The organism is Exiguobacterium sp. HSB13 (assembly GCF_056764755.1).
In genome coordinates this window covers 287,445-344,861 of sequence record NZ_JBUZOM010000002.1, presented here as the reverse complement: position 1 = coordinate 344,861, position 57,417 = coordinate 287,445, and the positions used below count along the sequence as shown (strand labels likewise).

Sequence of the window (57,417 nt, the reverse complement as noted above, 5' to 3'; positions counted from 1 at the left end):
TTGAAATTTCTTCATATTATTTTCAATGTCTTCTAAAGAATCAACTAACGAAAAACGAGTACTTGTTTCTTCTTTTGAAATAGCATAATGCGAATACCAAAACCTACGCAAATAATTTCCATTATCTTCAGAAAGTAGTTGTATTGATTTATTCTCTAGGTTTGAGGAGATTAAATCATACAAATATTCCTTTTCATTAAAATTCCTTATTCTAATTTTATATTCAAGATCTGTTTCGAGAATTTTTATACTTATATTACTCTTTTGTTTTTTTAAAATAGATATCACTCTCGATCTTGCGAGTATTCGAAAATCACTTCTAGTTTCCTCATATGCACCCCATATGAATAACTCATCACCTACTTCCAAAGACTCATTGTTCTTTTCTTTAACAACCGATAAATCTATTTCTTTATTTTTACTTAAATATCCAAACTCGATAAATCTATTAGAAAGAACCCATACTTTCACAATTTCACTCCTAATCTTTATAGTAATGTATAGTTATTATATCCAATTTATAAAATTATTAGTGAGGTGCTTTCTTTGAGTTTAAAGTCATTTAAAGATGATCCACTGTATAGTGACGCGTTACAGTATTGGATCAACATATGGGATTCTATCGCAGACGACATAGAACGAGGAACTTTCGGTATTGAAATAATCAATATTCGCATTGTTTTGTTGGACATAATTAACGAATATACATTAAATAAATTTGAAAGTGATAATAACAGAAAAGTATATATACACTTAATCGAGCGATTTTTAAAGGAAAAACATTTAACAGTTTATCGAAACGAGCTGCTTATCTTGAAAGGAAAGCTAGAAGAAAAAGACAACGAAGGAACTCACGTAGTAGCTAAAGAGTTATCAAAAAGAATCGCTAAAGAAGTTTTCTCAAACCTATTGTTTGAAGAATTATTAACAATTATTAAGAATAAAAACTTTAGCAAACAAGATAGGATTAAAATCACAAAGCTTACCAAAGATATTATTATCGATTTAATCACTTCTGGTACTCAAATCCAAGACATAAAGAATTTTATTAACGACCTATTCAAAACATATATTGAAGAAGACGGGGAAGAAATACTAATTTTGTTTAAATATGTACCAGAAAGATTGTCATTGAGCGAATCAAAAGAATACATTGATAATCTAGATATAGAAAGTCGTTTGAAAATATTTCAAGAGAATCTGACCCCTAAAAACTATGAATACTTATATGTATTTCCTGTTTGGGGAATGATAGCTCCTCTTACTAAACTAGAAGTAAATAAAGTTTTAGAGTTTTCATTATATGATCCTGATAGAAATCTCATCTTTAAAGATTATGCTTTCGATGAATCATTTAGCTCGACAAACTATTCATCAATCACTGGAGAAGAAAATACAGTATACAAAAGTAGATGTAATGCTTTTATAAAGATAAATGCAACTACTGACAACTTGGCAACAAAAATTGCAAAAGAAAAATTTTCGGAATTGATAGATATTATTAATTACAACTTTGACAATAAACAACATATCATTTTTTCAGATGGTCAGTATTTTGTGCATAGAATGGATAAAAATCATAGTTTGACAGCGCTTAATTTTTCAAATAACAATAAAGAATCGATGAAAAAGTATAGTAGAGACTTTCCCATTTATTGCGACCCTGAAAAATTAACTGACCTTGAAGATTTTTCAACTATTATTAACTCCCTTAAAAAGCGCGATATGTATGTAGAAATGAACTCTATCTTAAGTGTGATAGAGCTAATAGCAAAATCGAGAATGGAATCAGACGAAAATAAACTATTAAACTATTGGATTTGTATCGAAACTCTTTCAACTATTTCAAAAAAAACAAATGAGAATACTTTTAGTTTCATTAAAGAAGCGATATCGAACATATATTTGATAAATGAGCAATTCATGCCAATCAAGAGACTTTACCACTCAATAGACTTTTATCTTAATCCTTTTTTTCACAGCACAAATAAAAATGAGATACCCAATGATTTTCTCGATCAAGTGGGCTTAAATAGAAATCATCACGAGGAATCTTCAGTATCTATTATCCCGTTTTACGAAAGAATGAATGAGCTTCCTTTTGGTATAAAAGACATACAATTGTTAGACATGATTGAAGATACGATTGATTTTTATAAAAGTAATAAAGTAGCTTTAACTCAAATTCAAGATAAGAAAAAAGAAGTTGATTTAACTATTGATTATATATATAAATCAAGAAATCAAATTGTTCACAATGGTTACGTAGCCAAAAATATTATACCTTATCTCGTTGAATTTGCAGGGGGTTATGCCATATCTCTTTTCCAAACAATTGTATTTGTGTATTCAAGCGGTGACTTCGATTTGCAAAATCATTTCATTAAAGAAAAATACAAACGACAATTACTAGAAAAGAAACTTTCTGAAAAGGACTTCTTTAATATCCAATTCGAAGAGTAAGGACATATGCGCTTTGACGTAGGTTTTTTGGCAGGACATATATATATTCACTATCATCTGTCCTGCCAAAAACCTTATTAATTAAAAAAGATTGCTACATACTTTATTTGTCTTAAACAATATCTATTATCAACTTACCATTGATTGGATTAGAAAGATTTTTTGCATAAATAGTATATGACCATTTAAAGCTCTTCCCTATTACATTCTCGCCAAAGAAAACTCTCAAGTCTTCATTAAAAACTTCCATAGGTAATTGATGTTTCAAAGAACCAATATTTTGTTGAACAGTATAGACATCTGATTTTTTTTCAACATGTGGATAGTAGAGTTTCGCAGAATTAAAAGGGTTCGCAGCAATTGAAATTACTTCATTTGGTTTTGGTTTATCAATCAACTCTTCCATAACATCACCAGAATCAATAGGAATTTCAAGCATTATCAAAACGTCTTCTAAGTATTTGTTCCCCCTATTTACCACTGTGAGATTTATCTTTTCAGCTTTTTCCTCGCCCATATAATACCAGTCATGTTGGAGATATTTTCCCTCTATATTTTCTAAATATTTTTTTAGATCTTCCGTACTTCTTTCTTCATAAGGAATATTTCGAAAAGGAGAGTAAATGTTAGGGAACCCACTTGATATTCCTCCAAACGTTTTGTTACGAGTAGTAGATTCAGGATTCGTTCTTTTACTTAAAATAGATTCGATTTCTGCTTTCACTTCTTCAGAAGGGAACTTTGCATTCCTAACACCTTCTATTCTAAGTCTTGAATCAAAATCTTTATTAAAACCAATTTCAATCTTACTACCTAAGAAATTATCAAATTTAAATCGCTCTATTTCATCATAATCTCTTCGTATCATACGACTTTGTTGGCTCCCATTTCTAATAAAGCAATCCCCTTTTTTTAAATTCCCATAGTCTTTCTTCATCATATACGGAGCATTTATACAATTATCTATTTCAATAACACCTAACATATTCCCATCAAATTCAAAAGGGTAATAAGAGAAATCGATAGTCGGCTCTATATTTTCTCTTATTATTTGTTGAAAAGTTGCTTGGTCTACTATTTCTTCATCTGGAATAGAAAAAAATTCTTTTGTTCCGTCAAGATGATCTTTCACACCAATAACTATATACCGCTTCCCTTCACTTGGTACATTCGCCATCGACATTATATCCTTTATTAAATCTTGATATTTCATTCTATGATATTGCTCTTGTTTAAAATCAAGTTTCGAACCTTCTCGTTCGTATTTTATAAGTCGTTCAATGATATCCAATACGATTCCCCCTAAGTCTTGTTATTTATTATAAAAAGATCGTTGATATATTTCTTTTTTACTAACAATTAAAGTCACATAATAAAACTTTAATTTTATCCTCTAATTTCTGCTCACGAGCATATCTAGTAATTCAGTTAAAATCATCTCTATAAAGCGGATTTTAAGCACTTTGCGCACGTGAACAATATTAATAAAAAGAATGCGGGAGTAAGAGTGCTATTACGTATACTCACACTCGAAGTAAATAAATTGGTCAGAAGTACCCCCTACTAAGGTATCAGCATAATAATTTAATCTTTAATACCTTCTCTCTCAAGCAATCTATAAATAGTACCTGTACCTACTCTGAATGTCATACGGATATCATTTATTGATTTCCCTTGCTTATAGGCAGCAAGAATAGCTTTCATTCTCTGTTCTTCTTTACCCCCTTCGACTAATTTAGTCTTTTTACCTCTGTACTTCCCTTCACTTTTAGCTATCTCTATCCCTTCCTTTTGACGTTGTTTAATCATCTTCCGTTCAAATTGAGCCAAACCCGAAAAAATCGTGAACAACAATTCGCTCATTGGATTATCGTCAGACAAGTCCAACCAACTATCAGTCACAGATTTTAGCTTCGCCTCTTTTTCTTTTATTAATTCCACTATCGTTAATAAGTCTTTTGTCGAACGAGATAAACGGCTTATTTCATGAACAATTATCATGTCACCTGCGTTCAGGCTCTCCAACATCTCTTTTAGCTGTGGGCGATCCATCGAAGCACCGCTAATTTTCTCAATGTAAAACTCCGTACAGCCATTATCTTTTAAAGATTTCTTTTGCCTAGCTATATTCTGCCCTTCGCTACTTACTCTGATATAACCAATAATTCTCATACGATTAACCTCCAAGATAACAGTTATTAAATTGATTTTACTCAGATAAATCGGTAACAGTCAAACGGTAATAAGAAGCATAAAGAAAACCCTTGGTACTAAAGGGTTTCTGTTTTCTCGTATTCATTACCGTTTAAGTGTAGCCTATCAGTAATAAGTATTTTACATCCCAACAACTATGATTAATCAAAAACGCTTTTCCTCATCCATATACTCTTTATGTTTTTATTAATAATGAATATCTTTCAAAAATACACTGTACGAATCAACGATGTTAAAATGTATTTATACTCTTATTATAAAATCTCTTTACATAGAGTACTTAATTAGTGTAAATAATAAATCAGCAATTCCAAATCAATTTCAGCATTACAATTAGATAAGGAGATGAGATTCATGATTAAACTTCCACCACGTTCAAGTGAAATGACTGGAATTGAGTTCGAACTCGAAACTTTTAACTCGATCGTTTTATTAGGAGCAAACGGATCTGGGAAGACTAGAATGAGTGTATGGTTAGAGCAAACTCTCAAAAAAACACATAGGATTTCAGCTCAAAAATCATTAAATTTCCCCGAAAGTGTTAGCACCACCTCTCTACCCTATGCTGAAAAGGAATTTGTTTATGGATATCATCATGATAATATCGAATACTTAGAACAAATGTTAAATTCTCACAGATGGCATTCAAAACCCGTGACTCATTTATTAGATGATTATGAAAGATTATTGGTCTTACTTCATACCGAGGAATATGAAGTAGGAGTTGAGACAAAAGCAGCATCTAGTACACATGAAGTTATGAGTTTCCCACAAACAAAATTGGATATTATTAAAGAAATTTGGGAACAAGTTTTTTTACACAGAAAGTTAGAAATAAAAGCAGGAAGAATTGAAGTTCGTACGATTGCTGATACAGATTCACGATACAACGCCTCTGAAATGAGTGACGGCGAAAGATTAGTCCTTTATTTTATTGGATCAGTATTATGCGCTAAAGATAAAGAATTTATTATTGTAGATGAACCAGAAAATCATTTACACCCTTCTATAATAAAAAAACTCTGGAACTTAATTGAATCTTACAGACCAGAATGTAAATTTATTTTTTTGACACACGATATTGATTTTGCCCTCACTAGAAATAACGCAAAATTAATTTGGATCAAAAACTATATAGGAGAAAACATATGGGATTATGAAGACGTAACTAATGTCTCATTACCTAAAGACATATATCTAGATATAATAGGCAGCAGAAACCCTATAATCTTTGTTGAAGGTACCAAAGAATCAAGTTTAGACTATGAATTATATCAACTACTCTTTAAAGATTATGATGTAATACCTATTAGCAGTTGTAGTAAAGTTATTGAAGTGACTAAATCTTTTAATCATGTTGATAGTTATCATAATATAGATCCTATCGGAATTATTGATAGAGACAGAAGATCGCAAGACGAATTAGACAGTTATAAAGAACACAGAATTTATTCTCCACAAGTATCGGAAGTAGAAAATTTGTTTTTATTAAAAGAAGTAATTGAGTTTATTTCTCTAAAGGCATCATCAGATTTCCAAGAGGTTTTTAACGAACACAAAAAAGAAATTTTTAAAATTTTCAAAGAAAATTTAGAAAACGAAGCGTATCTTCATACAAAATATCAAATTAATAATGAAGTAATAAATTTGATTAATACAGACTATCCAAGCATTGAAGCGTATCATGAAGCGTTGAGCACAATTTCAGCAACCGCAAGTGAAAAAACATCTCTTATAAGCGAAAAAATAGCGGATTTTTCACAGTATTTAGAGTCAGAAGATTATTCATCGATATTAAAATACTTTAACAATAAGAGTCTATTAGGTAGGAGTAAATTGAGTAGTCGTTTAGGTTTTTCTGACAAGGGCTATCGTCAGTTAATATTAAAAACGCTAAAGAAAAACGATTCTGAATCTGATGAACTAAGAAGTATTTTTTTACGCAATTTCGATGGACTCGATTTATAAATATTGATCCTTTGATTGTTTTATAAAACTTTTTCAAAAATACAAGATTATTTTTTTAAAATAAGCCAAGTCTTTAAAGCCCATATTGGGACAAAAAGCTTGGCTTTTCCTTAAAATTCTCGATTAACTTTATGTTTGGATGAATCTTGAGTTAATCTTTATGTTTCACCTAAAGTTAATCCAGAATTTTATAATTCGTATTACTTCTTGGTGTCGTATTTCTATGTTTATGTTAACTTACGTATTATGTTACCGAAGCCCTTGCTTTCGATTTTTAATTCCTCCTTTAAAATTTTGTTTAAACGAATGCGTTCCAAACCGTACTTATCCATAGTATCTGATATACATTTTTTAAACTGTATTTCCTTGAATTTTTTTTGTCCTCTAAAATACAGCTTTACTTCCTCTAAAACCATAGCCTCAGTAGTCCAATTATTTTTTTCAATTAATATTAGAATTTTTTCTTCGATACACTTGGTAACAATCTCGTTAAGTTCCGGAATATCTCTATTTTTGTCTTGGGGATATACTCTATTAGCTTCTTTTGCTCCATAATTTCTGTACATACTTTCATAATTAACGTTATCGAGAGTAAAACCTTTCTCGATCCATACTGTACTCATTTTTTCTACTTCTTTAAAAAAAGCTTTTTCATTGGGTAATACAAGTTCATATGTAGAACTATAATATTTATATTGTTTATCTGCTTTTGTCTTTTTATGTAATGATAATAATTCTGGTGGAGTTTCTAAATCGTCAAGTTTTTTAATCATTTTGAGGATAACAAATAAGTTAATGTACCTATGAGTCGCACTTTTACTTTTGTCCATCCTCTTAGCAAGTGTTTCAAGAGAATGATAAAACAACACTCCACTCTTCTCGTCTTGAGGAAGATGTAATTTCGAAATATCTAACAAAATCAGAAAGTTTTTTAACATATTTCGTTTCCGCAGTATCTTATGACTGTTTGGATTTTCATGCTTAAATTCATCTGATAATAAGTATCTTTCATAATCTTCAATCTTACAGAGCAGTTCTTTCTGGTAAGGACTTTCTATAAGTTCAATTAAGTATACCTTTTTTAAAAATTCTAGAATTTCATCATTTTTTCCACCACATATTTTTTTAGTAACGTTAAAGATAGTACCTGAAAATGAATTTTTTTCTGAATGACATGTATACATTTGATGTCCATTTTCTTCATGAGACAAATGTATACCCGCACTTGGATTTTTATCGTTTGAAAAGATATCCTTAAAAGCACCAGTAGTTTCGATTCCTAAATATTTTCTTAAATCTTGTTTTTTAAGATAATCAACTATATCTGCTTCACTATAAAATTGTTTTTTACTAGGTACTATTCGATTATGTAGTTCATGAATATTTTGAGACCTAATCAAATCTATATTTCGTGCTTCTGAACTTGAAATTTTTTCATTAGGCTTATTATGTATGTATTTGTGAGACGTTTGTTTAGGTTTTTTCCGGGATATATTAGTTATACAATCATATGTCCCGGAAAAAACCTTCTGATTATGTGTTTTAAAGCTATCAATATTTATTCTATTGTTGTAGTTCAGTTCAATCAGTTGTTTTCCACCATAGAAGAATCGTGTACAATCTTTACACTTTTGATCCGCAGCTGGATACAATGTAAGTAGTCTTCCTAATAAGTTTTCTATTTCATAAAAGTCAAAACAAGGCTTATTTAAAATGAACACTACTCTAAACTTCGGCTTAGAAACCGTATGTGAATGAGTGAGATATATGAAAGCAGCAGTATCTGAAAACTTTTCTATCGCTTCTTTCAAGCTCATTCCATTATCAAAATCTAGTGCAACAACTTGTTGAGATTTCCAATACTCTTTTCTGCGGTTAATTACACCTGCTTTTTTTTCAAAAAAAGCAGGTGTAAAATTTTTACCGTAAGAAACGCATTCCGCAAAATCCTCGATATTTATAGATACTTGATTTTCTAGTAAACGTCTATTAATTTTCGGGACTTCATGTCCACAAGGCTTAGATTTAAATACCATTGTATCCATCATAAGTTTTATCTTCATAATAAGCCCTCGCTGTCTTGAAGATAGAACTTATCAAAAATTAACTTTTCTTCTTTCACTCCAAGCGGGTACTCTTTTCCAGTGTAATAATCAACTAGAAATAGAGTTTTATAAATTCTAGCTTCATACTTACCAACAATACGATTTCCAACAAAATTATCAATTTTATTTTTATCAAATGATTGAAGTAACACAGAGTATTCATTACCTATATCTAAAAATTTTCCTGTATTTCGTTTTAGATTATGTATGTTGCCTTTCGTTAGCACCTTTAGTTTAGAATGCGTATCGCTCAGAGAATCTGATTGAATCAATAATGTAGGCTTATTATTTTTTATCAAAAGCGCTTGGTTCGAAATCGCTCTTCCTAACTTTGAATTTTCGCTTTTGGTAAGTGGACGTATGTTTTGTTCAAAATAGTGACCACCAATTGATGCATTTGATTCTATTCTGTCTAAAGTTGGTCTTAATCCTGCTCTTTTTCCACTTTCTATGTAAGTTTTAGTTAAGTGAGTCCACGTTTTCCAAAACTCAATATTATTCATTAAAGCTTCTTTCATTTTTTTAGCAGTGTTCCATTGAATTTGAACTCCTTGGTATACTTCATTGGTTTTATTTCTCACTCGATTAAACGCACTTCTGCATGATTTATAAAGTAGCTTTTCAGCTTCCAACAAATTCGTTTCCTCGATTAATCCTTTTTTTACTTTTAAATTTTTAGTTTCGTCGTTCATAATTTTCTCCTTCTTGATAACCTTTCTAATTTTTTTCATTCCAAAAATGTCTGTTGACAAAAGAACGGACTTAAATTAATATAAAGTTATATACCTGTATTCCCTTTCGGTAAATACAATATATCACCCTGAAATTTCCCTGTCAAATAAACACAATACATGTAATAAATATTCGGAATATTTAAAAAACTTCCACTTAAGGAAGTTTTTTTCTTTTCATCTTAATGTGATTTAATGGACTAGTCACATTTCCAATCTTAAGAACTTCTTCTTGTTCTAGACCCCTTAGATACTTTGAAGTGATCTGTGTATCAAAATGCCCCATCAATCTACTCAAACTATAAATATCTATTCCATTCCTTAACTGTTTTTGCGCATAATAGTGTCTGCAATCGTGGGGGCTGCAACGCACTTCTTTCCGTACTCCTACTCTTCTACAATGCTCTTTCAGTATTTGGTTGATCCTTGATCTAGATAACCGTTCAGCGCTTTGATCTAGAAAATAATACTCACCTATCTCATCATCAAGTCTATGGTTAAATCGTTCATTCTTAATTGTTTCAAACTTACGCATGTATTTTCGCATGAGCTTCGAAATGTAGATAAGACGTTGTTTTGAACCTTTTCCATGAATCAGAATATGCTTTCTAGAAACATCGTTTGTTTTAATATCACAAAGTTCACTCACTCGTATTCCACTATCAAACAGAAAAATTAAAATGAGCTTATCTCTGATATTTGAGTACGTGTTTTCTTTTACATCGTTTAATATTCGGCTCACCTCTTCATCGTTGAATGTCACAATCACTTTCTTATCTTCTTTTAAGTTTTTGATTCTACGCATTGGATTTTCATGCTCACTTAAATACTCTTCTTCAACTAATAAATTAAAAAATACCCTTAGAGTGGCTATACTACCGTTTATCGTGCTGTTGATTTCTTTCCCAGTACCTTGACATGCTTGAATGTAACTTTTGATGTGAGAGGGTCTCACGCTCTCTAAATCAACTATTTGAAATTCTGTTTCTACATATGTTCTCCATCGTGTCAGCCTTGTGTTACAAAGACTAATATAAAAATGCTTTTTCCCTTCGATTCTTTGATTTAGCTGAAAATCATCAATCAGTTCAATTAGTTTGACCATCAAAAAAACTCCCTTCTATTTGCGAAATAACACAAATAAAAGAGAGTATTTTAGAAGTCAATAGTCGTAGGTGAAAAGAAGCAGGATCAGTTTTTGACAGTAAAACCGTTGATATATAAGGTTTTTCAGCCACTTACTAATCTTAATTTCTTAAATCATTCCCACTCGATCGTTGAAGGTGGTTTCGACGTCACATCGTACAGGACGCGGTTAACGTTCTGGACTTCGTTGACGATCCGGACCGAAATTTTCTCAAGCACGTCCCATGGGATACGTGCCCAGTCTGATGTCATTCCGTCAATTGACGTAACGGCGCGGATTCCGACTGCATAGTCGTATGTCCGCTCATCGCCCATGACACCAACCGAACGGATCGGAGGAAGGACTGTAAAGTATTGCCAGATTTCGCGCTCGAGTCCTGCCTTTTTGATTTCATCGCGAAGAATGAAATCAGATTCGCGGACGATTTCGAGTTTCTCATCTGTGATTTCACCGAGGACACGAATTCCGAGACCTGGTCCTGGGAACGGCTGACGCCACACGATTTCATCGGAAAGACCGAGTTCTTTCCCAAGTTCACGGACTTCATCCTTGAACAACGTGTTGATCGGTTCGATCAATTCAAACTGCATGTCTTCCGGCAGTCCACCAACGTTATGGTGTGATTTGATTGTTTGTGCCGTATCCGTACCACTCTCGATGATATCCGTATAGAGCGTACCTTGCGCAAGGAAGTCCATATCCGTCAGCTTCGAAGCTTCTTCGTCGAAGACGTAGACGAACTCGTTGCCGATGATTTTACGTTTCTGCTCTGGATCTGAGATACCACGGAGTTTATCGAGGAAACGGTCCTGGGCATCAATCTTGATGACGTTCATGTGGAAGTGATCCGCGAATGTCTTCATGACGCTTTCCGCTTCACCTTTACGCAGTAAACCGTGATCGACGAACATACATGTCAATTGATCACCGATTGCTTTGTGGATCAAGGCTGCGACGACAGACGAGTCGACACCACCAGAAAGTGCACAAAGGACTTTTTTATCGCCGACTTGTTCTTGAATCTTCGCTACTTCGATTTCGATAAAATTCTCCATCGACCAGTCGCCCGTACATTTACAGACTTCAAAGAGGAAGTTCTTGAGCAATTCTTTCCCGAAGACCGTATGGTTGACTTCCGGGTGATACTGCACACCGTACATTTTCAATTCTTCATTCTTGATCGAAGCGATCGGACATGACACGTTCGTTCCATCGACGACGAAACCGTTTGGTACAGATGTGACGAGGTCACTGTGGCTCATCCAGACCGTTTGTTCAAGCGGTAGGTTCGCATACATCGGTGACGGGTCTTGTAACGTCAATGTGGCTTTTCCATATTCACGATGTCCCGCACGTTCTACCGTTCCGCCGAAATGTTGTGACATGAGCTGCATGCCGTAACAGATCCCGAAGATTGGAATACCGAGGTCGAAGATTCCTGGGTCACACCGGTACGCATCCTCCGCGTAGACGCTACGTGGGCCACCCGAGAAGATGATACCAGCAGGTGCGATTTCTTTTACTTCAGCTGCAGTGATTTTATGCGAATGCAATTCACTGTAGACACCAAGGTCCCGAATACGACGTGTGATCAATTGATTGTACTGTCCTCCAAAATCGAGGACGAGAATCATTTCCTGGTCCAAATGTGCTTCCAAATCTGTTCCCGCCTTTCTGATTTCATGCGTACCCTATGAAAAAAGCCCACTCTTCGCCCATGGATAAAATGGAAAAAGAGCAGGCCGCTTCACAAAAAAATGTATACGAAGGGTCTGCTCCTTCATAGTCAGGTCGTTTAAGGTGACCCGGTAGAGACTCTCGCGCCATATTCGCGAGTATATACAAAGGAGATTGCATGTGTGTGATTTACGTTGTTCCCATTGTAACTGTATCGTTTCGTAAATATCAACCCTCTACATGACGAATGATATTTTCGAAATATTCACGTTTTTTCTCAGCTGACAATGATTCTCCACCATAGACCATCCGTTCGTAAGCATCCGTCAACGGTCGCATTGCGTACGTTTCGTAATATCCATCGACTTCGTGAGCGAGTTCCGCAAGCGTCCGTCCATCTTTATAATGGAATCCTTTTTTATCAAGACGTCGTAAGAGATACCGGTACATCCGGCGGAATCCTTCCGGTCGTTCGATTTGTCTGCGGAAGAAGAGAATCGCGAGTGTTCGAATGATTGGTTTTCGGAACAAGTACAGGAACAAGAGAGCGAGTGCCGTCAGGAAAATCGGCCAGAATGGAATCGATTTCTGCTCCGTCTGTCCTGCGCTAGTCGTCTGTTCTTCATCGAGAAGATTTTCTTGAGGACGATTTGGCGTCGTTGTCTCCGTATTATCTTCTGTCTCACGTTGCGGATTTGCTTGTTCCGTCTCGTTATCTGTTTCCCGATCAATCGTGTATTGTCCTGCTCCATCGAAGCTGACTGTCGGCTCAAGCGGTACCCAGCCTGGTCCTTCGATATACACTTCGACCCACGAGTGCGCATTTTTATTCCGCACTGTATAGCTCGTCACGGCAGCTCCGATGACGTCGGATTCGCCTCCCGTGAACCCTTTTACCCAGCGTGCGGGTAATCCAGCTGCCCGTAGCAACACAGCAGCCGACGTCGAGAAGTTGTCACAGTATCCGAGTTTGGTCTCGAACAAGAATTGATCGACGTAATCTTGATTTTCTCCTGGTACGGCTACTTCCTCCGTATTGTATTCAAAGTTCTCTTCTTCGAAATAATTTTCAATCGCCCGTGCCTTGTCCCACGGTGTCTCCTCACCTTCAACGATTTGTTCCGCTAAATCACGGACACGTTGTGGTAAGCCATCCGGCAGTTGGAGATACCGCTCTGTTTCATTCTCCGATAAATTGACAGGTTCATCTGTCTGAAGTTGTTCTTCGGTAAAGAGTGGATATGAATAGGCAATTTGGTAATTACGTTGACGATCCGCCTCGTCCAGATACGATATTTTTTGATTTTCTGGATCAACTAATACATTTTGTCGTTGTTGATCGACCGAGACCCGGACGTTATCTCCGTTATATGGCACGAACGGTAATTCACGTGCCATCTCAAACGTCGCTGTTTCCTCACGTGTCTTGACTTCTCTCCCAAAGTGCGAGAAGAAACCACGTCCATCGATTTCCGGGTTCGATTCCGACAGCACCCAGCCTTTGCCGGTATAAATATCTTTTGTCTCGACTCGCCAGTATCGATTTCCTTCACTTTCGACTTGGAAAACTTCCCGGTCGTCCATTTGGAATGGCCCTCCGAGTTGCTCGTCATTGTTACCGTAACCGACCTTTTGAATCGCATTTGTCGGCTCCCCTTCCCCTTCAAGGCCAGACGTCAAATCGTACCAACTGTCTTGCCATGTCGCATTGATGACAGGACTTTGGACAGCAGCGACGATGACGGCTCCCATGATGAATAAGGCGCTTAGCGGACGAACGTAAGAAGCGCGCGGTCGTTCGTTGACTTCCGTCGCATAGAGCAATAACAAGGATAAGATGATCGGATAGAGAATAAATGTCTCTCCTGAGTAATCTGTCCATGTATCACAATACGCGATGAACCCGATGACTCCGAAGGCAAGTCCGAAGACGAACCCACGATTCGGGAATGTCCGACGCGCGAGATAGGCGATCAAAAAACTAATCAATCCGATCGAGAGCGCGAAAGCGGGTCGTCCTGGTAATTCACCATTGATGACGCTCTGAATATCTGAACTGATTTCCGTAAAGATGCCCCATGGTGCTGCTCCCGGCGTCAAAATCAGATAGAACGACAGGAGTAATCCACCGAGACTTCCGAGTAAAAAGTAACGTCGCGATAGATGCGACAACAGCAACGGCAGAAACAGCATCGGTAAGAATGACCAGAGATGTTCGAACGTCGTCAGTTCAAGAAGTGGTGGCATGAAACAAGTCAGAACGGCTGCAGCGATAGCGTTCCAAATTAAGCGTCGCATCATCGCACTCCCCTCCGTTCTGGTGTATAGACATGAACGGTGGCTTCTTGATTAATCTTTGAGATCCATAGTTCATTATTCGATTCAAGATCCGGCGTAATGAAGAGAACGTTCCCACTCAGTCGAAGTGCTTTCGACGAGTACTCCCACGACTCGATGAACGTCCGCGTCCGACTCGGTTGCGCCGTCATCAGGTAATGTGTCAGTTTCGCCCCTTCAAGCGGTAACGATAACGATTGAACAGCATGTCCAACGAGGTGAATCCGATAGCTCAGACGTCGCTTGTTCAGCTGATCCGTCGCTTCTGCCAGCATCGAGATGACGCGTTCGAAGGCTTCGCCCGCTTCCGTTCCTTCATCGAAGACGATTGTCGTCTCCCGTTCCTGCTCTCGCTCGAACGTCTTCGTCATCAAGCCTTGGCGTTTTGCCGTCGCTTTCCAGTCGATTTGATTCATCCGGTCACCACTGACATATTCTCGAACCCCGACGACAGTAAAGGACGACTGACGAAGATCAAGTGATACAGGGGATATTCCCCCATCGCCGCGGTCCTCCTCGTGCGGAAGTTGCACGGCAAGGCGTGCCGGTTCGATCGCAAGATACGTCTCGACCGGAAACATCCGTTTCCGCTTGAACAGTCCGAACGGATCCGTGATTTCGACGATACAGCCTGGAATCTGGTAGACTCCCCGGCGAATCGATGGGATTGTATAATCGATGTGCTCTGTCTTCCGGTAATGGGCACGGAGTGGACGGGTGATATCGAGTTTTTCTTCGCTAAGCTCATTCGGAATCGCCTCCGTCACTTCGACGGCTCCGACCAAAAACGGGAAACGTCGACGAACCCGTAAAGAGACCGGGATATCGGTTCCAGCAACGAGCATCTTGTTCGATACTTCGCGTGTCGCAAGTGCCTGCGTAACGGGCCAAACGAGGAAGAGCGTCCAGTAGACGGTCAAACCAGCCATGACATAAAACAGCAAGGAAGCGACATTTCCGCCATCGACGCGCGCATATGTCCATAAGGCAACCGTCGTCAAAAGTAGTACAGCGTAACGCCAACCAATTTGCCACTTCGTCATAGGGACTCCACGTCTTGTTGGATTGGTACAGCAACCTCTTTTTTGATCTGTTCTAAAATCCGTTCTGACGATTGACCGTGATAACGCGCATCCGCTGTCAAAATCAAGCGGTGTGATAGAACCGGAATCAAGAGATGTTTAACATCATCCGGCAAAACGAAACTGCGTCCTTCCATGTACGCCCACGCTTGCGCGACCTTCATCAAGGCGATCGAAGAACGAGGACTCGCGCCGAGGTAGAGTGACCCATTCGTCCGTGTCGCTTGGACGAGATGGACGATATATTTTTTGACGGGTTGTGAGACATGGACGTTCTTGACTTCTTCTTTCATCTGGAGCAATTGCTCGCGACCAATTACAGCTTCGAGTGTCTCGATCGGTTCATCCCGTTCAAAACGTGTCAGCAACTTCATTTCTTGGTGGAAATCAGGATAACCCATTTTGACTTTGACGAGGAAACGGTCAAGTTGTGCTTCTGGTAACGGGTACGTTCCTTCATGTTCAATCGGGTTTTGTGTCGCCATGACGAAAAAGGGATTCGGAAGCGTATGAATCTCACCATCGACGGTGACGTTCGCTTCCGCCATTCCCTCGAGTAAGGCAGATTGAGTTTTTGGTGATGTTCGGTTGATCTCATCGGCTAAGACGATGTTTCCCATTAGAGGACCCGGTCTATATTCGAATTGGCTTGTTTTCTGATTATACATCGATACACCCGTCAAATCTGACGGAAGTAGGTCTGGCGTGAACTGAACACGTTTGAAGGTCAACCCGATCGATCGGCTGAACGCACGGACGAGCATCGTCTTCCCGACTCCCGGTACGTCTTCTAACAGGACGTGACCGCCCGCTAGTAGTGCTGCCAATGATTGTGTGATGACATCTTCCTTACCGATGATGACTTTCTCTACGTTGTCGATAATCGCTTGAATCTCCTTAGTGTATGTTCGCATTGTCAGGCCCCTTGCTCTCGTAGTAGTTGAATTTTCTGACTTTTTATATCATCTCATATTCCGCTACGCTTTTAAAGAAATACGAGCAGTTTCTAGCACATGAAAAAGGGGGAACGCCGTAGCGTTTCCCCCTTATTTGTTTCAGGAACGAACACATGCCGTGATCCGTTCTTGAACCGTGCAGTTGCACGTAAAACACGAATACATCCGTGTCAATGGACAACGTTCGTCAAGTCCGGTGATCCTCTTCTTTCAGAAGCGACATGCGATCGTTCCCTCTACATTGGTAATCATTCATGTGCATCACCATCCTTTCATATATTGAATATTACCGAATATGTTATAAACGAAACGTCGAATTTTAATTATTTTTTTCGATACCGCGCATAGGTCGTCGCGAGTGCGACCGCAAGGACCAGCCCTTTGATGATATTCAACGAATAGTATGGAACAGACAGCATGACAAGACCATTTTCAAGAATCCCGACGAGACAAGCCCCAATGAGTGTGCCGAGTGCATTGGGTTTCCCTTGTCCTGCGAACGATGAGCCGATGAATGCCGCTGCGACCGCTGGCATCAAGTAACCGGAACCGGCGTTGATTTGCGACGATCCGACTTGTGACGCAAGCAAAATCCCACCAATTGCCGCAAGTAATCCAGCGATCAGATACGCAAGTGCCCGGTAGCGGTTGACACGAATTCCTGTCAGTCGTGCGGCTTCCGGATTCCCGCCGATGATATAGAGAAAACGACCGTGTCGCGTATGGCTTAAGAAGACGTGTGTCACGGCGACGACGACGAGCATAATGACGATGATCCAAGGTGCTTGGCTGATTTTCGCGAATGCCTCCGGAATCGTGCCGACTGTTGGTGTACCGTCCAGGCGCGGCATTCCGGCACTGATTGAACCACCACCGGTATACGTCATCGCCGCTCCTTCGACGATGAACATCGTCGCAAGCGTCGCAAACAAGTCCGGAATCTTAAACCAGACGATCAGTAAGATGTTCACTAGAGCAACGCTAAGAGATAAAAGAAGTGCTAAACCAATCGAGACACCGAGCGGCAGACTGTACCAGACGAAGAACGAGACGACGAAGGAACTCGCAAGCGTCGCGGTCGATCCGACCGATAAGTCAAATCCATTGATCGTCAATGAGACCGTCAAGCCAATGGCGATGATCGTCACGATTGAGATGCTTCGTAAAATATTAATCAAATTCGTCCCTTGTAGGAATGTTGGAGCCGTCGTCGCAAAAAACAGGACGAGGGCAAGGATCGCGAGGACGATCCCCCAGTCGTTCAAGAATCCAAGGATGGGACGTAAACCCTTCCCTCGGTTCGTTTGTTTTGATACTACCTCATTCATCGTTGCCCTCCTCCTGTCGCATACCACAACAAGGTTTCTTCTGATGTGTCCGCCGTCTTCGTTTCATGGACGATCTGTCCATCGAACATGACGTAGATTCGGTCCGTGACGGTCAAAAGTTCATCCCATTCACTCGTCGCGTAAAGAATCCCTTTTTGTTGCTGCGCGAGTCCGTCAATCAGACGATAGATGTCTTGTTTGGCTCCGACGTCGACACCTTTCGTCGGTTCGTCCAAGACGAGTACAGAAACATCGGTCAGTAACCATTTTCCAATGGCGACTTTTTGTTGATTTCCACCGGATAGTTGACCTACTTCCTGTGTCACATCTGCTACTTTGATGCCGAGCTCTTTGACCCATTTCGATGCCTGATCGGCTTCTTTACGACGATCCATCAGCCCCCAGCGGTTGACGAAATCATGGGCTACCGCTGCTGTCAGATTTTCTGCGACAGAATCGGCAACGAGGATCCCTTCTTTTCGTCGTTCTTCTGGGACGAGACCAATTCCCGCTTGAATCGCAGCTTGCGGATTACGAAGACGACGCGTCATTCCACCTATCTGAACCTCACCTTCTTGAAACGGACGGTCTCCGAACAACGCTTTACACAACTCGGTTTTTCCAGCACCGACAAGTCCTGCGATACCAACGACTTCCCCTGCTTGAACCGTCAAGGAGATGTCATGGACGTCCGCATTTGTGGCACTCTCGACCGTCAGTACATTCGTCGCGTTTGCTCGTGACGTTTTGGCAACAGACGTAAGCTGACGCCCGAGCATCTGCTCGACGACAGCTTCCTTCGTGATGTCTGTCAAAAGATGTCGCGAGATGAGTTGACCGTCGCGCATGACCGAAATGGAGTCGCAAATCTCATATAGTTCCTGTAAACGATGCGAGATGAAGATGATCCCAAGCCCCCGTTCGGCTAAACGACGTACGACTGAAAAGAGATGGCTTGTTTCCGCCTGACTAAGCGGCGCCGTCGGTTCATCCAAAATCAAAAAACGGCGTTCTTGAACGAGGGCGCGGGCAATTAATACGAGTTGCTTTTCAGCAAGCCGCAACTCCTCGACGCGTGTCTTAACGGAAATATCTGCCTGTAATGTCGCTAATGCTTCCTTGGCACGCTGTATATAACGGCGCTGGGATACGAAGCCAGTCATCGTTCCGTCCGTCAACAGATCGAGACAGATATTCTCAGCGACCGTCAAATACGGGACAAGCGCCACATCGACCTCTTGTTGGACGAGGTCGATCCCAATCTGTTTCGCATCACGCGGTGACGTGATGGACAACTCCTTCCCGTCGAGACGGATCGTTCCTTCGTCCGCCGTTTCCGCTCCGGATAAGACTTTCATCAATGTCGACTTACCGGCACCATTCGCACCGACAAGCGCGTGGATTTCACCGGATTTCACTTCAAACGAGACTTGTTTTAAGGCTTGCACTCCTGGAAACGCCAGTGAAATCCCAGTCATCTTCAAGTGATGATTGGTAGACGTCATTGTTTTTTATGGACGTCACGCAACCGGTCCATCCACGGCTCATTAAATTTGTCAGACGTACTCCAACCTTTGATGATCGTATCGAGATTATACATCGTCGTGTCCTGCTTCAATGCCTTCTGCTCCACGAGTTTCGCGTCGAGATCAAAGCTATCCGGCGTCTTCTCGCCGGCAATTTTCTTAGCCAGTAATCGCATGTCCGTTTGTCCAATCAAGAATGGATCTACCGCACTCGTCGAGACCCAGTTACTGCCCTTTTCACGCATCAAGTTGATGTCCTGATTCGAGACATCGATCGAGATTAGCGGGATTTCTTGACGTTTATTATCCTTGAGCGATTTATAAGCCCCTTTTGCAACTTCGTCCCACGCTCCCCAAACCGCATCAATGCTTCCTTTCGGATATTTCGCGAGAATCGCATTCATCTTCGTTGCGATATCCCCTTGGACATCTTGGAAGTTTGTCGGTCCAACCGTCTCAAGCGTTTTGATCTTACCGTCTGCTTCGTACGTCTTATAGATTTCCTGACGACGATCGAGCGGGGCAAAACCTGGTCCGAACCACAGTTTGATGACACGGACCGGTTTTTTGTCCGTCACCTTCGTCACTTCATCAAGCGATAGCTTCGCGAGTTGATGATCGTTTTGGAATGTTTCCGTCACACCTTTTAACGCCGTTCCTTTTTTCTTCGTGACCGTATCGAACGTCACGACCTTCAGCCCTTTGTCGACCGCTGGTTTGATCATGTCATAGGCGTAGTCTTCCTTACCATGCGAGATGATGAGCCCATCATAATCTTGCTGAATCGCTTGCGCGACAAGCTCCTTGAACTTGACGTCGTTACCTTCCGAAATGAACGTGCTGACTTTAAAGCCAAGCGCTTCGCCTTCACTTCGTGCGCCATCAAGGAATTGTTTCGTATGGTCGTCCGATGCCAGGTTGCGGATGACAGCGATCTTGACGTCCGATTGAACCCCTTTTGGTACATCCTTGACGACTTTTGTCGTCGTGGCTTCTCCATTCGCACAAGCCGCTAGTAACAGTGCCGGTGCTAGGACTGCGTAAGCTAGTTTTTTCATGACATATCTCCTTATCCGAGGGGTTGAAGCCCTGTTAATTGTTCAATCGTTTCTTCATTCGGTTGAGTGATGACACCAAGTTCGGTGATGATGCCTGTGATTAAGGTGTGTGGTGTGACATCAAACGCCGGGTTGAAGACGGCGACTCCCGCTGGTGCTGTCGCGACACCTTGGACAGTCGTCACTTCTTGCGGATCACGCTCTTCGATTTCGATCGCGTCTCCGGAAACGAGCGAGAAGTCGAACGTCGAGAGCGGTGCTGCGACGTAAAACGGAATACCAAAAGCTTGAGCGAGCAATGCCAATTGGAACGTCCCGATCTTATTCGCGGTATCTCCGTTTCGTGTAATCCGGTCGGCACCGACGATGATCGCATCGATCTGTTTTTCTTTCAGCGTATGGGCGACCATGTTGTCCGTAATTAACGTGACATCGATGCCGGCACGTTGTAGCTCCCATGTCGTCAATCGTGCTCCCTGCAGTAACGGTCGCGTCTCACTCGCAAAAACAGATAATTCGATGCCACGTTCTTTTGCGATGTAGAACGGCGCAAGTGCCGTTCCATAAGCAGCGGTCGCAATCGACCCAGCATTACAAATCGTTAGGATCCGGTCGCCTGACTGGAACAATTCCAGTGCATGAATCCCGATTTGACGTGACGTCTGCGCATCCTGGTCGTATAAGGCGACCGTCCGTTTTTCCAACCGTTCACGGATCTCTTCTACCGACGTTCCGTCTTGAATGATTGGATTCAATTGATCGAGGACATTTCGTAAGTTGACGGCCGTCGGTCGTGTCGCGAGTAACGTCGCTGATGTCTCAAGCAAAGCTTGCTTATAGATCGACAGTTCTGCTTCAAACCGGTACGCTTCCTGAACGAGTACGAATCCACCGAATAGGCTGATCGCAGGTGCGCCCCGGACACGCAATTGTTTGATTGCCTCAACTGCTTGCGCAAGATCAGTAATGACTTCATAGTGTTCTTCCTGCGGTAGACGTGTCTGATCAAGAATCGTCAAGACACGGTCTTCGTAACGGATACTTTGAACAAATGCACTCATCGGCTTAACTCCTCCGTTACGTCAAAGTTTCGTAAATCATCAAATGTCCGGCATTCTGTCCGACGTTTGATTAACGCTGCTCCTAGACGGAGGGCGTGACGTTTTCGCTCTAAGCGTTCCGTCGTTGAATCGATTGATTCTAAATCAGCGACTGGTGCGAGACCGATCGTCCGCCGAATCAATTCGCAACCGGCGAATCCAAGGGCATCCTGTAAGATCGTACTCAGTACATCATCAACAAGTCCCGATGCCTGGAATGGTTCGACGGCTTCCCGTTCCCATAAGGCACGGAACGTTGAAGCAAACGTCAGCCAGAACGTATCGATGTCCTTGATTCTTGCGTCACGTCGTGTAGGGTAATCTGGATATGCCGCGAAGAAAAGATGGGCGATGAATTGCCCGACATCGAATCCGAATGGACCATAGAAGGCGAATTCTGGATCGATGACTTTCGTTTCCGTCGCCGAAGCGAAGATGCTTCCTGTATGTAGATCGCCGTGTAGCAACGCATCCCCTTTCGTGATGAAGAGCGCTTCGAGTTTTGCGACTTCGCGTTTTAACTCATCGTCTGCCCAAAGACGTGCCACTTCTTCCTCCAGTCCGGCTTCAATCTCGTTCGTCTCCGCGTCATGAAACGGATCTGTGAAGATCAGTTTTTCTGTGATATCGCACAAATCTGGATTGTAGTACGTTCGGGCAACACGTTTCTTTTCAACCGGACCAAGCGCAAAGTCCGATGTATGGAATAAAGTCCGAGCGAGATAAGAACCGATATGTTCCGCAAGCAACGGATACTGTTCACCCGCGAGCAGTCCAGTCCGAACGATCGTCAGATGTGAAAGATCTTCCATGACCGTATACGCCTCTTCGTGACTAGCATGAAAAACACGTGGTACGAACGGCACGGCATGCCGGGCGAATTCACGGAGTGCGGATTGCTCAATCCACGCCCGCTCAAGCGATAACGGCCAGCTCTCACCGACGACTTTTGCGTACGGGAGTGCTTGTTTTAGAATCAATCGATGTTCACCTTCTCGAATTCGGAAGACGAGGTTAAGGTTCCCATCGCCAATCTCTTCTGCTTCGACGGCTCCGTCGCCGATCAGTCCTAATGAGCGGACCCGTTCAATCGCGTCCTGTTCTGTGAATGCTTTGTATGTCATCTCAGTTTCCCCCTAATGTAATACACGAAAAAGCGCCTCTTTTCGTCATCGAAAAGAGGCGCAGGAAAGTCACTGCGTCCTCTTATCTCTCAGACGAAACGTCTGTTGGATGTAGCACCGTGCCTAGTGGTCGGTTGCTGCGGCGTCATCGGGCCAATTCCCTCTGCCAACTCGCGATAAGAGTCGTATGTAGTTGTCGTGTGTGATATTGATTTGAATCTTACGCAATCGACTTCCTCGCTGTCAAATCGAAATCAAGCAGAAATCGATATCGTTTTCATGCCATCTATAGAAAGAGTATTTTCAAAAAAATAAATTTTCTAAAAATAGTTTGACAAGTGACGATTCTCATGTAAAAATTGCAATTAGATTTCACAATTTCATCCAATTCTTATCAAGAGCAGACGGAGGGACAAGCCCTACGATGTCGCAGCAACCGACCTTTTGGCACGGTGCTAATTCTTGCAGCTACTAAAGCTGACAGATAAGAGTCCACGTTCGAATCATTCATGGTCTCTTGTCGCTGACGAGAGACCATTTTTTTGTTGAAGGAGGAAAGACATGGGTTATATCACTGCTACTTATCAATTGACTGCCCGCAATCGACTCGAGCAACGCGCTGAACAACTCGCGCTTGGTTTGACGGTCGGTTCTTGGACGGAACTGAATCATCTCGAGCAACAACAACTCGCCTCGTTCAAAGGGGAGGTCGTACATACGGAAGAGCGCGATGGAAAAGGATATATCACGATTCGTTATCCGGAACATAACGTGTCGCGCGACTTTTCTGCGATTCTGACGACCGTCTTCGGGAAACTTTCACTCGACGGTGAAATCAAATTAACGGAACTTCTGTTACCGGACACGTTCACACCAGATTTTCCAGGTGCGAAGTTCGGTATCGAAGGGGTCCGTTCCTTAATCGGTGTCGAAGATCGACCGTTGTTAATGAGTATCTTCAAAGGGGTCATCGGACGCGATCTATCATTCCTTCGTGATCAACTTGAAGGACAACTCGCTGGTGGGATCGATCTTGTCAAAGATGATGAGATCCTATACGACAATCCGTTGACACCGACGATTGATCGGGCACGGATCGGACGAGAGGTCATCGATGCTCACTTCCACCAGACTGGTAAACGCGCGTTGTATGCGATCACACTTAGTGGTCCCGTCTTTACGCTCAAGGATCAGGCCAAACGGTTGATTGATGCTGGAGCGACTGCTTTCTTGTTGAATACCTTCACTTACGGACTCGACGTCTTACGTGAACTGGCACGTGATCCGGAGATCAACGTTCCGATCTTCAATCATCCGGCATATAGCGGTGCGTTGATCGCTAGCCCGAATCACGGAGTCGCAGCTCCTGTCTTACTTGGCACATTACCACGTGCTGCTGGAGCAGACTTGACGCTATTCCCGTCTCCTTACGGCAATGTCGCTTTGCCAAAGGATGTCGCTCGTGGCATCACGGTCGAAGCGACCCGTCTCGGTCAGACGAAATCGATCTTCCCGGTTCCTTCAGCCGGTATTCATCCCGGACTCGTCGCTCAACTCGTACAGGACTTCGGTATCGATTCCGTCATCAACGCCGGCGGCGGAGTACATGGTCATCCGCAAGGTGCTGCGGCTGGCGTCATCGCTTTCCGTCAAGCACTCGATGCGGCACTCGCAAATGAGTCCCTATCGACGGCAGCATCGCGTCATGAAGAATTACGGATCGCCCTCGACGCTTGGGGAATCAAGTCATGACCGTACGGATTCTTTGTGACTTCGACGGTACGGTGACGACGCAGGATAATATCATTGCACTCATGCAGGCATTTGCGCCAGCGAGTGACTTCGAACCGTTGAAACGCGGCGTACTCGACCGGACGCTATCGATTCAGAGTGGTGTCGGGCAAATGTTCGCACTTCTGCCGTCTGACGGAAAAACAGCCTATCTTGACTTTTTGTTGGAGCGCGCCGTTATTCGCGACGGATTTTCGGAATTGCTTCAGTACAGTCGTCGTCAAGGCATCGATTTTTCGATCGTCAGCGGTGGGATGGACTTCTTCGTCGAACCGATCTTAGCGCCATTCCTTGAACATGAACAGATTTACTGTAACGTCGCCGATTTCAGTGGTCCATTCGTCCATATCGATTGGCCGAACGCCTGCGATGCCCATTGCACAAACGGGTGCGGCTGTTGTAAAACATCCGTTGCCCGGACATTGCGTAAAGACGGTGACATTATCATCGTCATCGGCGACTCGGTGACGGACTTCGAACTTGCGAAACAAGCGGATCGTGTCTATGCCCGTGATTATCTGATCACGTTGTGTGAAGAGAACGATATCGCCTACACACCGTTTGAGACGTTCCACGATATCGTTCATGATTTAACACGAGCGGAGGTGACAACATGACATTCATGCGACGGTATGAAGAGCTACGCGCCATCAAACAAGAGCTTGCGGCGCGCGATTGGTTCCCTGGTACGAGTGGCAATCTCGCCATTCGGACGTCCGGTGTTCCGGTTGAATTCCTTGTGACGGCAAGCGGAAAAGATAAACGGCAGACGACTCCTGACGACTTCGTTCATGTCGATGCGACCGGTCAATTAATCGGTGAGCAATCCGGGCGTCCTTCCGCTGAGACATTGCTCCATGTCGAGGTGTTCAACCGAACGGACGCTGGTTGTTCCCTGCATGTCCATACGATTGCGAACAATGTGATTTCGGAACTCTATGGCGATCAAGGCAGTATCACCTTTTCCGGGCAGGAAATCATCAAGGCACTCGGCAAGTGGGAAGAAGATGCAACGGTCACGGTACCGATCATTCCAAATCATGCGGACATCCCGACACTTGCTGCTGCTTTTGCACCGTATGTCACAGCGGACAGCGGTGCCGTCCTGATCCGCAATCACGGAATCACGGTCTGGGCACCGACCGCTTTTGAAGCAAAGAAACACCTCGAAGCCTTCGAGTTTTTATTTAACTATACGTTGACGTTGCAATCATGCCGTCAATCTATTCATTAAAAGGAGGAATCATCTCATGGCAACAGTCTTTTTCCAAGAAACAAACACACGGTATACGGATCAAACGGAAGTCGCTGACTTCCTTGCGTCACGCGGCGTTCTTTACGAACAATGGGACGTTTCGAAACTTCCAGCGCATCTCGTTGAAAACTTCACACTGACGGATGCAGACAAACAAACGATTCTCGATACGTTCGCTCCAGAAATCAAAGATGTATCAGAACGTCGTGGGTATCAGACAGCTGATATCATTTCACTTTCGGATACGACACCGAACCTTGATGAGTTGCTCGTCAACTTCCAGAAAGAACATCATCACACGGATGACGAAGTTCGTTTCATCGTCAGCGGTCACGGCGTTTTTGCGATCAAAGACGAAGAAGTCGGCTACTATAACATCGAACTCAACCCTGGTGATTTGATCTCCGTTCCTGTTAACACGCGCCACTACTTTACGCTTCAAGACGATCGTAAAGTAGTCGCTGTCCGGATCTTCGTCACGACAGACGGCTGGGTTCCGATTTACGAGAACGAGACATCCACAGTCTCTTAAAGACTATAAAAATGCCCATTCTCTTCTATATGAAGGGATGGGCATTTTTCTTATCGCACAAACATATCACTACATTGACACGTAACCGATATAATGAAGGAAAAGCGATGAGGAAGTGAGCGTCATGCATATTCGTCCCGTAACGGAACACGACTTACCAGCGATTCTCGCCATCTATAACGAAGGCATCGAAGATCGGATCGCAACGCTTGAGACCGACCAAAAGGACTTATCCTTCATGACCCAGTGGTATGCGGAACGCACCGATCGATATGCCGGATATGTCGCTGAAGATGACACAGGTGTCCTCGGCTTCATTTCCCTCGATCCGTATAATCCGCGTCCTGTCTACGCATCCGTCGGTGAGATTTCGGTTTATATCACTCGGACTCATCGTGGACAAGGGATTGGCACACGTTTGCTTGAAACGGCTGAACAACATGCGCGCGATCATCAGATGCATAAACTGATTCTCTTCACCTTCCCGTTCAATAAAATCGGACAAAAACTCTATATCCGCTCCGGGTTCCGGATTGTCGGAACGTTTAAGGAACAAGGACAGTTGAACGGCGAATATGTCGACGTTATGGCGATGGAGAAACGCTTGCGATAGGATTCATTGAATGCCAGATGGGGAATAGTTAATCCGAGTCATTGAGAGAGGATGAACCTAATGGATATTCAACAAATTCGTAATGCAACGCTCGTCGTCACGTATGCCAATCAAGTCTTACTGATTGATCCGTTCCTCGGCGAAAAAGGCAGTTTGCCTCCTTTCGGACAGACACCGAATGCCGTCGCCAATCCACTCGTCGACTTACCGGTCGATGTCAACACACTGCTCGATCCTGACGCTATCTTTGTTACGCATCTGCACGCCGATCATTTCGACGATGCTGCTAAACAACTATTACCCAAGCATTTACCGATTTATGCGCAGCAAGAAGAGGACGCGCAACACATCCGAGAAGCCGACTTCACGAACGTTTCTTCCTTCGATGCCGGTGTGACGATCGGTGATATCCAAATCCATCGAACAGGTGGACAGCATGGTGTCGGTGAAATCGGTGAACGGATGGGACGTGTGTCTGGACTCGTCCTCACGCACCCGGACGAACCGACACTTTATATCGCTGGGGATACGATCTGGTGTGACGAGGTCGCACACGCGATTGAACAGCATACCCCCGACATCATCGTCGTCAACAGCGGCGCTGCTCAGTTCCTGACCGGAGAACCGATTACGATGTCACAACGCGATCTCCTTGCGGTACACGAAGCAGCAGCGGAAGCAACGATCATCGTCTCGCACCTCGAGTCCGTCAATCATTGTCTCCTGCGGCGCGATATGATTGCTGACTTTTTAGCCGCCTTCCACCTTTCTGCCCATTTCCTCATTCCAGAGGATGGCGAAACGATGTCATTTTAAGAACAAACCAAAAGTCTCTTTTCGAAATCCATCGAAAAGAGACTTTTTTTATGGAATGACCAACCCTAATAATCGAGCAAAGGCGACTGCCTGTTCTTCCGTAATGACAGCACCTGGTAAAAATCGTGGATCGATCGTAATACCAGAGAGTTCCGTCTGCCGGAGATCGAGGCCTTTTAACGGTGTTTCAATCCATTGGCTATCGGTAAGCCGGACCGCTTCGAGTTTCCACTGGGTCGGTTTCACTTCGAAGAACTGCGCTTCTTTCATCGTCGTTTCACTCCAGTGTTGATGACGGAGCGTACTGCGAATGAACTGTACGTAATCCGCAAGTCCTTCCTGAATCGTCAAATGGTCCAGCGTACAATCTTCGAACTGAACACCCGTCATCCGGCATCCGACGAAGGATACGCGGTGAAAACGAGTTTCTTGGAAGTGACATCCCGTTAAGTCACATTGCTCAAAACGGATATCTTCGAACGAACCACGGTCAAAGGTCAGATTCGCGAACGAGATATTTTGAAAACACACTTGATAGGCATCGATGCGTTCTGTCAGTTCACTTGGCATCGACTCTTTCTCATAACGCGCTCCTTTCAGATACGGGTCATCGATTTCGACTTGATCGAAGATCTCTAGCTGAAGTGTTTTCGGTAATTCTGGTAAACGGATATTGGTCTCTTTCAATGAAGGTTCCCCCTTTTTTCTCTCCCTTAGTGTATCAAACTCCTTTTATATGAGGGAAAATCGTTCAAATCCCCCTTTTTTCAACAGTTTTTATTTTGAGACACTTTGAGACCATGCTATAGTCAAGGAAACCAAAATAAGAACATACGTTCTTTTATGTAAAGGAGTGATTCAGATGTTTCCTTCCGTCGTTTTACCACAAGATAAACGTATTTTTTGCGTCGACAGTGTGTCCTTCTACGCCAGCTGTGAATGCCAGTATCGCAATCTCCCACCCTTGACGACACGCCTGGCGGTCGTCTCCGATTTAAAACGAAGCGGGTCCGTCATTCTCGCTGCCACCCCTGCCTTAAAAGCACTTGGAATCAAGACAGCCGGTCGATTATATGAAATCGAGCAATTGCCATACGCTGTTCGTCGTACGATTCAACTTGTCGAACCACGTATGCTCGCTTATATGAAGACGTCAATCCGTGTCCTTGATGTCCTGCACCAATTCGCCCCACCTGAAGCCATTCGCGTCTATTCGATTGACGAAAGCTTCATTGATATGACCGGAACCGATCGCCTATTTGGTTCCGATCTGCAAGCTGCCCACAAAATTAAAGAGGCAATCCTGAAACAAACCGGCATCCACGTCCGCATCGGGATTGGTCCAAATAACGTCATCGCGAAACTGACCCTTGATTTAATCGGGAAAAAAGAAGGCATCGCGCGATGTGGATATGCTGATGTCGCACGACGTCTTCATGATTTTCCGATTCGGAAGATGTGGGGGGTCGGACACCGCATGGAACAACATCTGCAGATGATGGGGATTGAAACAATCGGTGATCTTGCCATGCGCCCCGTCGAAGAGTTACACGAACGCTTCGGTGTCATCGGTGCCGAACTGTGGCATCACGCTTGGGGTCTTGACGCGTCACCAACACTCCTTGCCCCTCGTCATTTGTTCGAGAAAGCCCCTCAACGGACGATTGGACACGGTGTGACGTTGATGCAGGACTATTATCAGTTCGAACGCATCCGAAATGTGCTCAATGAACTCGTGCAGGATGTCGCCGCACGTTGTCGCTTTTCGAATCAAGTCGGCTGGACCGTTCACATTGGTGTCCGCTATTCTCGAAACGTCGTCCGAAGTGGTTTCTCCCGTCAAGTACGGTTGCCTTATCCAACATCCGATGAACGCATCATTCTGCGTCACGTCTTACAATTGTTCGAACCGAATTGGCTCGACGGAGAACCTGTTCGTTTTTTATCCGTTTCAGTGGGACATTTGACTGCCGATCAAGGCACCTTACAGTTGTCGTTGTTCGAGGATAATGCGCGACTCTGGAAACGGCGACGGTTATTAAAAGCAATGGATGTCGTCAATCTTCGCTACGGAAAAGGGACGATTCGCCTCGCTGTCTCGTTTCTTGATACGAGTGTCGCCAAACGTCGCCTTCGTTTCGTCGGCGGTCATCCGGGAGGTGATCTTCATGACAGCGTATCGTGATCGGGGAAATTTAAAATGGATTCCTTTTCTCATGCCGGAACATTTGCAACTGCTGCGGGAATATTATGTCCAGATGCATCAGCTCGACTTGCCTGAAATTGATGAACAGTTGCAAGAATCATGGCACTTTCTGCTTCAAGAAGCTTTAATAGAAGGAAACGAACTTGAAATCACGTATTATAAGGAAAGTAGCTACGTGACGGTCGTCGGTTTCGTGGAACGACTAGCACCCGAACGTTCCGTTCTCTTTCTGCGCGGACGTGAAGTCATTGAAATTCCCTTCACACGAATCGTCCGGATCGAAAACGGGTAAGCTCTCATACAGATGGATGCTTTAAATCGTGCCCGGAAAGAAGGAATAGTCATGTTGGATTGGTTTACTTCCCTCCCCGTCGTCGTGCAAGCATTGCTTGCCGGAATGATGACGTGGGGGTTAACCGCACTTGGTGCGGCACTCGTCTTTGTCTTTACGACGATTGAAAAACGCGTCATGAACATGATGCTCGGTTTTGCTGCTGGCGTCATGATTGCCGCGTCGTTTTGGTCGTTGCTTGCTCCTGCGATCGAGTTCACGGAGCAGGATGGTGGAATCGCTTGGATTCCTGCCGCCATCGGTTTTCTCGCTGGTGGATTTTTCGTCCGTCTCCTCGACTTCGTTACACCGCATTTGCACTTATCTGCACCACTCGAGACAGCGGAAGGTCCTTCGACAGGACTCAAGAAAACGACGTTACTGTTTCTTGCGATCACATTGCACAACATTCCTGAAGGTCTTGCGATTGGTGTCGCTTTCGGTGCCGCTGCCTTGAACATGGACGGAGCGACCGTCGCCGGTGCCTTGACCCTCGCACTCGGTATTGGGATTCAAAACATGCCGGAGGGGGCTGCCCTATCGATTCCATTACGCGGTGAAGGGATGTCGCGCCGGCGCGCCTTTCATTACGGTCAATTGTCAGCGATCGTCGAACCGATTGCCGCGATGGTTGGAGCGGCTGCGGTCTTCTTCGTTCAACCGCTTCTACCGTATGCGTTATCGTTCGCCGCTGGTGCGATGATTTTCGTTGTCGTCGAAGAATTGATTCCGGAATCACAAGCAGAGAACGGATCCGATTTAGCAACACTTGGTCTGATGGTCGGTTTTACTGTCATGATGATTCTTGACGTCGCTTTAGGATGAGCCTGTTGCAAAACGAGTAGTGGACGATACCGTCTCCTGCTCGTTTTTCTGTTTGTAGATCCAGGCATATTCCAGTGAAGCCAATCGATTTGAAGTTTTTCTGACCTTGTGTCCTAACAGAAAGATTTCCTTTTCTTTCATACTGTTTTAGTATGAATGGAAATGATCGAATCTCCTGATCTATCCGATGAAATCTAAATCCATCTATTATCTTATCCAAACGAATTTAAATCGTACAACGCGTCTTACACATCCAATCGTCTCTCAGACCTGCGCCCGATATTCCAATTAGTTCTATCTCACAAGAATAAAACATGATATGTTTTTACATAGCACATCATATAGAAGGAGATTACCATGACAATCATTGAACTTTTAAAAGCGCTCTTACTCGGTTTCGTCGAAGGGATGACGGAATTTGCACCAGTCTCTTCCACGGGTCACATGATCATCGTCGATGACATGTGGTTGCAAACCACGGAATTTCTAGGTAAATATTCGGCGAACACCTTTAAAATCGTCATCCAGCTCGGATCGATTCTTGCGGTCGTCGTCGTCTTTTGGAAACGTCTCTTCAGCTTGATCGGTTTGTATAAGATTGAAGGCGAACATGACGCATCAGGAACACACAAGCTAAAACTACGTCACGTCTTGATCGGTCTTCTACCAGCAGCTGTTCTTGGGCTGTTATTCGAAGATTTCATCGATGAGAACCTCTTCTCGATTGAAACGGTCATCATCGGTCTTGCTGTCGGTGCCCTCTTGATGATCGCAGCCGATAAATTCGGACCAAAGGAACCCAAAACGACATCGCTTGATCAGATTACATATCGCCAAGCAGCACTCGTCGGTCTGTTCCAATGTATTTCGCTTTGGCCTGGCTTCTCCCGTTCTGGTTCAACGATTTCTGGAGGGGTCTTCCTCGGGATGAATCACCGGACGGCAGCTGACTTTACGTTCATCATGGCTGTACCGATCATGTTCGGTGCAAGTTTCCTCTCGCTCGTTAAGAACTGGGAGAACATTCAACCGAACCACTTCGCATTCTATGCTGTTGGTTTCGTTGCGTCGTTCGTATTTGCCCTCTTATCGATTCGCTTCTTCCTGAAGCTGATCAACAAGATCAAACTCGTTCCATTCGCGATCTACCGTCTTGTCTTAGCAGCTGTCTTAGCTGTCATCGTCTATATGTAAGTTCAAACCGTTAGCTATTTTAGCTGACGGTTTTTCATTTTTTTGAAACTAATTCACTTCGTTAAGGGTATATAGGGATGAGACATAACTAAAGGAGTGAATGCCACATGGCACGCAGAAGTCGGAGTAGATCAAAACTCCCATTAATCATCGGAGTCGTTGTTGTTGCCGTAATTGCCTTTTTAGCAATCGGACAATACAACAGCCTCGTCAATGTAGAAGAAGATGTATCGAATAAATGGTCGCAAGTCGACAACCAAATCAAGCGTCGTGCGGATTTGATTCCGAACCTCGTTGAAACCGTTAAAGGTGTCGCGGGTCAAGAAGAAAAAGTCTACGGTAAAGTCGCTGAAGCTCAAGCTGGTCTTGCGCGCGCTGCTTCAACCGAGCAGCGGATTGAAGCCGACCAACAAGTCACGTCTTCGCTTCGCGGATTGATTGCCTTGCAGACGACTTATCCAGAACTAAAATCAAGCGAACGATTCCAATCGTTGATGGATACGCTTGAAGGAACAGAAAATCGTCTCGGGATTGCCCGCAAGGATTACAATGATGCTGTAACCCTCTATAACAAAAAACGTCGGAGCTTCCCAACAACACTCTACGCATCCGCCTTCGGATTCGAGAAAAAACCGTATTACGAGATTTCAGACAGCGACCGGGAAAATCCGACCGTCGACTTTAACAGTGATTCGAAATGATTCGGCGGTGGACGCGACTTCTGTTGAGCGCGTTCCTCGTCTTCTTCCTCTTCGTTCCAACAGCTAGTGCCGTTTCAGAACGGACGGGAGCAGCGTTCTTCATTCAGGATGATGCTCAGCTGCTCACTCCTTCGGAAGAAGCCGAACTCGCGCAACTTGGTCAGGAACTCGAACAATATACGACGGCACAAGTCGTCCTCAAGACGGTTCCCGATCTAAAAGGACAGGATTTAAGCTCTTACGCCAATGAAACGTTCCGGCGCCAAGGCATCGGTCAAGAAGGAAAAGACAATGGTGTTCTTGTCGTCGTCGCCCCGAACGAAAAGGATCGCCAATTCCGGATCGAGGTCGGTTATAAACTCGAAGGGATTCTGACGGACATCACAGCCGGACGTATCCTCGATCAGTATGCTATTCCCTACAAGGAAAACGGTGAGTATGGAAAAGCAGCGTCCGAAACGTATAAAGCGGTCGTCAGTGTCATTTCAAAGGATCAGTCGCTCGAATCACAGGATCCTCCGAAAACACAAAATGACGATGGACTTCCGATGTGGACGAAGATTCTGATTGGTGCTGGATTACTGATCTTATTGTTCCTCGATATGAAGTTCACCGGTGGTATGTTCTTCTTTGCCATCTTGAACATCTTCTCCGCGATCATGCGTGGTGGCGGTGGAAATGGTGGCAGTCGCGGTGGTGGCGGAAGTTCCGGCGGTGGTGGTGCCGAACGTTAGAAAAGGAGTCATTTTTCATGAGGATCATCTTAGGGTATTACCTCCTCCTGACACTCATCGGATTTGTCTCGATGTGGCAGGATAAACGTCGGGCACGACAACATGCTTACCGAACACCGGAAGCGACACTATTGACGATTGCTTTCTTCGGTGGTGCGCTCGGTTCTTGGATTGGTATGTACACAGTCCGGCACAAGACAAGGAAAGCGAAGTTCCAATGGCTCGTTCCGATGGCTGCTATCTTGCATCTCGCTTTCTGGTTTGTTTACACTTCACAATAAAAGAATGTAACCGATAGAGAAGAGAACGTACGGAAATGTGTCCGTCGTCCCTTCTCTTTTTTGTATGAGGTCAATGATTATGAAGAATAGGTTTAATTTCTTTTTCTCTTAGGGTAAAGAATTTAACCAATTTAATAAATACATCTTTTTTCGATGTATTGAGAGGTGGACATCCCTTTATGTGGCATCCTTGCGCCGAATGTACGACATCAATCCGTTTTGTTGAAGCGGGAGCACTCCATATTCAATCACCAACGCCAGAAATCTATTCCTATCAATCGTTCGAACAGCTCGAACAGTTATTGACATCACTCTTACGTGTAGCGGATTATCCGGTCTCGTGTCGCGCCACACAATCACGTTACGTGACAGCACCCATCCTAGCTTCAGAACTTCTAGAACAACTGAAGCATCGGTCAGCGATCGATTTCATCCAGCATGGGGTCATGACGAGCCATCTACAACCGATTTATGATATCCAGCGCAACGTGCTCGTCGCGAACGAAGCGCTATTACGCGCAGCAGATGACAATACCCCGATCTCACCTGGTGTCCTGTTTTCGACAGCCTCGAAGATGGGACTTCATTCCCGTCTTGATCAACGAGCGCGTGAAGAAGCTATCCGTGCGACACATCATATCGGCGGCACAACAAAAACGTTCATCAACTTTCTTCCTTCGACGATCTATAATCCGGAGTATTGTCTGCGCCATACGTTTGAGATCGTTGAGCGTTATCAAGTCGATCCAAGTCGACTCGTCTTCGAAGTCGTCGAAACGGAAAAAATTGAAGACGTCAATCATTTGAAACACGTCTTCGAACAGTATAAAAAGCAAGGCATTCAAGTGGCACTGGACGATGTCGGCGCTGGTTTCTCGACACTCGATATGTTGTCCTTGCTTCAACCGGATTATATTAAAATCGATCGTTCCTTCATCGATCACTGCGATACGAACTCAGAAAACGAAGCCTTTTTACGAAAAGCCCGTCATCTGACACGAGAAATGGGGATTCAAATCTTAGCAGAAGGCATCGAACGGCAAGAAGAACTCGATCTTTGCCGCGAACTCGGCTTTGATCTTGGTCAAGGATACTTACTCGGTCGCCCTGCTCCTTATGCTCGCTTTGCGAAAGCACAATAAAAATACGCACATGGACCGTCTGATGATTCGGTCCATGTGCGTATTTTTATGTTAAGTCGTCGAAACAGAAACCGTCTCGTTCCGTGTAATAGCATCCACTAGTTGTTCTGCTGACACGATCGGACGCAACAGACGGCATAGTTCCTCTTGCGCTGTCCGTAAAGCAAGTGTTTCGACGACATCGAGCGATAATGCGAAATCTGCGAGTGTCGTCGGCTGCTCTTGTGCAAGAAGATAGTCACGCAACTCTACATAATCATCATCATGTCCGAGTAGCTTTTCCTGAACAAGTAGTCCGTAACCGACCTTACTCCCGTGTAAAAACGCATGCGTTTCTGGATGAGGAGACAACGCGTTATGCACTGCGTGTCCGATTGCACCACGCGTCGCCGCGTCACCAAAACCGCCAATGCTTCCGGCTAACGGAATGACAGTTTCGACGAGATGTTGTATTTCAACGGGATACTCACGAAAACGCGTTTCCGTTATAGTCGTCGACAAGATAAGATCCTTACAACGCTCAGCTGTCCGGAGTGCCATCTCGATGACGGGATCCTCAGCTGATGATCCGCTTAAGGCACGTGCTTCATACCACTTCGCTAGCGTATCGACGAGCCCCGCTACGAAATAATCATACGGACTTGCTGCGATGATCCGATGATCGAGTAAAAGCGCTTCAATCACGACGGGGAACGTATCAAATCGGATGTACTGTCCCTCTTCGTTATACATGACACTAAGCGGAGTCCACGGAGCACAGTTCGAGACAATCGTCGGAATGATAATGATCGGTCGCTGTAATTGAAACGCGACCTGTTTTGCCGTATCGATGACACTCCCACCTCCGAGTGCAAGAATCACATCGTACGGAGCACATGCTTGTTTGAAAGCTTCCACCTGTTGATCTGTACAATGTCCTTCAAATAAAAGACGTGGTAATTCTGGTAAAGCAAAAGCGGCTGCTTCATAGGCTTGACGTCCATGAATCAGGACTGCTGAACGATCGCCTATCACTTCTTCGAGTTGATCCAGTGCGTGTTCCTCATGTATGTATTGTAAAACAGCTTGCCGAATCATAGAATCGCCTCCTAATATTTGTTATCGCTCAGTATACGCAAAAGAACTCACTTCGGCAATCATTCGATTTTTACAAGAGGAGCGCGTACACTAGAAAAGAGAAGAATTTACTACAAAGGAGTCGATGAATCGATGCAACAGATTACGTTAAACAACGGCATCAGCATGCCCCAACTCGGATATGGTGTCTTTAAAGTACCGGAAGAAGAAGTATATGAAGCGGTCAGCGAAGCACTCCGCGCCGGGTATCGTTCAATCGATACGGCGATGATTTACGAGAACGAAGAAGGCGTCGGTCGCGCGCTTCGTGACTCGGGCATCCCCCGGGAAGAGATCTTTCTGACGACGAAAGTCTGGAATTCTGATCACGGCTTCGAAGAAACACTTGCCGCTTTCGAGACGAGTCTGCAAAAGCTTGGTGTTGATTACGTCGATTTGTATCTGATTCATTGGCCGATGCCAAAAGAAGATCGTTATGTCGAGACATGGCGGGCGCTCGAACATCTCTATGCAGAAGGAAAGACGCGTGCCATCGGTGTCTCGAACTTCCATATTCCTCACTTGGAACGAATTTTAGCCGAAGGATCGATTGTTCCTGCCGTCAATCAGATCGAACTCCATCCGTTCCTCAGCCAAGAAGCAATCCGAGATTTTTGCCGTAAGCACGGTATCGTCGTCGAAGCCTGGAGTCCGTTGATGAAAGGACGCGACGCGTTGACGCATCCGGTCATCGTCGATATCGCCGACCGTCATCAGAAAACGCCGGCTCAAGTCGTCCTCCGTTGGCACCTGCAACACGACATCGTTGCGATTCCGAAATCCGTTACGCCAAGCCGCATTCGCGAAAATCTCGATGTCTTTGACTTCATCTTGTCAGACGCTGATATCCAAGCGATTGATCAATTGAACGCCAACGTGCGTACAGGATCAAATCCGGATCATAAATAAGACGAGACGATTCTCGTTTAATCTCTATACAAAAAGAAGGTACTTTTCGGATTTGATCCGGAAGGTACCTTCTTTGATTACGACCCTGATACGTGATTCCATTCAATTATTTTAGCGGTCTAAATTATTTCCATGGTCTTGCTTGGCGATGTCATCTGATTGATGTTTCGATTGACGATGTTCTTCACCGTCTTGCGTTGCATCATGTTCTTTTTCCTCGCGTTCTGTTTCCGGACGTCGGAAATCGTCATCCCGACGCATCGCGATATCCGGTTCCCGGTTCCCGTCGAGCTTTTTCGAATGATCGATTGCCTGCTCATCTTGTGGCATCTTATCGGTACCGGCACGATGCAGATCAATCTCTGCATGTTCTTCTTTCGAATCTTTATCAATATCAAGCGGATTACCTGAGCCGAGCTGTGCGTTGGAATTCACATCTGATGACGTATGCGTCTCTTCACCACTACCATAACGGACCTTTACATCAGGATGTGTATTGTCTGTATTTAAATGTGGATCGAACTGAATATCTTGGACTTCAAGCAGAAGAACGAATCCCCCACCTTCGACTTCCGTTTTTCGTTGTTCGATCTCATTATCTGATAGATCAAGTGATCCGAACAGATCATCGACTTCTTGATCACGACCTTTGTTCCCACGAATCCGATCAATCCAAGACGGTTTCGTCGTCGCGATCTCTGCATCCATCTGACTACGGACGAGTGCGATGTTCGACTTTTCCTTGACGATGACGTAAAAGTCTTCCTCCCGATGTCCTTGAATGTGTAATTCGTCCATTTTTGAGATCAATTCTTCCTCTGAATAGAACGTTCCGATATATTGTTTCGTTTTCATGGATGTTCTCCCCTTATTAACACGATTTGTCATGCGTGACTTCTATAAGGAGTATTTCCTCTTTTGCGTTAAAATATGCCAAAAAACATGCGTTCTATTAAAACGTCATCTGTTTGACATGAAACGATCATTCGCCGACAAGTTTCAAACCGATTGTCGCACTTAAGACGAGTCCTATGCAGACCAGACGTTTCCAGTCTTTTGATTCGTTATAAAGCACCATGCTGAGAATCGCACCACCAGCTGCTCCGATTCCCGTCCAGACCGCGTACGCTGTTCCCATCGGTAAACCATTCATCGCAAGTGTCAAAAATAGAAAACTGAGTCCGAATCCTGTTCCCATCAACAGTAGATTCTTCGCATTCTTGTTTTGATTGAACGTATTGATCAAGACGACACCAAACATCTCAAAGATTCCGGCAATGATTAAATAAATCCAACTCATGCTGATTTCTCCTCTCCACTGACTAACTTTAGACCGATGACGCCAACGAGTAAGACAGCGATCAATGCTAATTTCATCACCGAAGCCGCTTGATTGAATAACACGATGTCCGTCACCACCGTCCCTGCTGTTCCGAGACCGACGAAGACAGCATAGACCGTTCCGACCGGTAAATGATTACTCGCTTTAATCAGTACTGTGAAACTGACGATGATACAGATGACTGTCGCAGCCCATTCGAGTGGTGTTGCCGCATGTTTTAATCCGATGACCCAGCCGACTTCAAAACACGCCGCGACGATGATCCCAATCCAATACTTTGCCATAGTAATTGCCTCCTGATAGGTAAATTCAAATGAAAAAGCCCGGGAGCAAGCGAGACGATTCGCTTTACTCCCGGGCTTTTATCCCTCCGTTGCATGGACAAACGTCCATGTTCCTCCCTCGGTCCAGCCGTACGGAACCCTAGAGGATACTCCCTATTCCATTCGATACAACCACCCTAGCACGCCCTTTTTCCCATGTCAAACAGGAATCCGTTCCCCATCTGTCAAATAGAATCAAAGTGACTTCATCTGAAAGAGGAGGATGCTGCATGCGTTATAAAATCAATGATCAACTTCGGATTCGTCGTTTTACACCAGAAGATGTAGAAGCCGTTCACGCCTATGCCTCACAACCCATCGTCAGTCAATTCCAGTCATGGGGTCCGAATACCGAAACGGATACGAAACAATTCCTACATGATGCGCTTGAAAGTGAACTCGAGACACCAAGACGTCGGTATGTTTTTGCCGTGACGTTTCCGAGTGACGTCGTCATCGGTGCCGGTGAACTCGTCATCACAGACGTTGAAAATAAAATCGCCGAAATCGGATACGTCCTCTCACCCGATGAATGGGGGAATGGATATGCGACGTCGATTGCCTCTTTCCTTCTCCAATTCGGTTTCGAAAAACTAGAATTGCACCGAATCACAGCGACGTGTGATCCGCGGAACGTCGCTTCTGAGCGAGTCCTGCAAAAAGTCGGCATGACGAAGGAAGGACAGCTTCGCGAGACGGTCTATCTCGAAGACCACTGGCGCGATTCCTTGATTTACGGCATGCTTGACTGGGAATGGCAAGTGGATCACGAAGAAGATAACTAACATATGACTTCAAACGGTGTGCTGAGGCATACCGTTTTTTTATGGACAATCTCCTATTTTTTTGATTTTTATCAATTTTTAAACAAGCGCATGCTACACTATCCATAATGACAAATTTTAAGAATTGGAGTGAACCTCTTGATGAAAAAATGGACTGCTCATGTTGCTGGACTTGCCGCAACGTTGATGTTGAGCTCGGTTTTACCCGCACCCGCTTTCGCTGAATCGCCACCTGCTCAACCGACGGTAGAAACACAAACAGTCACCGAGACGACCGGGATAGCTTATTTGAACGAGGATGCTGCATTGCTACAAACGACTGATTCCGCAACGGTCATCCAACAACTACCAGCAGGAACCACACTGAAGACGCTCGGTACGGACGGTGACTTTACCCGTGTCAGTTGGCAAGAAGGCGCTGCTTATGTCGCAACAAACGCGTTAACGCAAACAGCACCTGTCTTTCAAAAACAAGCAACGCTGATGTCAAAAAGTCCACTCTCATTAGCGGCTTCACCATTTGATCCAACTGTTGTGACGACACTTCCCGCCTATCAGCGAATCGATACATACGGTACCTTCGACACGTTCACGCGTCTGAAATGGAACGAGCAATACGTTTACATCCCTACAACACAACTCGAGCAACTTCCGAAATCGACTGGAACACGGTACGCCAAACAAACGACTTCCCTTTTCGTTGAACCGAAGACGACAAGTACGAAAACAGCCGTCACTCAAAATCAAGCGTTCGAAACGTTTGGTACGACGGGTAGCTTTACGCGCGTAGCGACTAAAACCGGTTATGCGTTCATTCTAACGACCGAATTAGCAAATGCGCCGGTCGAAAATTACCCGGAAACGGGTCTGCGTTATGCCAAACGAGCGACTTCCCTTTTCGTTGAACCGAAGACGACAAGCACGAAGACAGTCGTCGTTCAAAATCAAGCGTTTGAAACGTTCGGTACGACGGGTAACTTTACTCGCGTGGCGACTAAAACCGGTTATGCCTTCGTATTGACGACTGATTTAGCAGATGCACCGGTCGTGAATCATCCGGAAACAGGGCTACGTTACGTCCAACAGCAGACGACGGTCTATGCTACTGCGACGACGAAAGGAAAAGTCGTACAATCGCTTCCTGTGAATACTTCGCTTCAGACGTACGGAGTCGAGGGTTCGTTTACACGGATTAAACGAAACGACGAGTATGCCTATGTGTTGACGGCACATCTCGGTACGTTGAAATACTATCCGAAGACTGCACGCCTCTACGTTCAGCGCGCTACACCGATCTATTCGGATGCCAAAGCTTCCAGTCCTGTCTTGAAGCAACACCAAACGAATACGTTGCTGACGGTATATGGTACAAGCGGTGCCTATAGCCGGATCATCTTCCGAGGAGCTCATGCTTACGTCAAGACAGCCGATCTCGGTAGCGGAAAAGTGTATGCAGCAACCGGAACACGATACGCGAAACGCAATCTATCTGTTTATACGTCGGCTTCGACGAGCAGTAAAACAGTTTATACTGTTAAACGAGCTGATCAACTGACGATTTACGGAACGAGCGGTAGTTACACACGCTTGAAAAAAGGATCAGTCTACGGTTACGTCAAGACGACGGATCTCGTCACGAAAAAACCAGATTTGTATGACGTCACTGGTCAACGTTACGTGACAGAGGACGATGTCGTCATCCGGTCGCAGTCAAAACTATCGGGTAAAAAAATCGGCACGTTGAAAAAAGGCGCTACGATTTCGATATACGGAAAAAGCGGTTACTATACGCGCGTCAAATATAAAAATGCGTTCGGTTTCGTCGATTCGAGTCGCATCGGACTGAACAAGCCGACGGCAAAAGCAAAAAAAGGCACGACATTTTATGTCCATCTGGACCAGACGCCACTCTTCTCTGCCGACGTTGCTTACAGTCGCCCAGCTGCCTATTTGAAGAAAGGGACGAAATTAATTGGTCTAAAATCAATTGATGATGACTTTTGGCAAGTCCGCCTAGCAAGTGGTCAAACGGGTTATGTCCTCAATCCTTACATCAACACAAGTAAACCCGATATGAGCCTGACGCAAAAAGCAATCGACCGGGCGAAAATCTATACCGTCAAACAGACGACGTCCTTCTTTTCGAGTCCAACCAGTCCAAAAGGCAGCGGACTCGTTGAGCAAGGCAAACGTGTTTATCCGCGTCACCGTGTCGGAAACTTCTATGTCATCCAGTCCGGCTGGACACCTGTTTATCTTCCAGTCTCAGCTGTGACGATCACGTCCGATAAACGGGTCGTTCAAAAGAATAATACGCGTGGTGAAAAGCTGATCCAAGCAGCCGTTCAACATATCGGCACACCATACACATGGGGTTCACAAGATGCCGTGAACGGTGGTTTTGACTGTTCCGGTTTGATTCACTATGCGACAAACAAGGCTGGAAAATACGGTGGTCGGACAAACGTTCGTGGCTATTGGTACGGTGCGTTCTTTACGAATCGTCGGACGAGTATCTCAAGCGGGAAACGCTCGGATATCGTTTTCTTCCAGAACACCTACACGGATGGTCCATCGCATATCGGGATCATGCTCGATAGCGAACACTTCATCCATGCGGGCGGTTCACAGCTTCAAATCAACTCGATTTACGAACCACGTTGGCAGGAGCATTTCCTCGGCTTCAAATCGATGTAATAAAAAAGACGAATCCGTCGACATCGACGGGTTCGTCTCTTCTTATCACAACACGTCAGAATGTCATCTCGACGTATTTCGTCACTTGTCGATCCATCAAGTATAACTCGATCTGTTCACGGTAAGCTTTATAGTGGTCGGATGCGATATGCGCTTCAAGCGCCTCTTCATCCCGATACACTTCATACAGCATGAATTGATGCTCATCCTCGATCGATTGGTGCAAGGAATAGCGCAAGCATCCTTCCTCTTTTTGTGCGGCATGATAAACCGTTTCTAAAATCGGAAAGACTTGATCCGCGAGTCCTGCTTTAATTGTAAGTACAGCGTTGACGACGATTTCTCCCATGTTTCATTATCCCCTTTCGTGATTACCTGTATCTGTACCCATTTTCACGAAAAGACACACGTCAAAGGAGCCTGAAGATGCAAACTCAACTTTTTGAAGCACTTGAACAATTCGAACCCACGATGATCGCGTTACGTCGTGATTTTCATCGACATCCGGAACTCTCTTTCCAGGAAGTCCGCACACCAGAACGGATTGCAAACTTTTATGCGGAGCAGGGCATCCCTCACGAAACAGCCGTCGGAGGTCGTGGTGTCGTCGCGACGATCGAAGGCAAACAACCTGGTCCGACGATTGCTGTTCGTGCGGATTTTGATGCCTTACCGCTTCAAGAAGAGACGACGCTTGCCTTCCGGTCGATTCACCCTGGTGTCATGCATGCATGTGGACACGATGGGCATACGGCGATGGTGATGGCCCTTGCTGCTACACTCTATCCATTACGGAATCAATTGCAAGGAACGATTCGAATCATCCACCAGCATGGTGAAGAGGTCTTTCCCGGTGGCGCGATCCAAATGATTGAAGCCGGTGTCCTCGAAGGCGTCGATGCGATCTTCGCGACACATCTCGAAAATGATTTACCGGTCGGTACGATCGGTTTTCGAGAAGGACATACATTATGCGCGATCGATGAATTCGAAATCATCGTTCACGGTCAAGGTGGGCATGCCCATGCACCGCACAAAACAAAAGATGCGCTTGTCGCCGGTGCACAACTGGTCTGTAACCTCCAACACCTTGTCAGTCGACGGGTCGATCCGTTCGAACCCGCTGTCCTTGCGATCGGGTCCTTCCATGCGGGAACGGCTCCGAACATCGTCACAGGTGAAGCACGCATCGTCGGGGAGATTCGGACGTTCAACGAGACACTACGACATCAGCTCCGACAAGAAGTCGACCTTATCGCCAAAACAACGTGTGCCGGCATCGGTGCCACCTATTCGATTGACTTCACGACGGGTTACCCGGCGCTTTGGAATCATCCGGACGAGACAAAACTCGTTCAGGAAGCCGCTTCTTTCTTACCGGAAGCATCTGTCCGGTCACTCACACCGATGATGGCGGCGGATGACTTCGCACATTACTTAACGCACGTACCGGGTAGTTATTTCTTCACCGGCTCCGGATATACGGACGGTCGCGTCAATCATCCACAACATCATCCGCAGTACGAGATCAACGAACAGGCGTTGTTGGTTGGTGCGAAAACACTCGGAGCGACCGTTTTACGTGCCTTGAAACCTAAGGATTGACTTTATTTCTTTGTGAATGGTATCATCACAACAATGATAACGAATGACATCAACTTCATATACCCTTATCAAGAGTGGACCGAGAGATCTGGATCGATGACGTCCCAGCAACCTGCGCATAGCAAGGTGCTACGACCAGCAAAGCGAAAGCTTTGGTTGATAAAAAGCGGCGACTCCTTTTGCAACCAAGCGAAGGAGTCGTTTTCGTTTTTCTCGCTGTCAGACATACAATGGGAATTTCCCACGGAGAGGAAGATACGGATGGAAAAAGCAACATTTGCAGGTGGATGTTTTTGGTGTATGGTGACACCGTTTGAAGAATTACCAGGAATCGAGGGAATCGTATCAGGTTACATGGGTGGACACGTCGATCACCCGACATACGAGCAAGTTAAAACAGGAACGACAGGACATCTCGAAGTCGTTCAAATCACGTTTGATCCGAGTCTGTTCCCGTACGAGCGTCTGCTCGAACTCTACTGGCCACAAACGGATCCGACGGATGCAGACGGTCAGTTCCAAGATCGCGGCACGCAGTACGCACCAGCAATCTTCTATCATACGGATGCTCAGCATGAAGCAGCGATCGCTTCTCGTGACGCTCTTGTTGCAAGCAATCGTTTCAAACAACCGATCGTGACGCGGATCGATGCCGCTTCTGAGTTTTATCCAGCGGAAGAGTACCATCAAGACTTCCATAAGAAAAATCCAGAACACTATAAAAAAGATCGTGCTGCTTCTGGTCGCGATGCCTTCATCGAGCAAGAATGGAAAGATACGACGACGGTCTAATCACCTCGAACCATACACAGTAGCTGAGACTGATTTCAAGCATCTCGTTCTTCCCCTACTTTTCAGTAGAAAGTGGAGGATGACCGAGATGTCATTGGAGTCAGTTTTTTGTATGTAAACCAACTGCTTTGTCCTTTGCGTCACCCTTGCATAAATTTGCAATCGTTTACAAATGAAGTCTTTTGTTTTACGGTTAACAAAAATTAACCGGTTAAAAAGGAGATGATTGGATGGAACAAAAAGCGATTCATATACTGAACAGCTATGAACAATTGAAGGTGATCAGTGATCCATTACGAACAAAAATTCTTATGTTTCTCGTCGAAAAACCGCATACGGTGCATCAGTTAGCCCACTTGCTGACGTTATCCCGCGCGAAGGTCCTTTATCATGTACGGGAACTTGAAAAGCATGACTTAATTCGCCTCGTCCGGACAGAAGAACAGGGCGGCAACTTGTTGAAATATTACCAAGCGATTGCCCGAGGATACATTCCTGCTGATCACCTTCTGAACTTCGTCGAGACAAAAGAGGCGACTCGGCAGTCGTATCTTGAGGTACTCGACCGGGCAAAGACACGCGTCCTTACGGCTCCGACAGCTGCTTTTGCTCCCGTATCTTCGAACGTTGAGGACTGGATGAGCTTATCGCTTCAAAAGGAACTAACGATTTCTGAAGCCGACTTTCAGCGATTTGCTACAAAATATCGTGCTTTATTAGACGAGTTCACACAGTCTCCACCTGACGAAAAAGATCAAAAGCACTTTTACATCATGACGACTGCTTTTGCAATTGATGAACCACTGTTTGAGAATGACGAGGTTTAAATCGGAGGTGCCCCATGCTACCTGTTGAAATGGATATGCAACACTCGCTGTTTAAAAATCGATCCTTTTTATTTTTATGGGGGTCCGGTATGTGCTCTGCCCTTTCGTTATCGATGTATCTGTTTGTTGAACAATGGTATGTCATCCATACGTTAAACCAAGCGTCCTATCTCGGATTCGTTCTCATGGCTACCTTGTTACCTCGTATTTTTCTCATGTTGTTCGGTGGCGTCTTATCCGATCGCTATAAACGTTCAACGATCATGCGTATCTCAAGCGGTCTACGGATCAGTTTTATTCTTTGTCTCCTCGTGTTACTTCATACCGATCAGCTTACATTACTGACGATTTTAGGATTCGCCTTGCTGTTTGGTAGTGTGGATGCATTCTTTTCGCCGGCGAATGCTTCCTTACTGCCTACACTCGTTCCAAAAGAACAACTCACTAAAGCCAATTCACTGATTCAGACATCTAATCAAATCGCCCTTTTTTCAGGTCCGGTTCTTGGTGGGGTCATCCTCAGCTATTCTTCTTACTCGCACGTTTTTCTTGTGATTTTCGGGACACTCTGTCTGACGCTTTTCTTCACGTATGGTATTCGTGAATCTAAGATCAAGCGATCGCTTCAACATTCAGCGCTCTTTGAACTAACAGAAGGGTTGCATTACGTCTTTCACTTTCAGCAACTCAAGCAGACACTTTTTCTTATCATCTGTGTCAATTTCTTTTTCTTCGGACCACTCCTACTCGGAATTCCCTTACTCGTTCATGATGTGCTTCAAGGAGACGCGATGGATTTAAGTTACATGCAAGGTGCTTATCAGCTAGGAATGCTCGGAGGGGCGCTCTGGAGTGGTTTTGCGCAGACGAAAGTACGTGGGATTACCTCATCGGTTCGATTGATTGGCGCATTAGGTCTGCTTCTCTTTCTACTTAGCCAAGCCCAGCAGATCTTGTTGTACCTGATCATTCTGTTATCACTTGGTGTCCTTTCTTCCATCATCAATATTCGCTTCATTACGTTCATCCAGTCTCAGTGCGCGGAACAGACGATGGGACGTGTCATGAGTGTCGTCAACGCAGCTTCAAACGGTCTCGTTCCATTGTCTTACGCACTCCTCTCGTTTTTACTGTCGTTTCACGTTTCGATCACGACGATCATGTTGTACAGTGGTCTTCTTATCCTTGTTTTCTCACTCTATTTCAGAAAACGTATTATTCAAGTAGAAGACTAGTCAAAAAAGACAGTGGATTGAAATTCCACTGTCCTCATTCTGCATTCGATTATTATGAAACACGTTCTACCTGATCCTTCGCCTTCTCTTCCGGCGCCACGACTTGATACCGCTTCAAGACGAAGATCCCACATACCATGACGGCGAGACCGATGAGCTGACCGAACGATAAATCAATTTGTGGTAAACCGAACCAACCGAACGTATCGACAGCGAGTGCAAAGCTTAACTGCGAAATCAGAACGACGGAAATCGCGACGGATGGACCAAGCAACTGAATTCCACGCATGACACAAAAGACGACACCAACACCGACAAGTCCACCGAACCAATAGAGTGGAGATACGTTTTGGATCTGTCCGATCGTTCCACCACGAAACAGGACATAGGTGACACTTGCTCCGACGAAGCCGACGAAGAAGACCAGCGTCGTCGTCGCCCATGCACCAAACGCGTCACTCATCCGAGCATTCAGTACCGTCTGTAAACTGATCAACATCCCTGCCAACACGGCACACACGATGCCCATTACCATATTCGTTCCTCCTTACTCATAGCTGTTACCGTTCGCCTTCTCGCGAATTCTTTCCAAATCGACGATGATGATTTTCCCGCGTCGTCGAACGAGAATCTCTTCTTCACATAATTTCGTGATGATCCGGTTGAGATGGCGATAACTCGTTCCAAGCCAGTCAGCGACGTCATGCAGGTTCGACGTCCGCATCTCCTGATAAAATAAACTGTCACTGGCTTCAGAAGCGATTGACAACAAATATCCCGCAAATCGCTCCTCGACGGTATACAACACATGGTGCGACGCTGATTTCGAGTCGGCATACCACTTCGCTGTGATCGTCCGTAATAGGAACTGCAGAAAGACGTTCGTCGTATTGTGCTCGCGTAAAATCGCATACGGCACGCTCAACACCTCAACATCGGTCACTGCTTCGACCGTATTCAACACTTCCCGTTCATTGATGAATTCGGCGTCACCAATCACCGTCAGAGGTGTCTTGAATCGCAGAATCCGTTGTTTCCCTTCTGACGAGGCAGCAGAAATCTTAACCTTGCCTGCGACGATGAAGTACATCCGGTCGATCGTCGCCCCTGTCGTACAGAGGAGTTCCCCTTTTTGGAAGGTTTCTTGACGCAACCAAGTGCGCGTCTCTTCCGTCAAAATCGTATCCAGTCCATACTGTTGAATGACGGTTTCCATGTTCATTCCTCCCTTTAGGCAAGTGAGAAAATCGCAACTCCCGCAAGCATGAGACCCACACCAACCCACTGACCACGATTTCCTTGTTTTTTTAAGACACCGAACCATCCTTTTAAATCAATCAGAAAGGCACATAAAATCTGTGCGACGAGTAATAGACACATCGCCCATGTCATCCCGAGTTTTTGGATTGCTGTCAGTTCCGTTACGACGACTAGCACACCAATCAAACCACCGCTCGCATAAATCCACGGTAACTGACGGAAGCCACCGATTTTCCGGTCTCGTACGAAACTGTAAATGGCTAAACAACCTACCAGACCCACAAAGTGGACGATTAATACGGACAACCACGGTCCGACGCCTGTCGCAAGGCGCGCATTGAATATGCCTTGCAGGGCGATGAACAGACCGCTCATCAAAGCAAACACGACTCCTTGCACGTCATCTCCTCCTTTAATCTCTACACTAGAGTAGACCTTACTCGTGCCCCACTTGAAAAGGACAAATGTCCCATTTTCAAAAAAACATGAAAAAACCCGCTTTCCACAAGTAGAATCACGGGTCCATCAGTATGCTCATGTCGTAAAACGAGTCGTCGTTTGTTTCAGCTGTTCCTCCGCTTCCGCCATCATGCGCGTAAACAACTCCGCAACCGTCGGCACATCATGAATCAATCCGGCAACCAGTCCAGCGTTGACATACCCTTTCTCCTCATCGCCCTCAAGAGCACCTCTGATATGATACGACTCATTCGTCTGATCGAGAAAAGCAGCAGGTGTCTCTGCTGTGAGTCGCTCAACGTAAGGACCATCAAGGACACGTCGGACGAATCCGACGGAACGTCCGATGATGCGTGTATCGGTATCGGTCGCCTCCATTAAGTGCGCCTTGTATGTCGAATGAACCTTCGCCTCTTCCGTCGCGATCAACCGTGTTCCGAGTTGGGCGCCAGCCGCACCAAGTAACAGAACAGCTGCCAGTCCACGACCGTCACCGATTCCACCCGCTGCAAGGACGGGAATGTTGACCCGATCGACGAGCTGCGGAATCAAGGTCAGCGTCGTCAACTCGAGCGGTGAATTGATGCCTGCCGCTTCAACTCCCTCCGCTACGAGTACATCTGCACCTGCCTGTTCTGCCTTCAATGCCTGTTTGACCGAGGCGACGACGGCGATCGTTTTGATGCCGGCAGCTTGAAGTCGCTCTATGTACGGTGCCGGGTTTCCGGCCGACAAGGAGACGATCGGGATCTTTTCTGTAATCGCGAGATCAATCAGTGCTTCCGTATAGGGAGACACCCGAATCGCGATATTCAAAGCAAATGGTTGATCCGTCAGTATTCGTGTCTCGTGGATCCGCGACGCCACTTCATCGACCGACAATGTCCCGCATCCGAGCGTTCCGAGTCCTCCGGCATTCGACACCGCTGCCGTGAGTGCCGCATGACTAATGTTACCCATTCCTCCTTGAATCAAAGGATACCGAATTTTAAAGAGCTCACAAATCGGAAACATGTCTTTCCTCCGTTCTCACCTTCACTCACATGCTATACTGACATGGAATGAATAATAGTTCATCTTATTATAGAAACGAGGTCATTCTGTTATGAAAATTCCGTATCAATCGATTCATCCGAACGTCGCCTCCGATGTATTCATCGCTCCTGGTGCTTATCTGATCGGGGACGTGACGGTCGGTTCCGAGTCTACCGTCTGGTTCAACGCTGTCTTACGCGGTGACGAAGGACCGATTACGATTGGGAAACGATGCAGTATCCAGGACAACGCGACGATTCATCTATATGAAGGGGCACCCGTCGTCATTGAAGATGAAGTGACGGTCGGACATAACGCGATTTTACACGGTTGCAAAATCGGACGTCGTTCGATCGTCGGAATGGGTGCAACCGTTCTTGATCACGCAGACATCGGTGAAGAATGCATCATCGGGGCGAATACGTTAATTCCATCAGGAAAAGTTTTCCCACCCCGTTCGCTGATCATCGGCTCACCCGGTAAAGTCGTGCGTGAACTAACAGAAGCAGATCTCGCGATGATTCAGGAGTCGATTGATTCTTACGTCGATAAAGGATATGCCTTCCGAAACATCCTCGCAGAATCAGCTGAACAGAATACATCTGAATGACACGAATGCGGGGCGGATCAACTGATCCGTCCCGCTCTTTCATGTATTGTTCTTATCGCTCCGCAAACAACGGGTGTTCCGCTGCGTCGTACGAAGCACTGCGTTGTGACACATCGTGCGTCTCTTCAAAGATTGATTCGAAGAACCGACTCGCTGGCTGTGCGAGCAATCGGTAATACTGTTCGAACAAGAGCGCCGCATGGTGTCCGCTCCAAGCATCTGGTAACAGTTCCTGCGGTAATCCCGGATCCGTGAAAAGGAACTTCCGGTACTCATGCACAAGCATCGTCCGTTCGACGAAACACTGTTCATCCGTCATTTCTCCGAGTTGGAGCTGACTCTGATGGACGATGTATTGCCGGCTGTAATCCGTGATGAACGTCTCGTAACGTTCCTGCAATTCCTCTAGCGGAAACGCACGCTCGACGAGGGATTGGTCCTGTTTTGGACCATGGTATTCACCGACAAAGAAATCGACATACTCTTCGATTTCGTATGCTTCGATCAATCGTTCCGCCTCTTTTTCAAGCGGGTTCGGTGAAATCCAGACCCCGTTCGATAAGTTGCCAAACCCACTCCACGTCAGTTCTTTGCGGAGCTCATCGCGAATCTGCCGCTTATCCTCAGGAATCGTGTACATCAGCGTCCGCCACTTCCCGTCCCAGTCGTGCGGTGTTGATTTATAGATTCGGCGCGCGGCTTCCTCCATCCGCTCCACTCCACGTGGCGTCAACGAATAGAAACTTTTGCTTCCTTGCTTCTCAGAGACGAGCCAGCCTTGTTTGACCATTCGGGATACCGCGACCCGAACGGCTTGTTCGTTATGTCCGAACTCTTTGACGAGTCGAATTAAACTCCCGACCCAGATGTGATTGCCGTAATGCCGGATATAATCGCCGTAAATCGTAAAAATCATTGATTGGGTGTTCGCACTCATGGTATTCACTCTCTCTTCAGTCGTTCATAGTGTGTATCGTTAGTATACGGGTTATTTCAAACGTCGACCATCCTCATCTTCCTTCAAAGCGTGGTGCCCGTTTTTCAGCGAAGGCTTGTAGCGCTTCCTGACGATCTGCGGTCGGGATGACGACTTCATAGGCTTCCGTTTCGAGCTGTAGTCCTCGTTCGAGCGAGACATCCCGCCCTTGATCAATCGCTCGCTTCGCTTGACGTAAGGCGATGGGACCGTTTTGTAACATTTGATTAGCAAACTCAAGACACGTCGTCATCAACGCTTCCCGGGCGACGACAGCGGTCGCGAGTCCGTATCGTTCTGCTGTCATCGCGTCGATTTTTTTTGCTGTGAAGATCAATTCCTTCGCCCGTGTCTCCCCAATCAGTCGCGGCAAGCGTTGTGTTCCGCCAGCCCCAGGAATGATTCCGAAGCTAGTCTCCGTCAACCCGACGAGGGCATCCTCGACGAGAAAGCGGAAATCACAGGCAAGGATCCATTCAAAGCCACCACCGAGCGCGTGCCCATTGACGGCTGCGATTGTTGGTTGCGGCAATTGCGCGATCGACGTGAAGACATTCCGGATCGCAAGGACATTGCGCCGGACTTCTTCTTCGTTTAAATGCACGCGTTCTTTTAAATCGGCACCCGCACTGAATGATTTCCCCGTTCCCGTAAACAGGACGACCCGCGCTTCCGAGTCGACCGACAACGCATCGACTTGTTCCTGCAAGGCGACAAGCGTCGGGTAATCGAGACAGTTTAAACGTTCCGGACGATCAATCCGGACGATCGCGATATAGCCTTCTCGTTCTAAGTGAATCATACGAGTCCCTCCCGATCGACGACGAGGGCAATGCCTTGTCCGACTCCGACACACATCGTCGCGAGACCATACGTCCGGTTCGTCCGGCGCATTTCATGCAATAACGTCGTCAAAATTCGCGCACCACTTGCACCGAGTGGATGACCGAAGGCGATCGCTCCGCCGTTGACGTTGACTTTTTCGCTTGGTAAACCAAGTGCTTCGATACAAGCAAGACTTTGAGCCGCAAAGGCTTCGTTTAACTCGATCTGATCGAGCTGTTCGACCGTCAACCCTGCTCGGTAGAGAACTTTTTTTGTCGCGTCGATCGGTCCGATCCCCATGATGGCCGGTTCGACCCCTGCTGTCGCACTCGCTCGATAATACCCGAGCGGTGTCAAGCCGAGTTCGTTTGCTTTTTCTTCACTCATCAATAACAGCGCCGACGCACCGTCGTTGACGCCAGATGCATTCCCCGCCGTCACGGTACCGTTCGGGAATAACGGACGAAGCGTCGACAGTTTCTCACGCGTCGTCTCAGGACGGGGATGTTCATCTCGGTCGAAGACGCTGACGTTACCTTTCCGGTCCGTCTGCGTGACCGCAACTAGTTCCTCAGTAAAGCGATTTGCCTCGATCGCTTGTTTTGCGCGTTGTTGGCTCTCAAACGCAAAGTCGTCCTGCGCTTCGCGCGAGATGCCGTACTGACGGGCGACGTTCTCAGCTGTTTCCGGCATCGAATCCGTTCCGTATTGATCTGCTAAACGATCATTGACGAACCGCCAACCAATCGTCGTATCGTACATCGTCTGATTGCCCCGTGGGTTGGCTTGATCCGGCTTCGCGAGGACGAATGGCGCACGCGTCATACTTTCCGTTCCACCAGCGATATAGATATCGCCTTCACCTAAGGCAATTCCCCGCGCTGCCGCGATGACAGCATCGAGTCCTGATCCACATAAGCGATTGATCGTCGTACCGGCGACTTCGACCGGTAGACCAGCTAGTAGTCCAGACATCCGGGCGACGTTACGATTGTCTTCTCCCGCCTGATTCGCATTGCCGAAAATGACTTCCTCGATCGTCTTCGGATCGACTTGTGGATTACGTTCAAGCAATGCTTCGATGACACGTGCTCCTAAGTCATCTGGACGAACATGACGCAACGCGCCGTTATAGCGACCGATCGGTGTCCGAACGGCATCGATGATAGCGACCCGTTTCATGATGTCACCTCGCGATTCGTATAATCATAGACACCACGACCTGTTTTACGACCGAGTCGACCCGCTTTGACATACTGTTCGAGTAGTGGTGCTGGACGGTATTTTTCGCCGAGCTTCTCATGCAGATACTTTAAGTTATGGAGTCGAGTATCGAGTCCGACCAAGTCCCCGAGTTCGAATGGTCCCATCGGATAGTTTAAGCCGAGTTTGATCGCTTTATCGATCTCTTCCGGTGTCCCAAGTCCTTCTTGTAACATGTAGAATGCTTCGTTTCCGACGAGCGCACTGATCCGCGAAGTCACGAACCCCGGAAACTCGCGGATGACAACCGTTTCCTTCTGCATCTGACGCGCCACCTGCTCAAGAGCTGCAACCGTCTCATCCGACGTTTCAAGACCACGAACGAGCTCGATCAGTGGCATCAGATGAACCGGATTGAAGAAATGCATCGCCATGACTCGGTCCGCCCGGTTCGTAAAGGACGCGATTTCCGTCGGACTCATCGTCGACGTGTTCGTCGCAAAATAACAGTCCGGTCGTGCATGTGCTTCTAGCGTTTCAAAAACCTGCTGTTTGATGCTGAGTTGTTCCGGTACCGCTTCAATGACGAGATCCGCTTGTTGTGCAGCCGTTGCCAAATCCGTCGACAGACGCAGCCGATCGAATAGTCCCTCGACCTCATTCGCGGACATCTTCCCTCGCGTGATGCCTTTCTCCGCGATACGTTCGAGTTCTTGATAGGCACTTTCAACATACGCTTCTTTGATATCAACGAGTGTCACCTGAAATCCGCGGTGTGCGGCAACATACGCAATGCCACGTCCCATGACGCCGGATCCGACGACGACGATTTGTTCTACCATCTGATTTCCCCCTTATCCCCTGTGCTGTTAAAAAAGGCTGGACTTCCCGACGGAACTCCAGCCTTCCCTCTTGCTTATAGTCCGAACGGATTGAGTGGACGACTGCCGTAATACGACAAGATACTCTTCGTTTCTGTGTACAGATCAAGTGTTTCGATACAGAGTTCACGACCGAAGCCCGATTGTTTATAGCCACCAAACGGTGTACCCGGGAAGGCAGAGAACGGACAGTTGACCATGACGATGCCGGCTTTGATTTGATTGGCGACACGTGTCGCTTTCGCGCCATCTTTCGTCCAAACAGCTGAGCCGAGTCCAAACGATGTATCGTTTGCTAGACGAATCGCTTCTTTTTCATCTTTAAACGGCATGACGACGACGACCGGTCCGAAGATTTCTTCATTGACGGCTTTCATCTCGTGTGTGACGTCGGTGATGATCGTCGGTGCGTACCAGAAGCCTTTTTCGTATCCTTCTGGTGCTGAAGCATGACCGCCTGTGACGATCGTTGCGCCGTCCGCTTTCGCCGACTGGACGTATCCATCGATGACATCGACTTGTTGTTGGTCAATGATCGCTCCAACGTGTGTTCCTTTATCGAATGGGTTACCGAGGACGAGTTGTTTTGTCTTCGCGACGAACTGTTCCATGAATGCTTCGTAGATCTCCTCGTGGACATACAGGCGCGAGCGCGCTTCACACGATTGACCACTGTTATAGAAGATTCCGAACAACGAACCATCAACGGCTGCTGTCACGTCTGCATCTTCAAAAACGATGTTCGGTGATTTTCCACCGAGTTCGAGTGTGACTCGTTTCAATGTCTCCGACGCACGTCCCATGATGTCTTTTCCGACTGGTGTCGAACCCGTGAAGGCGACTTTATCGACGTGAGGATGTTCGACGAGATGGTTGCCGATTTCGCGTCCAGATCCCGGGATGACGTTGACGACACCTGCTGGCACACCAGCTTCTAGACAAATCTCACCGAGAATGATGGCTGTCAATGGAGTCAATGTCGCTGGTTTGACGACGACCGAACAACCGACTGCGATCGCTGGTGCAACTTTCCAAGCTGCCATCATCAATGGATAGTTCCACGGAATGATTTGCGCACAAACACCGACCGCTTCTTTTTCTGTGTAGTTATGAAATTGTCCCGGCACGTTATTGACGACACCACGATGACCGACGATCGCACCTGCGTAGAATTCAAAGTCTTCAATTGCTTGCGTGACTTGTCCTTGCGCCGCAGCCAGTGATTTCCCTGTATCGAGAATCTCGAGTTCGACGATTTCGTTGAAGCGGGAGCGCATGATGCTCGCAATCTTATTTAAGATTTGCGCGCGGCGTCCGACTGGCCACATCTTCCACTTCCCGTGATCAAACGCATCCCGTGCCGCTTGAACGGCACGATCCGCGTCTTCCTTCGACGCTTTGGCGACTTCCGCGATTACTTCACCGGTCGCCGGATTATATGTTTTGAACGTCTCGCCTGTTGCGCCCTCGACCTGTTCGCCGTTGATGAGCAAGTGATAGACGGACCGTTTCATTTCAAGTGTTTTTTCATGTACTGTCGACATTGTATTCACTCCTGTTCCTGTTGATTGAAAATCGGTGATCGTTTTTCGAGAAACGCTTGCATGCCTTCTGTTTGATCGGCTGTCGCGAACAAGAGATAGAAGTTACGGCGTTCGTGCTCCATGCCATCTTGTAACGATAAATCGATGGCTTTGTTTGCCGCATCCTTGATCAATCGTAACGCCATGCTCGGTTGGTTCGATAACCGTTCTGCCATCGCCAGCACCGTCGCTTCGACGTCAGCCGTCACCCGGTTGATGATACCGAGTCGCTCCGCTTCCTCTGCCTTCATCCGGTCACCGGTGAAGAGCCACTCGAGCGCCCGCGTCCGACCGATACATTTCGTCAAACGCTGCGTTCCGCCTGCTCCCGGCATGACGCCGAGTCCGACTTCCGGGAATCCGAACTGCGTCTCCGGATCGGCGTAGATTAAATCACAAGCGAGTGCCAGTTCGAAGCCGCCGCCAAGGACGAAGCCGTGGACACCTGCGATGATCGGCTTTTTGATTCGGCTGATCCGGTCCCAGTCCGCGAACGGATCGAGGAGTTCCATCGAAATCGGTGTCGCTTCGAGCATCTCCTCGATATCGGCACCTGCTGAAAACGATTTTCCGTTTCCCGTCAAGACGATGACCGTCACCCGATCGTCGCGGTCAAACGCCTCCATCGCCTCGACGATTTCCCGGACCATCGTCCGGTTCAGCGCATTGTATCGTGCCGTCCGGTCGAGGCGAATTCGACCGATCCGACCAACCGTTTCCGTCTTAACGTACTGTTGTATCGGCATGGACATCTTCACCAATCATCAATGTGACGAGATCCCCTGCAAAGCTCATCAAGTCTTTCCCGGATGCTTTTCCTTCGAGCGAACGCATACCTGCTTGCATCGCTTCCTGACTTTCATAGACCATCTCGCACATCAAGTAATACTTTCCGTCTCCGCCCATTGGTGAGCCGACGATTTTTGTGACGTTCATTTCTTGCAGTCCTGGAATTTTTGCTGTCAATGGACCATGGACCTCAAAGTAGTGCTGATCGAATGCTTCCTTGTTTTCCGGATGTTTGTAAAGTGCGATTAATTTTGCCATATTGATTACCTTCCTTCACATGAGAGTAGAGACGGGTTTCATCGCCTCGAATGGATTTTTACACGATTTACAGTAGAGAATACTTCGACATGCCGTTGGTCCGAATAAGTTTTCCATCGTCACGTACGTTGATCCACAATACGGACAGTCGATCTCCCACTTCCCTTGTTCAAACCGTGGGGGGGCAATGCCGAATGCCTTTAATCCTTGCATGCCTTGTTCCGTGATCCGGTCTGATGTCCACGGTGGATCAAACCGAAACTGGACGTCGACCTGTTCGACGTTCGGAATCACCTGCAAGGCAGATTCGGTGTTTTTTTTGATGATTTCAAGCGCCGGGCAACCGAGAAACGTCGGGAGAAGCGTGACGCGCACTAGGTAACCCTGCTCCGTCGCTTCCGCGTCCATCGTCTCGACCATGCCAAGATCTAAAATACTGACGCTATCAATTTCCGGATCCTTCACCCCGTTCAGGGCTTCTCGGATCGCATGATGGAGTGTCGTCGTCATGCTTCCCTCTCCTTTCACCACGTCGCTGTCTGATCGATCAAGTAAACTTCTCCGAGCGTTGAAAGCGCGTCATTCAAATCTTCCGTGTGATCGCCGTCCCGCCCGTTACGCGTCATCTGCATTTCTGGAAGCGTCACGTTCAATTCGACGAGTAACGGTG

The 57,417-nt window shown here is 45.7% G+C and carries 58 protein-coding genes and 4 riboswitches (2 of these 62 running past the window's edge); of the genes, 24 read left to right on the top strand and 34 right to left on the bottom strand.

The genetic code is table 11. From position 1 onward, the window contains the following. Positions 1–471: the beginning of an HNH endonuclease gene (locus tag ACZGCQ_RS13480; RefSeq protein ID WP_481266585.1), read on the bottom strand. The gene continues 1,044 nt to the left of window position 1, outside the view; the window shows 471 of its 1,515 coding nt (coding positions 1–471); its start codon is at positions 469–471; its stop codon lies off the left edge, out of view. 66 nt (positions 472–537) lie between these two features. Between ACZGCQ_RS13480 and ACZGCQ_RS13475 the strand changes: the two genes are divergently transcribed. After that, complete coding sequence (locus tag ACZGCQ_RS13475; RefSeq protein WP_481266584.1) at positions 538–2,463, top strand: hypothetical protein; 1,926 nt, start codon at positions 538–540, stop codon at positions 2,461–2,463. A 112-nt stretch (positions 2,464–2,575) separates the two neighbouring features. Here the strand turns inward: ACZGCQ_RS13475 and ACZGCQ_RS13470 are convergent, their stop codons facing one another. After that, a complete protein-coding gene (locus tag ACZGCQ_RS13470) occupies positions 2,576–3,754 on the bottom strand; it encodes an ATP-binding protein (RefSeq protein WP_481266583.1) in 1,179 nt (392 codons plus the stop codon). Positions 3,755–4,047: 293 nt separating this feature from the next. Beyond that, entirely contained in the window at positions 4,048–4,635 is a 588-nt protein-coding gene (locus ACZGCQ_RS13465; protein WP_481266582.1) for a recombinase family protein, read from the bottom strand. 396 nt (positions 4,636–5,031) lie between these two features. Here ACZGCQ_RS13465 and ACZGCQ_RS13460 point away from each other — a divergent pair, with 396 nt between their 5' ends. Then, complete coding sequence (locus ACZGCQ_RS13460) at positions 5,032–6,645, top strand: DUF4435 domain-containing protein (RefSeq protein ID WP_481266581.1); 1,614 nt, start codon at positions 5,032–5,034, stop codon at positions 6,643–6,645. A 227-nt stretch (positions 6,646–6,872) separates the two neighbouring features. Here the strand turns inward: ACZGCQ_RS13460 and ACZGCQ_RS13455 are convergent, their stop codons facing one another. The 12 genes from ACZGCQ_RS13455 to mtnK form a co-directional block, all read right to left on the bottom strand. Next, the gene (locus ACZGCQ_RS13455) at positions 6,873–8,708 is read right to left on the bottom strand and encodes a hypothetical protein (protein WP_481266580.1); all 1,836 of its coding nucleotides are present in this window, start codon (positions 8,706–8,708) and stop codon (positions 6,873–6,875) included. Then, on the bottom strand, positions 8,705–9,442 hold the full coding sequence (locus ACZGCQ_RS13450; protein WP_481266579.1) for a hypothetical protein: 738 nt from the start codon (positions 9,440–9,442) through the stop codon (positions 8,705–8,707). Before ACZGCQ_RS13450 ends, ACZGCQ_RS13455 begins: the two co-directional genes overlap by 4 nt. Positions 9,443–9,638: 196 nt before the next feature. After that, positions 9,639–10,586: a tyrosine-type recombinase/integrase gene (locus tag ACZGCQ_RS13445; protein ID WP_481266578.1), complete on the bottom strand. Its 948-nt coding sequence runs from the start codon at positions 10,584–10,586 to the stop codon at positions 9,639–9,641. Between the two features lie 155 nt (positions 10,587–10,741). Then, positions 10,742–12,262 (bottom strand): glutamine-hydrolyzing GMP synthase, encoded by a 1,521-nt coding sequence (gene guaA, locus ACZGCQ_RS13440; RefSeq protein WP_052169415.1) that lies wholly within the window; start codon positions 12,260–12,262, stop codon positions 10,742–10,744. Between the two features lie 129 nt (positions 12,263–12,391). Then, a riboswitch (purine riboswitch) is annotated at positions 12,392–12,493 on the bottom strand. A gap of 40 nt (positions 12,494–12,533) precedes the next feature. Further along, a complete protein-coding gene (locus tag ACZGCQ_RS13435) occupies positions 12,534–14,606 on the bottom strand; it encodes a transglutaminase TgpA family protein (protein WP_047391467.1) in 2,073 nt (690 codons plus the stop codon). After that, the gene (locus ACZGCQ_RS13430) at positions 14,603–15,685 is read right to left on the bottom strand and encodes a DUF58 domain-containing protein (RefSeq protein WP_481266577.1); all 1,083 of its coding nucleotides are present in this window, start codon (positions 15,683–15,685) and stop codon (positions 14,603–14,605) included. The genes ACZGCQ_RS13435 and ACZGCQ_RS13430 overlap by 4 nt, the downstream gene beginning before the upstream one ends. Further along, entirely contained in the window at positions 15,682–16,638 is a 957-nt protein-coding gene (locus ACZGCQ_RS13425; protein ID WP_023467045.1) for an AAA family ATPase, read from the bottom strand. Before ACZGCQ_RS13425 ends, ACZGCQ_RS13430 begins: the two co-directional genes overlap by 4 nt. A 365-nt stretch (positions 16,639–17,003) precedes the next feature. Beyond that, positions 17,004–18,008 carry an ABC transporter permease gene (locus ACZGCQ_RS13420; RefSeq protein ID WP_481266576.1) on the bottom strand — a complete coding sequence of 335 codons (1,005 nt, stop codon included), beginning with the start codon at positions 18,006–18,008 and terminating at the stop codon, positions 17,004–17,006. Beyond that, positions 18,005–19,513, bottom strand: a complete 1,509-nt coding sequence (locus ACZGCQ_RS13415; protein ID WP_481266575.1) for a sugar ABC transporter ATP-binding protein — start codon at positions 19,511–19,513, stop codon at positions 18,005–18,007. The genes ACZGCQ_RS13420 and ACZGCQ_RS13415 overlap by 4 nt, the downstream gene beginning before the upstream one ends. After that, positions 19,510–20,592 carry a sugar ABC transporter substrate-binding protein gene (locus ACZGCQ_RS13410; RefSeq protein WP_029340727.1) on the bottom strand — a complete coding sequence of 361 codons (1,083 nt, stop codon included), beginning with the start codon at positions 20,590–20,592 and terminating at the stop codon, positions 19,510–19,512. Before ACZGCQ_RS13410 ends, ACZGCQ_RS13415 begins: the two co-directional genes overlap by 4 nt. A gap of 11 nt (positions 20,593–20,603) precedes the next feature. Next, a complete protein-coding gene (gene mtnA / locus ACZGCQ_RS13405) occupies positions 20,604–21,653 on the bottom strand; it encodes an S-methyl-5-thioribose-1-phosphate isomerase (RefSeq protein WP_481266574.1) in 1,050 nt (349 codons plus the stop codon). Next, a complete protein-coding gene (gene mtnK / locus ACZGCQ_RS13400) occupies positions 21,650–22,816 on the bottom strand; it encodes an S-methyl-5-thioribose kinase (protein ID WP_029340725.1) in 1,167 nt (388 codons plus the stop codon). Before mtnK ends, mtnA begins: the two co-directional genes overlap by 4 nt. 79 nt (positions 22,817–22,895) lie before the next feature. Next, a riboswitch (SAM riboswitch) is annotated at positions 22,896–22,999 on the bottom strand. Between the two features lie 205 nt (positions 23,000–23,204). Further along, positions 23,205–23,307, top strand: a riboswitch (SAM riboswitch). A gap of 70 nt (positions 23,308–23,377) precedes the next feature. Here mtnK and ACZGCQ_RS13395 point away from each other — a divergent pair. The 6 genes from ACZGCQ_RS13395 (at position 23,378) to ACZGCQ_RS13370 (ending at position 27,823) form a co-directional block, all read left to right on the top strand. Then, the gene (locus tag ACZGCQ_RS13395; protein ID WP_481266573.1) at positions 23,378–24,568 is read left to right on the top strand and encodes a 2,3-diketo-5-methylthiopentyl-1-phosphate enolase; all 1,191 of its coding nucleotides are present in this window, start codon (positions 23,378–23,380) and stop codon (positions 24,566–24,568) included. Further along, entirely contained in the window at positions 24,565–25,224 is a 660-nt protein-coding gene (locus ACZGCQ_RS13390) for a 2-hydroxy-3-keto-5-methylthiopentenyl-1-phosphate phosphatase (protein WP_481266572.1), read from the top strand. The genes ACZGCQ_RS13395 and ACZGCQ_RS13390 overlap by 4 nt, the downstream gene beginning before the upstream one ends. Further along, a complete protein-coding gene (locus tag ACZGCQ_RS13385; RefSeq protein ID WP_481266571.1) occupies positions 25,221–25,841 on the top strand; it encodes a methylthioribulose 1-phosphate dehydratase in 621 nt (206 codons plus the stop codon). The genes ACZGCQ_RS13390 and ACZGCQ_RS13385 overlap by 4 nt, the downstream gene beginning before the upstream one ends. A gap of 16 nt (positions 25,842–25,857) precedes the next feature. Continuing rightward, on the top strand, positions 25,858–26,394 hold the full coding sequence (locus tag ACZGCQ_RS13380; protein WP_481266570.1) for a 1,2-dihydroxy-3-keto-5-methylthiopentene dioxygenase: 537 nt from the start codon (positions 25,858–25,860) through the stop codon (positions 26,392–26,394). Between the two features lie 124 nt (positions 26,395–26,518). Beyond that, on the top strand, positions 26,519–27,007 hold the full coding sequence (locus tag ACZGCQ_RS13375) for an arsinothricin resistance N-acetyltransferase ArsN1 family A (RefSeq protein ID WP_029340721.1): 489 nt from the start codon (positions 26,519–26,521) through the stop codon (positions 27,005–27,007). Positions 27,008–27,067: 60 nt separating this feature from the next. Then, complete coding sequence (locus ACZGCQ_RS13370; protein ID WP_481266569.1) at positions 27,068–27,823, top strand: MBL fold metallo-hydrolase; 756 nt, start codon at positions 27,068–27,070, stop codon at positions 27,821–27,823. Positions 27,824–27,871: 48 nt separating this feature from the next. Here ACZGCQ_RS13370 and ACZGCQ_RS13365 read toward each other — a convergent pair whose 3' ends face one another. After that, on the bottom strand, positions 27,872–28,510 hold the full coding sequence (locus tag ACZGCQ_RS13365; protein WP_481266568.1) for a pentapeptide repeat-containing protein: 639 nt from the start codon (positions 28,508–28,510) through the stop codon (positions 27,872–27,874). A 175-nt stretch (positions 28,511–28,685) separates the two neighbouring features. Here ACZGCQ_RS13365 and ACZGCQ_RS13360 point away from each other — a divergent pair, with 175 nt between their 5' ends. The 8 genes from ACZGCQ_RS13360 (at position 28,686) to ACZGCQ_RS13325 (ending at position 35,237) form a co-directional block, all read left to right on the top strand. After that, positions 28,686–30,008, top strand: coding sequence for a Y-family DNA polymerase (locus ACZGCQ_RS13360; protein WP_481266567.1), 1,323 nt, complete (start codon positions 28,686–28,688; stop codon positions 30,006–30,008). After that, positions 29,992–30,321: a YolD-like family protein gene (locus ACZGCQ_RS13355; protein WP_029340717.1), complete on the top strand. Its 330-nt coding sequence runs from the start codon at positions 29,992–29,994 to the stop codon at positions 30,319–30,321. Before ACZGCQ_RS13360 ends, ACZGCQ_RS13355 begins: the two co-directional genes overlap by 17 nt. Positions 30,322–30,372: 51 nt before the next feature. Then, on the top strand, positions 30,373–31,185 hold the full coding sequence (locus ACZGCQ_RS13350) for a ZIP family metal transporter (protein WP_023467025.1): 813 nt from the start codon (positions 30,373–30,375) through the stop codon (positions 31,183–31,185). 357 nt (positions 31,186–31,542) lie between these two features. Next, a complete protein-coding gene (locus tag ACZGCQ_RS13345) occupies positions 31,543–32,379 on the top strand; it encodes an undecaprenyl-diphosphate phosphatase (RefSeq protein ID WP_050677129.1) in 837 nt (278 codons plus the stop codon). A gap of 107 nt (positions 32,380–32,486) precedes the next feature. Next, positions 32,487–33,080: a LemA family protein gene (locus ACZGCQ_RS13340; RefSeq protein ID WP_481266566.1), complete on the top strand. Its 594-nt coding sequence runs from the start codon at positions 32,487–32,489 to the stop codon at positions 33,078–33,080. Further along, entirely contained in the window at positions 33,077–33,814 is a 738-nt protein-coding gene (locus ACZGCQ_RS13335) for a TPM domain-containing protein (RefSeq protein ID WP_481266565.1), read from the top strand. Before ACZGCQ_RS13340 ends, ACZGCQ_RS13335 begins: the two co-directional genes overlap by 4 nt. Before the next feature lie 17 nt (positions 33,815–33,831). Then, positions 33,832–34,095: a DUF1294 domain-containing protein gene (locus ACZGCQ_RS13330; protein ID WP_481266564.1), complete on the top strand. Its 264-nt coding sequence runs from the start codon at positions 33,832–33,834 to the stop codon at positions 34,093–34,095. Between the two features lie 179 nt (positions 34,096–34,274). Continuing rightward, on the top strand, positions 34,275–35,237 hold the full coding sequence (locus ACZGCQ_RS13325; RefSeq protein ID WP_050677132.1) for an EAL domain-containing protein: 963 nt from the start codon (positions 34,275–34,277) through the stop codon (positions 35,235–35,237). Positions 35,238–35,288: 51 nt separating this feature from the next. Here ACZGCQ_RS13325 and ACZGCQ_RS13320 read toward each other — a convergent pair whose 3' ends face one another. Next, complete coding sequence (locus tag ACZGCQ_RS13320) at positions 35,289–36,314, bottom strand: iron-containing alcohol dehydrogenase family protein (RefSeq protein WP_481266563.1); 1,026 nt, start codon at positions 36,312–36,314, stop codon at positions 35,289–35,291. A gap of 132 nt (positions 36,315–36,446) precedes the next feature. On the opposite strand from ACZGCQ_RS13320, the gene ACZGCQ_RS13315 reads away from it, so the two are divergent. Beyond that, positions 36,447–37,262 (top strand): aldo/keto reductase, encoded by an 816-nt coding sequence (locus ACZGCQ_RS13315; protein WP_481266562.1) that lies wholly within the window; start codon positions 36,447–36,449, stop codon positions 37,260–37,262. 111 nt (positions 37,263–37,373) lie between these two features. On the opposite strand, the gene ACZGCQ_RS13310 is transcribed toward ACZGCQ_RS13315, so the two are convergent. The 3 genes from ACZGCQ_RS13310 to ACZGCQ_RS13300 form a co-directional block, all read right to left on the bottom strand. Beyond that, positions 37,374–38,117, bottom strand: coding sequence for a general stress protein (locus ACZGCQ_RS13310; RefSeq protein ID WP_029340709.1), 744 nt, complete (start codon positions 38,115–38,117; stop codon positions 37,374–37,376). A 127-nt stretch (positions 38,118–38,244) separates the two neighbouring features. Further along, positions 38,245–38,562, bottom strand: a complete 318-nt coding sequence (locus ACZGCQ_RS13305) for a DMT family transporter (protein WP_023467016.1) — start codon at positions 38,560–38,562, stop codon at positions 38,245–38,247. Next, positions 38,559–38,888, bottom strand: coding sequence for a DMT family transporter (locus ACZGCQ_RS13300; protein WP_481266561.1), 330 nt, complete (start codon positions 38,886–38,888; stop codon positions 38,559–38,561). The genes ACZGCQ_RS13305 and ACZGCQ_RS13300 overlap by 4 nt, the downstream gene beginning before the upstream one ends. A 269-nt stretch (positions 38,889–39,157) precedes the next feature. Between ACZGCQ_RS13300 and ACZGCQ_RS13295 the strand changes: the two genes are divergently transcribed. Then, complete coding sequence (locus tag ACZGCQ_RS13295) at positions 39,158–39,712, top strand: GNAT family N-acetyltransferase (RefSeq protein ID WP_023467014.1); 555 nt, start codon at positions 39,158–39,160, stop codon at positions 39,710–39,712. A gap of 141 nt (positions 39,713–39,853) precedes the next feature. Then, positions 39,854–42,409, top strand: coding sequence for an SH3 domain-containing protein (locus ACZGCQ_RS13290; RefSeq protein WP_481266560.1), 2,556 nt, complete (start codon positions 39,854–39,856; stop codon positions 42,407–42,409). Between the two features lie 55 nt (positions 42,410–42,464). Here ACZGCQ_RS13290 and ACZGCQ_RS13285 read toward each other — a convergent pair whose 3' ends face one another. Next, complete coding sequence (locus ACZGCQ_RS13285; RefSeq protein ID WP_055970186.1) at positions 42,465–42,758, bottom strand: putative quinol monooxygenase; 294 nt, start codon at positions 42,756–42,758, stop codon at positions 42,465–42,467. 77 nt (positions 42,759–42,835) lie between these two features. Between ACZGCQ_RS13285 and ACZGCQ_RS13280 the strand changes: the two genes are divergently transcribed. The 4 genes from ACZGCQ_RS13280 (at position 42,836) to ACZGCQ_RS13265 (ending at position 46,868) form a co-directional block, all read left to right on the top strand. Next, a complete protein-coding gene (locus ACZGCQ_RS13280; RefSeq protein WP_481266559.1) occupies positions 42,836–44,014 on the top strand; it encodes a M20 metallopeptidase family protein in 1,179 nt (392 codons plus the stop codon). A 62-nt stretch (positions 44,015–44,076) separates the two neighbouring features. Further along, positions 44,077–44,180, top strand: a riboswitch (SAM riboswitch). Between the two features lie 95 nt (positions 44,181–44,275). Further along, positions 44,276–44,806 carry a peptide-methionine (S)-S-oxide reductase MsrA gene (gene msrA / locus ACZGCQ_RS13275; protein ID WP_481266558.1) on the top strand — a complete coding sequence of 177 codons (531 nt, stop codon included), beginning with the start codon at positions 44,276–44,278 and terminating at the stop codon, positions 44,804–44,806. A gap of 230 nt (positions 44,807–45,036) precedes the next feature. Next, entirely contained in the window at positions 45,037–45,633 is a 597-nt protein-coding gene (locus ACZGCQ_RS13270; protein ID WP_481266557.1) for an ArsR family transcriptional regulator, read from the top strand. A gap of 14 nt (positions 45,634–45,647) precedes the next feature. Further along, on the top strand, positions 45,648–46,868 hold the full coding sequence (locus ACZGCQ_RS13265) for an MFS transporter (RefSeq protein ID WP_481266556.1): 1,221 nt from the start codon (positions 45,648–45,650) through the stop codon (positions 46,866–46,868). A gap of 52 nt (positions 46,869–46,920) precedes the next feature. On the opposite strand, the gene ACZGCQ_RS13260 is transcribed toward ACZGCQ_RS13265, so the two are convergent. From ACZGCQ_RS13260 to ACZGCQ_RS13245, 4 genes are all read right to left on the bottom strand, one after another. Then, complete coding sequence (locus ACZGCQ_RS13260; RefSeq protein WP_029340700.1) at positions 46,921–47,403, bottom strand: DMT family transporter; 483 nt, start codon at positions 47,401–47,403, stop codon at positions 46,921–46,923. A 12-nt stretch (positions 47,404–47,415) separates the two neighbouring features. Then, complete coding sequence (locus ACZGCQ_RS13255; protein WP_481266555.1) at positions 47,416–48,084, bottom strand: Crp/Fnr family transcriptional regulator; 669 nt, start codon at positions 48,082–48,084, stop codon at positions 47,416–47,418. A 14-nt stretch (positions 48,085–48,098) separates the two neighbouring features. After that, entirely contained in the window at positions 48,099–48,527 is a 429-nt protein-coding gene (locus tag ACZGCQ_RS13250) for a DMT family transporter (protein WP_481266554.1), read from the bottom strand. 135 nt (positions 48,528–48,662) lie between these two features. After that, entirely contained in the window at positions 48,663–49,601 is a 939-nt protein-coding gene (locus tag ACZGCQ_RS13245; protein WP_481266553.1) for an NAD(P)H-dependent flavin oxidoreductase, read from the bottom strand. A gap of 91 nt (positions 49,602–49,692) precedes the next feature. On the opposite strand from ACZGCQ_RS13245, the gene ACZGCQ_RS13240 reads away from it, so the two are divergent. Further along, positions 49,693–50,232: a gamma carbonic anhydrase family protein gene (locus ACZGCQ_RS13240; RefSeq protein WP_481266552.1), complete on the top strand. Its 540-nt coding sequence runs from the start codon at positions 49,693–49,695 to the stop codon at positions 50,230–50,232. A 52-nt stretch (positions 50,233–50,284) separates the two neighbouring features. Here the strand turns inward: ACZGCQ_RS13240 and paaX are convergent, their stop codons facing one another. From paaX to paaC, 9 genes are all read right to left on the bottom strand, one after another. Next, on the bottom strand, positions 50,285–51,169 hold the full coding sequence (paaX, locus tag ACZGCQ_RS13235; RefSeq protein WP_047391534.1) for a phenylacetic acid degradation operon negative regulatory protein PaaX: 885 nt from the start codon (positions 51,167–51,169) through the stop codon (positions 50,285–50,287). Positions 51,170–51,242: 73 nt separating this feature from the next. Further along, positions 51,243–52,010: an enoyl-CoA hydratase-related protein gene (locus tag ACZGCQ_RS13230; protein ID WP_481266551.1), complete on the bottom strand. Its 768-nt coding sequence runs from the start codon at positions 52,008–52,010 to the stop codon at positions 51,243–51,245. Beyond that, positions 52,007–53,215 (bottom strand): acetyl-CoA C-acyltransferase, encoded by a 1,209-nt coding sequence (locus ACZGCQ_RS13225; protein ID WP_481266550.1) that lies wholly within the window; start codon positions 53,213–53,215, stop codon positions 52,007–52,009. Before ACZGCQ_RS13225 ends, ACZGCQ_RS13230 begins: the two co-directional genes overlap by 4 nt. Next, positions 53,212–54,078 carry a 3-hydroxyacyl-CoA dehydrogenase gene (locus ACZGCQ_RS13220; protein WP_481266549.1) on the bottom strand — a complete coding sequence of 289 codons (867 nt, stop codon included), beginning with the start codon at positions 54,076–54,078 and terminating at the stop codon, positions 53,212–53,214. Before ACZGCQ_RS13220 ends, ACZGCQ_RS13225 begins: the two co-directional genes overlap by 4 nt. Positions 54,079–54,152: 74 nt before the next feature. After that, positions 54,153–55,661, bottom strand: coding sequence for an aldehyde dehydrogenase family protein (locus tag ACZGCQ_RS13215; RefSeq protein WP_035399029.1), 1,509 nt, complete (start codon positions 55,659–55,661; stop codon positions 54,153–54,155). A gap of 5 nt (positions 55,662–55,666) precedes the next feature. Next, positions 55,667–56,446, bottom strand: a complete 780-nt coding sequence (locus ACZGCQ_RS13210) for an enoyl-CoA hydratase/isomerase family protein (protein ID WP_481266548.1) — start codon at positions 56,444–56,446, stop codon at positions 55,667–55,669. Continuing rightward, entirely contained in the window at positions 56,424–56,747 is a 324-nt protein-coding gene (locus tag ACZGCQ_RS13205) for an EthD family reductase (protein WP_023466996.1), read from the bottom strand. Before ACZGCQ_RS13205 ends, ACZGCQ_RS13210 begins: the two co-directional genes overlap by 23 nt. Before the next feature lie 15 nt (positions 56,748–56,762). Further along, complete coding sequence (gene paaD / locus ACZGCQ_RS13200) at positions 56,763–57,257, bottom strand: 1,2-phenylacetyl-CoA epoxidase subunit PaaD (RefSeq protein WP_481266547.1); 495 nt, start codon at positions 57,255–57,257, stop codon at positions 56,763–56,765. A gap of 14 nt (positions 57,258–57,271) precedes the next feature. Beyond that, on the bottom strand, positions 57,272–57,417 hold the 3' portion of the coding sequence (gene paaC, locus ACZGCQ_RS13195) for a 1,2-phenylacetyl-CoA epoxidase subunit PaaC (RefSeq protein ID WP_481266546.1). The gene runs 640 nt beyond the window's last position; only the last 146 of its 786 coding nucleotides appear in the window; its start codon lies off the right edge, out of view; the stop codon is at positions 57,272–57,274.

Bases quoted from the DNA above. Each gene is read 5' to 3' on its own strand.
- ACZGCQ_RS13465 (WP_481266582.1), bottom strand. From the start codon at position 4,635: ATGAGAATTATTGGTTATATCAGAGTAAGTAGCGAAGGGCAGAATATA.
- ACZGCQ_RS13460 (WP_481266581.1), top strand. From the start codon at position 5,032: ATGATTAAACTTCCACCACGTTCAAGTGAAATGACTGGAATTGAGTTC.
- ACZGCQ_RS13455 (WP_481266580.1), bottom strand. From the start codon at position 8,708: ATGAAGATAAAACTTATGATGGATACAATGGTATTTAAATCTAAGCCT.
- ACZGCQ_RS13450 (WP_481266579.1), bottom strand. From the start codon at position 9,442: ATGAACGACGAAACTAAAAATTTAAAAGTAAAAAAAGGATTAATCGAG.
- ACZGCQ_RS13445 (WP_481266578.1), bottom strand. From the start codon at position 10,586: ATGGTCAAACTAATTGAACTGATTGATGATTTTCAGCTAAATCAAAGA.
- guaA (WP_052169415.1), bottom strand. From the start codon at position 12,262: ATGATTCTCGTCCTCGATTTTGGAGGACAGTACAATCAATTGATCACA.
- ACZGCQ_RS13435 (WP_047391467.1), bottom strand. From the start codon at position 14,606: ATGATGCGACGCTTAATTTGGAACGCTATCGCTGCAGCCGTTCTGACT.
- ACZGCQ_RS13430 (WP_481266577.1), bottom strand. From the start codon at position 15,685: ATGACGAAGTGGCAAATTGGTTGGCGTTACGCTGTACTACTTTTGACG.
- ACZGCQ_RS13425 (WP_023467045.1), bottom strand. From the start codon at position 16,638: ATGCGAACATACACTAAGGAGATTCAAGCGATTATCGACAACGTAGAG.
- ACZGCQ_RS13420 (WP_481266576.1), bottom strand. From the start codon at position 18,008: ATGAATGAGGTAGTATCAAAACAAACGAACCGAGGGAAGGGTTTACGT.
- ACZGCQ_RS13415 (WP_481266575.1), bottom strand. From the start codon at position 19,513: ATGACGTCTACCAATCATCACTTGAAGATGACTGGGATTTCACTGGCG.
- ACZGCQ_RS13410 (WP_029340727.1), bottom strand. From the start codon at position 20,592: ATGAAAAAACTAGCTTACGCAGTCCTAGCACCGGCACTGTTACTAGCG.
- mtnA (WP_481266574.1), bottom strand. From the start codon at position 21,653: ATGAGTGCATTTGTTCAAAGTATCCGTTACGAAGACCGTGTCTTGACG.
- mtnK (WP_029340725.1), bottom strand. From the start codon at position 22,816: ATGACATACAAAGCATTCACAGAACAGGACGCGATTGAACGGGTCCGC.
- ACZGCQ_RS13395 (WP_481266573.1), top strand. From the start codon at position 23,378: ATGGGTTATATCACTGCTACTTATCAATTGACTGCCCGCAATCGACTC.
- ACZGCQ_RS13390 (WP_481266572.1), top strand. From the start codon at position 24,565: ATGACCGTACGGATTCTTTGTGACTTCGACGGTACGGTGACGACGCAG.
- ACZGCQ_RS13385 (WP_481266571.1), top strand. From the start codon at position 25,221: ATGACATTCATGCGACGGTATGAAGAGCTACGCGCCATCAAACAAGAG.
- ACZGCQ_RS13380 (WP_481266570.1), top strand. From the start codon at position 25,858: ATGGCAACAGTCTTTTTCCAAGAAACAAACACACGGTATACGGATCAA.
- ACZGCQ_RS13375 (WP_029340721.1), top strand. From the start codon at position 26,519: ATGCATATTCGTCCCGTAACGGAACACGACTTACCAGCGATTCTCGCC.
- ACZGCQ_RS13370 (WP_481266569.1), top strand. From the start codon at position 27,068: ATGGATATTCAACAAATTCGTAATGCAACGCTCGTCGTCACGTATGCC.
- ACZGCQ_RS13360 (WP_481266567.1), top strand. From the start codon at position 28,686: ATGTTTCCTTCCGTCGTTTTACCACAAGATAAACGTATTTTTTGCGTC.
- ACZGCQ_RS13355 (WP_029340717.1), top strand. From the start codon at position 29,992: ATGACAGCGTATCGTGATCGGGGAAATTTAAAATGGATTCCTTTTCTC.
- ACZGCQ_RS13350 (WP_023467025.1), top strand. From the start codon at position 30,373: ATGTTGGATTGGTTTACTTCCCTCCCCGTCGTCGTGCAAGCATTGCTT.
- ACZGCQ_RS13345 (WP_050677129.1), top strand. From the start codon at position 31,543: ATGACAATCATTGAACTTTTAAAAGCGCTCTTACTCGGTTTCGTCGAA.
- ACZGCQ_RS13340 (WP_481266566.1), top strand. From the start codon at position 32,487: ATGGCACGCAGAAGTCGGAGTAGATCAAAACTCCCATTAATCATCGGA.
- ACZGCQ_RS13335 (WP_481266565.1), top strand. From the start codon at position 33,077: ATGATTCGGCGGTGGACGCGACTTCTGTTGAGCGCGTTCCTCGTCTTC.
- ACZGCQ_RS13330 (WP_481266564.1), top strand. From the start codon at position 33,832: ATGAGGATCATCTTAGGGTATTACCTCCTCCTGACACTCATCGGATTT.
- ACZGCQ_RS13325 (WP_050677132.1), top strand. From the start codon at position 34,275: ATGTGGCATCCTTGCGCCGAATGTACGACATCAATCCGTTTTGTTGAA.
- ACZGCQ_RS13320 (WP_481266563.1), bottom strand. From the start codon at position 36,314: ATGATTCGGCAAGCTGTTTTACAATACATACATGAGGAACACGCACTG.
- ACZGCQ_RS13315 (WP_481266562.1), top strand. From the start codon at position 36,447: ATGCAACAGATTACGTTAAACAACGGCATCAGCATGCCCCAACTCGGA.
- ACZGCQ_RS13310 (WP_029340709.1), bottom strand. From the start codon at position 38,117: ATGAAAACGAAACAATATATCGGAACGTTCTATTCAGAGGAAGAATTG.
- ACZGCQ_RS13305 (WP_023467016.1), bottom strand. From the start codon at position 38,562: ATGAGTTGGATTTATTTAATCATTGCCGGAATCTTTGAGATGTTTGGT.
- ACZGCQ_RS13300 (WP_481266561.1), bottom strand. From the start codon at position 38,888: ATGGCAAAGTATTGGATTGGGATCATCGTCGCGGCGTGTTTTGAAGTC.
- ACZGCQ_RS13295 (WP_023467014.1), top strand. From the start codon at position 39,158: ATGCGTTATAAAATCAATGATCAACTTCGGATTCGTCGTTTTACACCA.
- ACZGCQ_RS13290 (WP_481266560.1), top strand. From the start codon at position 39,854: ATGAAAAAATGGACTGCTCATGTTGCTGGACTTGCCGCAACGTTGATG.
- ACZGCQ_RS13285 (WP_055970186.1), bottom strand. From the start codon at position 42,758: ATGGGAGAAATCGTCGTCAACGCTGTACTTACAATTAAAGCAGGACTC.
- ACZGCQ_RS13280 (WP_481266559.1), top strand. From the start codon at position 42,836: ATGCAAACTCAACTTTTTGAAGCACTTGAACAATTCGAACCCACGATG.
- msrA (WP_481266558.1), top strand. From the start codon at position 44,276: ATGGAAAAAGCAACATTTGCAGGTGGATGTTTTTGGTGTATGGTGACA.
- ACZGCQ_RS13270 (WP_481266557.1), top strand. From the start codon at position 45,037: ATGGAACAAAAAGCGATTCATATACTGAACAGCTATGAACAATTGAAG.
- ACZGCQ_RS13265 (WP_481266556.1), top strand. From the start codon at position 45,648: ATGCTACCTGTTGAAATGGATATGCAACACTCGCTGTTTAAAAATCGA.
- ACZGCQ_RS13260 (WP_029340700.1), bottom strand. From the start codon at position 47,403: ATGGTAATGGGCATCGTGTGTGCCGTGTTGGCAGGGATGTTGATCAGT.
- ACZGCQ_RS13255 (WP_481266555.1), bottom strand. From the start codon at position 48,084: ATGGAAACCGTCATTCAACAGTATGGACTGGATACGATTTTGACGGAA.
- ACZGCQ_RS13245 (WP_481266553.1), bottom strand. From the start codon at position 49,601: ATGTTTCCGATTTGTGAGCTCTTTAAAATTCGGTATCCTTTGATTCAA.
- ACZGCQ_RS13240 (WP_481266552.1), top strand. From the start codon at position 49,693: ATGAAAATTCCGTATCAATCGATTCATCCGAACGTCGCCTCCGATGTA.
- paaX (WP_047391534.1), bottom strand. From the start codon at position 51,169: ATGAGTGCGAACACCCAATCAATGATTTTTACGATTTACGGCGATTAT.
- ACZGCQ_RS13230 (WP_481266551.1), bottom strand. From the start codon at position 52,010: ATGATTCACTTAGAACGAGAAGGCTATATCGCGATCGTCCGGATTGAT.
- ACZGCQ_RS13225 (WP_481266550.1), bottom strand. From the start codon at position 53,215: ATGAAACGGGTCGCTATCATCGATGCCGTTCGGACACCGATCGGTCGC.
- ACZGCQ_RS13220 (WP_481266549.1), bottom strand. From the start codon at position 54,078: ATGGTAGAACAAATCGTCGTCGTCGGATCCGGCGTCATGGGACGTGGC.
- ACZGCQ_RS13215 (WP_035399029.1), bottom strand. From the start codon at position 55,661: ATGTCGACAGTACATGAAAAAACACTTGAAATGAAACGGTCCGTCTAT.
- ACZGCQ_RS13210 (WP_481266548.1), bottom strand. From the start codon at position 56,446: ATGCCGATACAACAGTACGTTAAGACGGAAACGGTTGGTCGGATCGGT.
- ACZGCQ_RS13205 (WP_023466996.1), bottom strand. From the start codon at position 56,747: ATGGCAAAATTAATCGCACTTTACAAACATCCGGAAAACAAGGAAGCA.
- paaD (WP_481266547.1), bottom strand. From the start codon at position 57,257: ATGACGACGACACTCCATCATGCGATCCGAGAAGCCCTGAACGGGGTG.